A 52,759-nucleotide genomic window follows, 5' to 3' on the forward strand; every position below is an offset into this window, starting at 1 on the left:
CACGGTGTCGTCGAGGAGTTTCTTTTGAGTATCGAGTGAACGCAGGTCGAAGTAATCGACGGCGAGGTCGCTCGTCATTGAGAGGCGCACCGCTGCAAGATCAGCCTCGCTCGCAGCCGCGTTCGCTTGCGCGTTGACGGTCGCATCTTTTACACGGCCAAACAGGTCGGGCTCCCACGAAGCGCTCAAGCCGGCCGAGTAGTCGGGAATGGTCTTGCCCGCAAGCGAATGGCCCTGCACGTTCTGCGATGTACGGAAGCGGCTCTCGGACGCGCCCGCGGTCACGGTCGGGAAGAAGCCGGCGCGCTGATAGTCGACCAGCGCACGTGCCTGCTGCACTTGCGCGACCGCTTTCTTCACGGTCTGGTTCGATACATCGATACGGCTTTCGAGTTCGTTCAACTGCGGGTCGCCGAAGACGGTCCACCATGGGCCACGCGGCTGGGTATCGGCGGGCGCGGCGAGCGCCCAGCCTGCGGCGCCGGCATAGTGCGCCGGTATGGCTACGTCCGGCTTCTGGTAAGCAGGCAAGGTGGAGCATGCGCTGAGTGCGACGGCCAAACACGTGACCAACGTCTTGCGGGCGAGGGCGGAGTGTGACGTGAGCATTGGCACGATCCTCAGGAAGCGGACGAAACGATCTGCACCGGCTCGCCCGGGGTGATAGCGTCGCCCGGATTGTCGATGACGCGATCGGTGGCCGTGAGCCCGGTCGTGACTTCCACGTGGGTGCCGAAGTCCCGTCCAACGGTCACTGTCTTGAGCGCGGTTTTACCCGTGCTGTCGACAACTGCAACGGTCACGCCATTGGGTCTGAATAGGAGCGCGCTCACCGGCAGGTCGAGTGCGGGGCTCGCGTTCTGCAGAGCCAGATGTACCTGCGCGTAGGCGCCGGGCATGAGCGCGCCATCGCGGTTGTCGACATCGACTTCCACGTGCAGCGTGCGGCTGACCGGATCGATCGCACCGGCACTGCGCGCGACTTTCGCGGCGAAACGCCTGCCCGGATACTGCTGGACGCTCAGGTAAACCTCGGTGCCCGGCGTGACATAGGGCGCATCGTTTTGCGGCACATCGACGAACACGCGCAACGTGTCTGTCTGCTCCACATGAAAGAGTTCACCGGGCATGGCGGCCAGACCGGGCGAACCGCCCGCCGTGACCAGCGCACCCACGTCCACGTTGCGCGCCGTCACCACGCCGTCGAAGGGTGCGCTCACCTTCTCGTACGACACAAGCTCTGAGAGGCGTTGCACGTTGGCCTGTGCGGACTGCAGCATGGCGTCCTTCGCCTGCATGTCGCTGACCTTTGTGTCGGTGTCCTGTTGCGAGACCGACTGTGTCTTCAGCATGTCCTGCCAGCGTTGCGCGCTGACTTTGGCGTAGTTGAAATTGGCTTGCGCCGTCGCTGCGTCGGCGCGAGCCTGGCGAAGCTGTGCATCGAGCTCCGGTGTCTGGATGACGGCCAGCGTTTGCCCTGCCTTCACCCTGGCGCCGATGTCGGCGTACCAGTGCTCGAGGTAGCCGCTAGTGCGTGCGTAGATCGAGGCGTCGGCGTAGGGCATCACCGAGCCGGGCAGCAGGAGTTCCTGGACCGCAGGCGCAGTGCGCGGTTTGATGATCGACACACTGAGCGCATGTTGCGCAGCGGCTTGCGAGGTCAGCGCAGTGCTGGCGTGCAGTCTCGGAACAATGCCGATAACAAGCAACGCGGCGGCAATAGCGCCGAATGCCAGCGGCATCGTGAAGCGTCGATGTGTGGAACGCTTGGCAGCTGTCTCACTGGCCGACGCCGGTAGTTCGTGCATATCGTTGTGATGGTTCATGGTCTGGGCTCGTTTAAAGGCGGTCACTGAACAGCCGGAGAGGCTTGGTGCGCCGCTTTGCTCAAGCGACGCTTTTCGATCCACGCGTGGACCATGCCGAATACGACCGGAACGAAAAGAAGGGTGGAGACCGTGCCTATCGCCAGGCCGCCGATCACGGCACGTCCAAGCGGCGCATTCTGTTCGCCGCCGTCGCCCAGACCGAGCGCCATCGGCAACATGCCGATCAACATCGCGAGCGCGGTCATCAGCACGGGCCGGAAGCGGTTGAAGCCGGCTTCGAGGGCGGCGGTCAGCGGCGCCGCGCCGCCCTGCAACATCTCTCGCGCCGTGTTGATGACAAGAATGCTGTTGGCCGTTGCAATGCCGATGCACAGGATGGTGCCTGTCAGCGCCGGCACGCTAAGCGTGGTGTGCGTGGCGAAGAGCATCCATGCGATCCCCGCCAGCGACGCGGGCAATCCACTGATGATGATCAGCGGATCGATCCACGACTGGAAGTTCACGACCATGAGCAGGTAGACCAGCGCGATGGCGAATACGAGTCCCAGCCCCAGGCCGCTAAAGGATTCGTTCATCGACTGCACCTGTCCGCGCAGGACGATGGAAGAGCCGGCGGGCAACTGTGCCTGCGCCTGGTCCACGAGCCGGGTGACGTCCGACGCCACGCCGCCGAGATCCCGGCCTTGCGCTGAAGCGAAGATATCGAGCACGGGTTGCACGTTGTAGTGCGAGACCACGGCTTGCTGTGTGCCGCGCGACATCGTGCCCAATGAACCCAGCAAGCTTTGCGGCGCAGGGGTGGTGGCGTCCTTCGTCAGCGGCACGTTCGCCAGCGTCTGCAGCGAATGAATATCGTATTGCGGCACTTCAGTCATCAACGGATAACTCACGCCGTTCTTGGGATCGAGCCAGAAGTTCGGCGTGGTCTGCGAGCTGCCCGACAATGCGATCAGCAGGTTCTGCGCAACATCGCGTTGCGTGAGACCGGCTTGCATCGCCTTGGTCCGGTCTACGTTGACGTTGATCGCGGGTTCGTCGCCGGGCTGCTGAATACGGGCATCGACCAGGCCGCGCACGGTCCTCAGCTTCGCCAGCAAGTTGTTCGCCACCACGCGGTTCTGGTCCAGCTTGTTGCCGACGATCTGGATATCGATGGGCGCAGGGAGGCCGAAATTCAGGATCTGGCTGACGATATCCGCCGGGAGGAACGCGAAGGTGGTCCCGGGGAATGACGCGGTCAATACGTTGCGCAATCTCGCGACGTAATCCGCCGTGGGCGCGTGTCCTTTCTTCAACGTGATCATGATGTCCGCGTCTTCGGAACCGACCGGCGCCGACGAGTCATAGGTCAGGTTGATGCCGCTCACCGGCACGCCGATGTTGTCGAGCAACGCGGCCTGGTCCGACTTCGGGATGACTGTACTGATCTTCGCTTCGACTTCGTCCGCGAGACGCGCGGTCTGCTCGATCCGAGTGCCCGTCGGGGCGCGCATGTGCAGGCGGATTTCGCCGGTATCGACGGCCGGGAAAAAGTCGCGGCCGGTGAAGGGCACGAGCGCGAATGACCCCACGCAGAGCAGCATGAACACCAGCAGGAAGCGGCGGCGATTTTCAATGGCGCGGCTGAGCGTCGCCTTGTAGCCGTGCCGCAATGTTTCGAAACGGCGTTCGAACCCGGCCTGGAATCGCATCAGGAAAGCGAACGGTCCGCGTGCCGGCTTGCCGTCTTTCGACGGCATCTTCATCAGGTACATCGCGAGCGTTGGAATCAGCGTGCGCGAGAAGAAGTAAGACGCGCACATCGCAAACACCACGGCTTCAGCCAGCGGTACGAACAGATAACGCGCCACCCCTGAGAGCAGGAACATCGGCACGAACACGATGCAGATAGAGAGCGTCGAGACGAAGGTCGGGACCGCGATCTCCCCCGAACCGTTGAGAATGGCATCGTGTAGCGGCGCGCCCCGTTCCAGATGATGCGTGATGTTTTCAATAGCGACAGTTGCATCGTCGACCAGAATCCCGACCGCGAGGGCCAACCCTCCGAGGGTCATGATGTTGATGGTCTGCCCGAGCGCGGACAGCGCGATCAGCGAGGTCAGTACCGAAAGCGGAATGGTGACGGCAATGATCAAGGTTGCACGCCAACTGCCGAGGAACAGCAGGATCATCAACGCTGTCAGGCATGCCGCGATCACCGCTTCCCGCACGACGCCGGTCACCGCCGACTTCACGAATACCGACTGATCGGAAAGCGCCGTGATATGCAGCGCCTTCGGCAGTCCTGCCGCGATCTTCGGCAACATGGACTTGATCTGAGCGATGATGGTCAGCGTCGACGTGCTGCCGGTCTTTTCCACCGTGAGCAGCGCGGCGCGCTTGCCGTCGCTGCGCACTATATTGGTTTGCGGCGCATAGCCGTCGCGCACCTGCGCGACGTCCCGTACGTACACCACGCCGCCTTTGACGGTCTTGACCGGCAGGTTGTTGAGCGCCGCGACGCTGTCCGTGCTGCCGTTCATCTGGACGTTGTATTCGCGTGCGCCGATCTTGGCGGTGCCACTGGGCAGGATCAGGTTCTGCGCGTTGACGGCGTTGACCACGTCGCTGGGCGACAGGCCTTTGGCCTGCAACGCACGTGGATCGATGTCGATCATGATCTGGCGGATCTTGCCGCCGAAGGGCAGAGGGACGGCCGCGCCCTGCACCGTAGCAAGCTGCGTACGAATGAAGCTGTTGCCGAGGTCGTAGAGGGTTTGCTCCGGCAGCGTATCGCTCGACAGCCCCAGTTGCAGGATGGGGACCGTCGACGCGTTGTACGTAATGATGTTCGGCGGCAACGTGCCAGGCGGCAGCACGCGCAGGATGGATTCGGCATTCGAACCGGCTTCGGCGATCGCACGGTTGATGTCGGCGCCGGGGTGAAAGAAGATCTTGATCACCGAGACGCCGTTGAGCGACTGCGATTCAATGTGTTCGATGTCTTCCACATCGGACGTCAGCGCGCGTTCATAGTTCGACGTGATCCGGTCCGCCATGTCTTGCGCGGAGAAACCGTTATACGACCAGACAATGCTTACCACCGGAATATTAATATTCGGGAAAATATCCGTAGGCGTACGCATGATGGCAAGCGGTCCGATCAGGAACAGCAGGATCGCGAGCACAATGAAGGTATAAGGCCTGCGCAGGGCCAGTCTGACAATCCACATTGGACATTCCCGGAAGATGAGCCGCGCTTGAAAAGCGAAGACGTTCATAACGTGCGGCCAGTGTGACGAACCGGTCTTTACCCGGTACTGACCGCAAGGTTACAAAGTTGTCATCTTCGAATGCCGGGGTGCGCAATATGGCGATCTTGTCATCTGGGCGTCAGCTTAGAGTCAGTGCCTGCCGCGCAGAATGAAGCTGCTTACCGTCGCAGCGTCGCTTACCGGACGATGGAGCACGGGCTTCATTCATTGAGAGTGAAGCCACTTTATAAAGAGGCTACTCATCATGAAAGCACTGATCTGCACAACACTTGCCCTGGTCCTGGCTGCTCCTGCCGTGTCGTTCGCCCAAACCACGGATCAGCCGGTCACGCGTGCCCAGGTGCGCGCCGAGCTCATCCAGCTTGAGAACGCGGGATGGCGCCCAGACTCGCAGGAAGCTTTCTATCCGAATGATATCCAGGCTGCTGAAACACGCGTGCATTCGGGCGACACCACCACCGGTTATGGTGGCAGCATGGAGAATGGAACGTCGATGTCGCAATCGCCGACGAGCGGACCTGTAGGGGCCCCGGTGTACAAAGGGCAGTGATTTGAATGGTGGTGCAGGACTGGCTGGCGGGCGGCTTGGTGTGTCGGCATGTACATGAGAAGCGACGGTTCCGGTGCGTTGGCCGGATCGCGTAGCGCCGCTAAAAGCGTGCCGCCGTTGACAGAAGCAACGGCGGAGATGACGGCATTGAGCGCAGCATTGAGCGATCAGGCACCGGATTGATCAACGTCCGGCGCCTGAGCGCTGCATCGCCTTGGCTCCAAGTCAGCCTGCCAAGTTATCAGACGCGCTGTCCTTGCTCGCAGTCTTCGCCATTCGCCTCTGCTTGCAATGCGCGCACGCGCGCCGGCAGGAATGGATGGATCAGCAGTTGGTAAGCGCCGCCGCCAATCACGCCGCCTATCAACGGAGCGACCACCGGAATCCACCAGTAGTTGTCCGGTGAAGGCAGCGCCGACGAACCCCAGCCTGCAAAGTACGCAAACAAACGCGGACCCAGATCGCGAGCCGGATTCATTGCCCAGGCTTCCAGATAGCCCATCGACGACCCAAGGATTGCCACCAGGAACCCGATCATGAGCGCACCCGCATTCGCTTGGGGCGCCATTTCGTTGAACTGCTCGGTGATCGCGAAAATCCCGAATAAAAGAAACGCCGTCAGGATGACTTCATCGGAGAACGCGTGCATGGGGGTGATGGCCAGGCCCGGGTGCGTGAAGAACACGCCCGCTGCGCCGCCGTCCGCCCGCGACAGGTGATGAACCAGGTTGTAGTGATCGATCACCGGCCCGAACAGCGCATAAACAATGACGGCGCCCAGTATGCCGCCAGCGAGTTGCGCCACCCAGTAGGGCAGCACTTTCTTCCACGAGAAACCGCGGAACAACGCGAGGGCCAGTGTCACGGCAGGATTTGCATGCGTGCCGGAAATGGAGCCGGTGACATAGATGGCGAGCGTCACGGCCAGCCCCCAGGACATGCAGACACCCCAGTAGGCATTCACATACGGGCTGGGATCGTATAGCACATACATGCATGCCACTGAATCACCGAACGCAATGATGATAAGGACCGCGATGGCCTCGGATATGAGTTCGCCGGCAAATTGCCTGCCAGTAGGTTTTGCAATAGTTGATGACATAAGGAGGATTCCTAAAAGAAGATCTGCGTTGCAGCGGAGAAGACCAGGATGACGTAACTGAGGCTTACGTTGAACGCCGGTTCAACGTAAGCTCAACCCGAGCTCAGGTGGCGTCGGCCCACGCCTTGGCGGCATTCACCGCGCGTTGCCAGCCGTGCATCTGGCGCTTGACCTCGTCAGGCGCACTATCCGGCGAGAAACGGCGGTCCAGCTTCCATTGGCTTTGCAGTTCATTCACATCTTTCCAGTAACCGACTGCCAGCCCGGCCAGATACGCCGCGCCTAGCGCAGTGGTCTCGCTGATCTGCGGACGCACCACGTCCACGCCCAGCATGTCGGCCTGGAATTGCATCAGCAGGTTATTGGCGACCGCACCGCCGTCCACGCGCAGCTCGCCAATGCGGATGCCGGAATCAGCTTCCATGGCCTTCAGCACATCGATTGATTGAAACGCGATGCTTTCCAGTGCCGCCCGTGCGATGTGGCCGGAGGTCGTGCCACGTGTCACGCCGAACAGCGTGCCGCGTGCGCGTGCATTCCAGTGCGGCGCACCCAGGCCGGCGAAAGCGGGCACCATATAGACGCCGTCGCTATGCGGCACACTGCGCGCAAGCGCTTCGATTTCACTCGCACTCTTGATGATGCCAAGTCCGTCACGAACCCATTGCACGACAGCGCCACCAATAAAGATACTGCCTTCCAGCGCATAGTTGACCTGGTCGCCGATCTGCCACGCAATGGTGGTGACAAGGTTGTTGCGCGATTCGATGGGCTTGTCGCCCGTGTTCATGACGAGGAAACAGCCGGTGCCGTAGGTGTTTTTCACCATGCCGGACGTCGTGCACATTTGGCCGAAGAGGGCGGCGTGCTGGTCGCCTGCAATGCCGGCAATCGGAATCTTCGATGCGAATACCGTGGTCTTGGTCGGACCGTACACATCCGACGAGGCACGCACTTCGGGCAGCATGCTGCGCGGAATGTCGAGCGCGTCCAGGAGCTCGTCGTCCCACTTGAGCGTGTGGATATTAAAGAGCATGGTACGCGACGCGTTGGTGACGTCGGTGATATGCAGGCCGTGTTTCGTGAAGTTCCACACGAGCCAGCTATCGACCGTACCGAACGCAAGGCGTCCTTGTTTCGCTTTTTCGCGCGCGCCTTCCACGTTGTCAAGGATCCAGCGGATCTTGGTCGCGGAGAAGTAGGAATCGATAGGCAAGCCCGTCTTGGCACGGACCTTTTCTTCCAGCCCCTGCACCTTCAACTGGTCGCAGAAGTCGGCGGTGCGCCGGTCCTGCCAGACAATGGCGTTGTAGATCGGCTGGCCGGTTTCGCGATCCCAGACAATGGTGGTCTCGCGCTGGTTGGTAATGCCGATAGCGGCGATTGATGCACCGTTCAGGCCCGCGCGGGTGACGGCTTCGGCGGCGACCCCGGCCTGGGTCGACCAGATTTCCTGAGGGTCGTGCTCAACCCAGCCTGGTTGCGGGTAGATCTGGCCAAATTCTTTCTGCGCTACCGACACTACGTTGCCCTGGCGATCGAACACCATTGCGCGTGAACTTGTCGTGCCCTGATCGAGCGCGAGGATGTATTGCTCCTGCATTGTCTTCTCCACTGGTTTTTAAATGGATCGCCGCTTCGTGCATGATGCCTCGCGACGTTGCTGACTTCTTATTTTGACTGCGGCTTCGGTGAGACGGGCGCTTCTACGGATATTACGGTTTTATTACGTCGATAGATCCAGCTAGCCGCTTCATGCGGTTGAGGTAAGGGCCGCCAACTGGCGGGATGAAGGGGTGGTTTCATCCGCAAACCACCGCGCAATTTCATTCAATGCCCGACGCATCACCTATGCAGCGCGATTTTCACGCAGCGATTCGCTCTCGTTCCCATTTCGCCTGGAAACGAACTCATCTTGTTCGAAAAAGAACACCGTAAAAATCAAATCGCTCGATTTCGCTCATGATGCTGTGCTGGTCGATGTTTCGTTTAATTACCAGTAGGTAAGCCATCGCGTCCTGATTCACGTCATTCGCATATCTCAATTAAGAAAATCTATCGAATCGATAATGTTCGAATTCGAATGCTAGTGAACAAAATCGAAAATGTAAAGGCTCATTTTTATCGCTGGCATGAGCGCAGTCAGGTGCATCGGGGTTAGTAGAAAACCTCGAAACGATGCCGGTAAAGATTTTTGAAAGTTCGCAAGAGAACGGACACGTCAAACAATAGCGTCCGCAATAGGGGTGACTCTGCAAGCGAAGGTTTGGATGTGCTGACGGCCCGGTTCATGGAATTCAAGCGAGCGCCGGTTTGCAGGTCCGCTGCCGAATCACGATTGTTTGTAATGGGTTTAAGGGAATCGGGGCAACCCGGCAATAATTTATCGGTGCAGGTAGAGTTAGACTCCGCGACAAAAAATTGGGCGCGGTTGATGCAATGTCGAGAAAAATAGAGGCCAACCATGCGGGTTACGAGACAGGTCACCAAGCTTATTCGTGTCGTTGCCGTGGTCGCGCTCGCGCCCCTCGGTTTGTTGCCGGCACTTGCACATGCAAGCGCGGTAGAAGAACAGCTCGATTGCAAATCGACGGGCCATGTGTTCATCAGCGCGTTGATGAACAGTGGGGAAATACAGTCCAAGCCCATGCATGTCGAGAAGAACTCGATCAACGCGTTCCGGCCCGCCCATGGCGTGAAGCTGACGGCGTTCGATTTCCCGGTCTTCGTGGTGCTTGGTTACGAGAAGGACGATCCGCTCTTCAAACCGGGCAAGGGAGACCCCGTCGGCGACTGGGCTTACGGTGTCGTGGTGACAGGCGCGTCGGACGACGTCAGGGACCGCCTGCATCAAATAGGCAGCGACGCCATCGTTCACGAAGTCACACCGGTGATGACGGCGATTCTTTGCAAGGCCCATTGACGTCATAACGGCTGCTTTTTGCAAGCTGGGACGTCTGCTGCCACTCAATGCCATGCAGGTGGTTCACTCTGCCGCGACTGGCAGCCTGGCTTTTTCGTCACGCAGAGCGAGGCGGGCGATGGCAAACGCGACCAGCGCGGAAAGTGCGATTCCGACGACCATCGGCTTTGGCGCGCCACCGGCGAACAAACCGGATACGGCCATCACCGCAGCGCCCACGACAAACTGCAATGCACCCATCAGCGCCGAAGCCGTACCCGCGATCGCACCATGATTTTCAAGCGACAACACCGCGGAAGTCGGCAAGACAAGCCCCAGGAAACCATAGCCGACAAACAGGAAAACCATCATCACCGCGAGGCTGTCGGCGCCCGCCAGAAACAGCACCGCAACGATGCTCATCGAAATCGCGAAGCCGGTCACCGCTACGCGAATGACGCGCGGCAGGCCGTATCTGGCAGTGAGCCGTGCAGTCAACTGGCTGAAGCCGAAAAACGCCGCGGCGTTAAGTGCAAAGCACAGGCTGAACATGGTGGGCGACAAGCCATAGTGGTTGATGATCACGAACGAGGCGCTTGCCAGGTAGATAAAAAACGACGAGACGCCGAACGCACCGACAAACGTGAGACCAAGGAACATCGGATCACTAAGTAACTTGCGATAACCCGCGAACGCACTCGCCCACGAGCTGTCGGCGCGATGATGGATTTCCCGCGTCTCTTTCAACTGCGTAGCCGCTAGCACGAGGGCAAGTCCGCCCGCCACCGTCAGCGCCCAGAAGACGCCGCGCCAGCCGAAACCCGCAATGATGAAGCTGCCGGTCAGCGGCGCCAAGAGCGGAGAAACGCTCACGACAAGCATAAGCAGCGACATGAGCCGGGTGGCGTCGTGACCGGTGTAAAGGTCCCGCACGATCGCTCGCGGAACGACCATGCCGGCGCACGCGCCCAACGCCTGGAGTACACGGAAGCCGATCAGCACGTGGATGTCCGGTGCAAAGGCGCAGCCCACGCTGCCGATGGTAAAAATTGCCAGGCCGGCATAGATCGGCATCTTGCGGCCGAAGATATCCGAGAGCGGGCCGTACACGAGCTGGCAGACCCCGAGCGTGATAAAGAACACCATCAGGCTCATCTGCACCTCGGCCGGGGTGGCGTGCAGTGCCCCTCCGATGGAAGGCAGGGCGGGCAGGTACATGTCGATGGCAAACGGCCCCACGGCGGTAATCAGGCCCAGCACGATGGCAAGTTGAAGAAAGCGTCGTGTCATTATTTATCGGTAGGAAAGAGTGGCGGCATGGTAATCGAAGTCACGCCGGATTGCGGCGCTATTTGCATGACGAACGACGCCTTGGGAAATCGACATCGCCTGCTGCAAGTAGTTCGATATTCGCCAGGACGCACGCGGCAGCGTTCGCCACTTTATCGACGGCTGCTCTTCGGGATTTTGCGCCAACCGAGAACATGCGTTAGCGATCGCCGGGCGAAGTTGATCTGATTCGCTTAGGTCTTAGGGCTTCTTATCTGCTTACTTTCTCAAGGCGCCTCTAGCCGCTTTAAAGAATTGCCGGCCCTTGGCAAAGTTATTGCGAACTCAGCGATATCCACTATACAAATCCCGGATAGTGCCTGAGAAGCGTTATGCCAAGCGGATCAACGGCGATGCTCCGGACGCACCTGCCCGAACCTAGGGGTTGCCCCGCATAGTCGGCGCTGATATCCCGCCACTAGTATCCCCGCCGCAGAAGCGTGGTGTGTATAAACTGGGAGAATCGCACGCCCGGTGACGACCTAACAAAAATATAAGGAAGAGACATGAGCAGGAGTCCGTCAGTCGACGTTCAGACGTTCATCAATGAACACCCGTTCGGCGCTTTTCAGTGGCTGATATTTGCCATGTGCTTTGTCATCGTCCTGCTGGACGGATTCGACACAGCCGCTATCGGGTTCATCGCCCCGTCGCTGATCACCGAGTGGAATATCAGCAGGCCTGCGCTGGCTCCGGTCCTGAGCGCCGCATTGTTCGGGCTGGCGTTCGGCGCGCTCCTCGCCGGTCCGCTTTCCGACCGGCTGGGACGGCGCGTGCTGCTGATTTCATCGGTGGTGATCTTCGGCGTTGCGTGCCTGGCTTCCTCTTTCTCCGGCGACCTGACGCACTTGACGATACTGCGGTTCATCACTGGACTCGGACTGGGCGCGGCCATGCCGAATGCGGTGACGATCATGAGCGAGTTCTGTCCGGATCGCCGGCGCGCAACCCTGATCAACCTGATGTTCTGCGGCTTTCCGCTAGGAGCCGCGTTCGGCGGATTTCTTGCGGCGTGGATGATTCCCGCTTTCGGATGGCGCAGCGTCCTGGTGCTCGGCGGAACGACGCCGCTCTTGCTGGCGGTCTTGCTGCTCATCGCGCTTCCGGAGTCGGTGCGTTACCGGGTCGCTCATGCGCATTCCGTCGACAAGATTCGGGCAACGCTGAGCCGCATTGGCCGCAGCGCCGCCGACGCCGCTTCGTTCGTCATGACGGAACAGGCTCAGGCCGTGCCCGGAAAAAGCGGTATCCGGCTCGTGCTGTCCCGGCAATACATCGTTGGGTCGGTGATGCTTTCGCTGACTTATTTCATGGGACTCGTCATCTTCTACGCATCGATCAACTGGATGCCGATCCTGCTGAAGGAAGCGGGTCTGAGCCCGCAGCGCGCTACGTTGATTTCCGCGCTGTTCCCGCTTGGCGGCGTGGGCGCCGTGCTGTGCGGCGTCCTGATGGACCGGTTCAATCCGAACCGGATTATTGCGGCATGCTATGCGTTGACCGCCGTCAGCGTGTATTGCATCGGCCACTCCGCCGGCAATATCAGCTTGCTGATACTCGTCGTGTTCGCGGCAGGCGTGCTGATGAACACGGCGCAGTCGTCGATGCCCGCACTGGCGGCAGCGTTCTATCCGACCCAAGGGCGCGGCACCGGCGTTGCATGGATGCTCGGTATTGGCCGGTTCGGTGGGATCGCCGGCTCATTCCTGGTTGCGGAACTGACCCGGCAGCACTTCACTTTCGAGGGCATCTTTGCCGTGGTGGCGGTGCCCGGTGTGGTGGCATGCGTTGCACTGCTGATCAAACAAGCCGTTCAACCGCGTGGAACCGTCAAGATAAGCGACATGGAAACCATCTCGCACTAGACGAAAAAAACCCGCACCTCTCTCGAAGGTGCGGGTGAAAGCTTACGGAGCGTTGCTCGCAGGGACGGGGGAGGCCCGGCGAGAACAGGATGTAGCATAAGCGTTTTTGTTTGAAACAGGTCTTTCCCCATATTCTCTGTTTCTTACCAATTTCTTCCGGACGCTTGAGCAGGGACTTGCGTAAGGATCTGTATCAATGCGGGCGGGTTGCGCATCAACTGTACGCCACGGTTCAGCCGTGGAGCCCCATTTTTCCCGACGCCATCGCCGCGATGCGCACGACGAGCGCGCGAGGAAGCAATCGCGACAACCAGGTCGCCATTCGCACGCTTGGGCGCCCCGGGTAGGCGACAGCTTTCCTGCGATCGAAGGCGTTGAGCGTCTTATCAACTACGGATTCCGAACTATCCATGTCTTTCGGTGACACGTCGGTCGATACCCCGTCGAAGAAGCTCGTTGCCGTTGGTCCCGGGCAAGCCGCCATCACATGAACACCCGTGCCGGCCAGCTCGTATTGCAGCGCTTCACTGAAGGAGAGCACAAAAGCCTTGGTCGCGGCATAGGTGGCCATGTAAGGAAGAGGCTGAAAGCTGGCGTTGGATGCAAGGTTGATGATGCCGCCCCTGCCACGCTTTGTCATCCCGGTGCCGAGCAGATGGCTGAGTGCGACCAGCACCTGAACGTTTACCTGGATCTCCGAGTGTTCCTTCGTCGGATCGTGTGAGAGAAAGCTGCCGGTCAGGCCAAGCCCTGCATTGTTCACTAGCAGGTCGACCTGAATCCCGCGGCGTCCGAGTTCATCACCAATATGGAGCGTGGCGTCGGGATGGGCAAGATCAATGCTGAGTGCGACGGTTTGCACGCCGTATCTGGTAGTCAGGTCCTCCGCCAGCGTCTGCAAGGCATCGCCGGACCGGGCTACCAGCACGAGATTCATTCCGCGTGCAGCGAGCGCATGCGCGAAGGTTTTCCCCAGTCCTTTCGATGCCCCTGTAATGAGGGCGGTTGAGCCTTGATAACCAAACATGTCCTGCTCCTTATGGCAATGGATGTGCATTCACGTCGCTAACCCGGGGGTAACCGGATGCGCGTTCAGGACACATCGGCGGCGTCACTGACCTCGACCAGGGTTTCTGCTTTCGGCAAGGCGGGATAGTCGGTATAACCGCGCTCATCGCCACCAAACAGCGTGCTGGCATCGAAGGCGGCCAGCGGCAGGTCCTCGGCGAGCCGGCGTGCAAAGTCGGGATTGGCGACGAAGGGCCGGGCGAAGGCAACCAGGTCGGCGTAGCCTTTGGACAGCACCCACTCGGCGCGCGCCTTGTCGTATTTGCCGGCAACAATGATCGGGCGCGTGTAACGGGCACGAATGGCCTGACGGAATGCCTCGGTGAACTGCGGCGCATCCTCCCAGTCCGCTTCGACCAGATGGAGATAGGCAATGCCGCGCGCCTGAAGAAATTCAGCGGCCTCGAGAATCGTCGGCAGGATGTCGGGGCAGTCCATGCCTCGGGCCGTCAGGAATGGCGCCAGACGAATGGCGGTGCGATCGGCGCCGATCTCGTTCGCTATCGCGTTGACGACTTCCTTGAGAAAGCGCAGGCGGTTCTCACGCGAACCGCCATATTCGTCGGTGCGAAGATTGGACGTCGTACGCAGGAACTGGTCGATGAGGTAACCATTGGCGCCGTGGATTTCAACGCCGTCGAAACCTGCTGCCATCGCGTTACGTGCGGCCCGGCGAAAATCTGCGATCACGCCCGCGATCTCCTCGGGGGCAAGCGCGCGCGGAGTCGGGCTGGCGACCATCGCGCCCACGCCGGTGTCCGGATCGACTTTCCAGATCTGGCCGTCGAAGGCAACGGCGGACGGGGCCACCGGCAGTTGACCATCGTGAAAATCCGGGTGGGACATGCGCCCCACGTGCCAGAGCTGCGCGAAGATCCGGCCGCCGGCTGCGTGAACCGCATCGGTCGTGAGGCGCCATCCGGCGACCTGCTCGGGGCTATAGATTCCAGGGGTGAAGGAGTAACCCTTGCCCTGGGGCGAGATCTGGGTGGCCTCGGTCACGATCAGGGCGGCGCTCGCGCGCTGGGCGTAATAGCGCGCGTTCATTGCATTGGGAATATCGCCGGGCTGGGTGCTGCGCGCGCGCGTCATGGGCGCCATGACCACGCGATGAGCGAGCGTGTGGCCGGCTACGACAGTCGGCGTGAAGAGTGACGAGGCGGTGGTCGACATGATTGCAAATCCGGGTGGGTTGACGATGTGCACATTGTGCGAAGTCCGCTGCATTTTGATAACGGGTGTACGATTTGAAGCATTTTCAAAAAGAATGGAAATATCGTGGAGACGCTTGGCGACATCCGGCTTTTTGTGGAAGCGGCTAATCAGGGCGGGCTGTCGGCAGCGGGCCGCAAGCTTGGGCTGTCTCCTGCCGCCGCAAGCGCACGGCTGGTGAAGCTGGAGGCGAGCCTGAATGCCCGGCTCTTTGAGCGCACGACGCGGCAGTTACGTCTGACGGAAGAAGGCCGGATGTATCTCGCCCATTGTCAGCAGGCCATCCAGGCGCTCGACGACGCGCGTGCAGCGCTGCAGGCGGGTCGAAGCGTGGTTCGGGGGAAGGTGAGGGTGTCGGCGACGTCGGATTTCGGCCGTCATGTCCTCAAGGGCTGGCTCGACGAATTCAACGTCCTGTATCCCGAGGTCACGTTGGCGTTGGCGTTGTCGGATTCCTTGTCGAACCTGGTGGAGGACGACATCGACCTTGTCATCCGCTTCGGCGTGCCGCCAGATAGCTCGCTGGTCGCCCGCCGGTTGGCTCCGAACCGGCGGGTTTTGTGCGCGTCGCCTGCCTATCTGTCAATACATGGCATTCCTGATCATCCGGGAGATCTCGATCGGTTCGACTACATCGTGCTCAGCTCCGCCTCCGGGTCTGCGAATGAGTGGCGATTCAGCCGCGGCAGCGAAGTCGAGACCTTTACCGTTCCCCTTGAACGTGCGCGGGAAACGAACGACGGCGCGCTCGCGAGGGAGTGGGCCATCGACGGTCACGGTATTGTGATGAAGTCGGTCTGGGATGTTGGGGCGGACTTGCGGGCGGGGCGACTGAATATCGTGATGCCGGATTGGCGCTCTCCCGATGTTCCCGTGCATGCGCTGTATCAACGTAGCCGATACATGGCGCCACGCGTGCGCGCGATCCTCGACTTCCTGATCGAGCGCTTCGATACGGTATCCGGTGAACTGGAAGCGTATCTCGATCCGGTGCGTTGACCGAGTTGCCTGGCGCTAGCCTGCCAGGGGTGAACCGCTTCAGCCGCGCGATATGGCGGCGCCTTTGAGTTCCGAACTCGCGCTGGAAGATCGCGCCTGCTGCGCTTGCAGCCTGAGTTCAAGCAAGCGATTCGTCGCGATCGACCCAGCCACCGCACACAACATGGCCACGATGAAATCGTGATCCACACGCGTGAACTCGACCATGAGAACGAGCGCAGTGATGGGCATTTTCATCGACGAAGCGAGAAAGGCCGTGGCCCCGACAATCGCGAACGCACCCATGGGCGTACCCGGCCACATCAGCGCCCAGATCCCGCCCAGCACGATCGCCAGCAGCGCGCCGTTGGACATGCCGGGAGTGAGCAAGCCGCCCTGGGCACCGGCTCGCAGGCTGCTGGCTGTGATGGCTACCTTGATGACCAGCAGCGCTCCTGCAAGGCCGATAGTCAGCTCATTGCTGAAGCCCAGTTGCGCAGGGGTCTTGCCGTTGCCGAGGATCTGCGGGAACGACACGGCGAGCACGCCGATGATCACGAAGTTGATGAGTGAAAGAAGCGGCAGCGTCCATCCCTTCGGTGCGGCTGCCCGGGCCTTTGTCGTCAACTGGACGAACGCAAAAGCGGCCACGCCAAATAGCGGACCCATGACAATGGACCACGTCACCAGGTTCGCGCTCAAGCCGAAGTGCGGTACGACGTATTGCGATTCATCGCCAAGGCCGAGCCACGCGACCACGGCCGCGATGACGGAAGTGACCAGCGCGGGAATCACGACACGCAGTTCGAACGACCGGAGCAATACTTCAAGAACAAAGATCGCCCCGCCAAACGGTACGTTGTAGACGGCGGCGAGCCCGGCGCCCGCTCCGCATGCCACCATCAAACGGCTTTGCTCGACGCTAAGGCCTGCGTAATGCGATAGCCATCCCGCAAGCAAGGAGCCGATCTCACGGGGAGCAACTTCGCGGCCGAGCGGCGAGCCCAGCGCAACGGTGATGATCTGGAGCATCGCATGTGCGGTCGTAGCCACGGGAGGCATGCGCGGGTCGTCGGATGCAACGGCCTTCTTGATGCTGACCAGCGGCCGTCCATAGCGATAAATGACGAACCAGCCACAGCCTGCAATGAGACCGCAGAGCGCGAGCACGGCAATCCGGCGGCCGGCCGATGCTGCCACGACGCCCTCATAGAAGCTCTCGTGCCCGACCAGCTGCGTGATGCTGTAGCCGTACGCGACATGCTGAATAAGATGCAGGAGGAGCGCCAACGCCATGCCGCCCAAGCCGGCGCCGATCCCGGTAAGAACGGTGACCACCGAGAATCTGATCAGTGGGCTACCGGGAACGCCGGGACGGGAAGGTTGAGCGAGCATCGAAAATGTTAGAGATATGAAAGGGGCGACCCGTTGAGCACTTTTGCGCCCACTGGTTAAGCGTAATCAAGAAACTTCAATTAGCGTGAACCCGAATCTACCGCTTGAGGAATCAGGCGTCAAATTCATTTATTTTTTTAATTAATGTAGTTTGCGCATGATTTCCATGGGGACCTCAAGCATTCAAATATTAGTCACTAGCCACTTTGCGCCGGCCCCTTGAGCCGTTCAAGAAGCGAACTGATCAGATCGATCGGCATGGGGAAAACAATGGTCGAATTCTTGTCGCCGGCTATGGTGGTCAGTGTTTGCAGATAGCGCAGTTGCATGGCTTGCGGCGCTTGCGCAAGCATTTGTGCTGCCTGCAGCAGCTTTTCCGACGCCTGCAGTTCGCCCTCCGCATGAATGATCTTCGCGCGCCGTTCGCGCTCGGCTTCAGCTTGCCGGGCGATGGCGCGCACCATGGTCTCGTTCAAGTCCACATCCTTGATCTCGACATTCGACACCTTGATGCCCCATGCATCGGTCTGCGCATCGAGCACCTTTTGAATGTCCATGTTGAGGCGCTCGCGCTCCGCCAGCAGCTCGTCGAGTTCATGCTTGCCGAGGATCGCGCGCAAGGTCGTCTGCGATAACTGGCTGGTTGCTTCGAAGAAACGGGCGACCTGGATCACCGCTTTCTCCGGGTCGACCACGCGAAAATAGACCACTGCGTTCACCTTCACAGACACGTTGTCGCGGGTGATGACGTCTTGCGGCGGCACGTCGAATACGACGGTGCGCAGATCCATTCTCACGACTTGCTGCACCGCCGGAATGATGAGGACAAGGCCCGGCCCCTTGACCTTCCAGAAGCGGCCGAGCATGAAGACGACACCGCGTTCGTACTCGCGAAAAATGCGGATCGACGAGAACACAATAAGAATGATCAGCGCCAGCAAGACGCCGCTAAAGCCAAACGTAAATCCGATCATTATTTTTCTCCTTGCTTCATTTCATCCAGCCGCGCCACGCTAAGCGTCAGGCCATGACGCCCGAGCACGCGGACGCGCTCCCCGCGCGCGAGCAGTGCCGGAGTTTCGTGACAGCACACACGCCAGCGTTCGCCGTGCACGCGAGCCCAGCCGCTGTCGCTTGGCGCCACGTCTTCCAGCATCTCGCCGATGCTGCCAAGCATCGCCTCCGCTCCGGTTACCACGGGTCGCCGGCGTGCCCGCAGCGCGATGCTCGACACGACGAACACGAACAGCGCGGTGGCAATGGTCAGGCCGGCCACGAGCGCCACGGGAATGCCATAGCCGGGGGTATCGGTACGGAACAGCATGAGCGCACCCATCGCAAACGCGACAATGCCGCCGAAGCCGAGCGTGCCGAACGTGGGCAGGAAAATCTCGGCAACGAGAAAGGCAATGCCGAGCAGGATCAGGCCCAGACCGGCAAAGTCGACGGGCAGCAATTGCAATGCAAACAGGCCCACCATCAGGCTGATTGCGCCGGCAACGCCGGGTAACGCGAGGCCGGGATTTGCGAACTCGAAGAACAGGCCGTACATGCCGATCGTGATGAGAATGAGTGCCACGCTCGGATCGGTAATGGTCGCGAGAAAGCGGCTGCGCCAGTCGGGCTGGATCGTCATGACAAGCGCGGCGGATGTAGACAGGACATGATCGCCCGTGATCGTGTGCACATGCCGGCCGTTCAGTTTCGCGAGCAGGTCGGGTACGTCGGATGCGTTCAGGTCGATCACGTTCTGCGCGAACGCTTCGCTCGCAGACAGGCTGACCGCTTCGCGTACCGCGCGCTCCGCCCACTGCACATTGCGGCCGCGCAGTTGCGCGAGGCCACGTATGTAGGCCGCGGCGTCCTGCACTTGCTTGGTGGTCTCGGTGGATGCCGCGCCCATGTCCGTCTTTGCCTGGCCCGGCTCAGGCTCGGTGGACCCGCCCGCGCCGATACGGATAGGCGTGGCGGCGCCGAGGTTGGTGCCCGGCGCCATCGCGGCTATATGGCTCGCATAGACGATGTACGTGCCGGCGCTGGCCGCCCGCGCCCCGCCCGGCGCAATAAACGCTGCAACGGGAACGGGCGAAGCGAGGATGGCCTTGATGATCGAGCGCATCGACTGGTCGAGTCCGCCAGGGGTATCGATCTCGAGAACGGCCAGTTGAGCGCGTTCTTCAGCCGCGCGGGCAAGCGCGCGAACGACGAAGTCCGCGCTAGCCGGACCGACAGCGCCGTTAAGCGGAATGACCACGACAACCGGGCTTGCGGCTGCGGCGCTGCAGAGCACCAGCGCCGCAAAAAAGGCCACTGCTTTGCGCAACAGCAAGCCCGCTGTGCCGGAAAGCGCGCGCACGGCATCCGGGAGAAACAAGCGAGACGGATAGCGTTCCATCACGATAAGAGCCGCGTCTGCGAACAGGGTGACGCCGGCTCAACGAGGGTTGCCTGATATTAAGCTTATGCCAAATTAAGCACATACCAAGCGTGAGCGCTCTAAGGATTTCCACGATAAAGCAGCACAAGCCGCTTAGCGACATCAGGCGCTCGCAAAGGCTTTGCTTACCTGCGCCCGATTGCTTCCGGTTGCGCGCGATGCCGGAATATTTTCAGGGCTTCAATCGTTTAATCCATGTAGCGCGACTCACGCGGCGTCAGCAAGCTTAAACGCCAATCGATGCCGGTGCGTCCGAGTCCACGCAGGAGACGATAATGCGCCAGTTATTTCGGTTGGGAATAGTGCTTGCCGCACTGGGTTTCGCGGTGCCCGCGCTTGCACAAATGTACGATGGTCCCGTGGGAGCGGGCGTCGACCCTGGAACCAATTGCCGGGCCGTAGCCGGCCAGGCGGATATTGACGGTTCGACGCAGCAGGTCGTGGGACGGGCATGTCTGCAAAGCGATGGAACGTGGCAGATGGTCGACACCCCTGACGGCAGCATGCTTGTATACCCGGTCGCTTACTATCCGTATCCCGACCCGTGGTATTGGGGGCCGCCGCTGTTCATTGGCGCGGGCGTGAGCTTTATTTTCGTCGATCGTTTCCATCACCATTCGCACTTCGACCATTTTCATCAAATGGGTCATATGCACGTTGGTGCGCCAATGGGTTCCGGCTTTCATGGCGGATCATCGCAAGTTGGCGGCGGCATGCACTCGTTCTGGGGAGGCCACCGGCGCTAGGCACCCGATTGAGACTTGACCTGAGAAATACGGGTATTGAAATTTTTAAATAACACGGCCGGTTAATCTACTAATCCGCTAACAAAGGGCTTACGCGCGGTCATTGCCTGCAACAAGGTACAAAGCCGCGTGGAAGCCCGCTCGCTCACTGCAGGGCGACCGCAGGCAATTTCGATTCATCCAGCACGGCGACTCCACAGAACCAGTCGCCTCCATGCGGGTCGTATTTCCAATGCATATTGGATTTCATCAGCGACCTGCAGTTGTCGAGCGAAATCATACCGGGCTCGGTAACGGTGCATCGACCTAGGGCAATCGTGGGCTCCCGCAGCGCACGCTCGGGGGCTGTGCGAACAGGCGAGGGCTTCGAGATGGATTGCAGGTCATCGACCAATTGCTGAAGTTCTCCGATACGGCTGGAATACCAGGTCGTGAGGCACGTTTCATCCGTGCAATGCGCTTCTCGCCAAGTCCATTTGGCGTCGCTGTCCGCGCGGAATGAGCGCTTATCCGCGACTGCTCGGCGCGCCTTCCAATACAGCTTTCCGAGTACATCGTCGAGCTTCGATAAATCCGGGTTGTGACAAATCAGCTTTTCAGTTGCTGAGCGACCGAGGTTGCAATCGAAGCTGGTGGCGTGCGCCGCGAGCGGACTGCCTAAGAAAATCACGGAGATCAGGGTGGTCTTGAAGAGTGTCATGGGTATCGCTGGAGGAATGGGCCTTTCACCCATACTCTAAAATGAATTTTCTTAATGTTTACAACAGCTTGCGTGATTCTTTTTTGTTTCTGGGTCTTCCGGGGGACAAAACTGTTTCCAGCCGAGCCATCTCCATGTCATTTGCGTCACCGTCCATCCACTTGGCATACGTCCTTAAGAACACCTCAACGCTATGCCCCAATTGCTTGGCACAGAACGCCGGTTTCATGCCCGCCATCAGCATCGCGGTGGCGTAGCTATGGCGCATGTTGTACGGTCGCCGATAGCGAATCCCCAGGCGCTTGAGCATCGGTGCCCAATAAAGCTTCAGGAATGCCTTCCCGTTCAACCAGTCCTCGCTATACCGCGGGTCTTGGAATACCCTGCCGCCCCTGATCTGGGTGAGCTCGCGCTGGCGCTGTAGAGCTGCCACGGCGCGGCTGTTCAAATTTACGAGACGGGCGATGGACGTTTTCGTCCGGTCCTTCTCCTCGCCCTCCACGAGCACGGTCGCTACCAACATCTTGGCACTCAGGAAATCGACGTTTTTCCATTCAAGGCCGAGAATCTCGGACGTGCGCAATCCCGTCCAGAACCACGCCTCGACCATGTTGTGAATGTTTCCGCTGTAAGCACGCGCCGCTTCACCGATGATCGCATCCGTCTCTTCGCTAGAAAACGGATCGGGAAGTGGCTTTTGATAATTCGCCCTCGGCACGCCTTCGGCTGGATTCGACGTAACCATTTTGTCCGTCATGGCAAGTTCGAAAGCAGCGCGCAATACGGAGACATAGTTGTTGATCGTCTTGCCGCTGAGATCAGGCCGGTTCGCGATGCAAGTCAGAATGTGGCTGTGCTTGACCGCCCGCAGAGTCATCGGGCCAAGGGCGTTCCCTTTCTCGTCGACAGCAGCCGCCGTCCAGAATCTAGTCGCGGCCTTATATCCAGACCGGCTAGATTTTTCGATGCGCTTCGTCTTGAGCCAAGTCTCAAGCCAACCACTCACGGTGATCGCCGTTTGCATTCCGCTGGCGGGGAAGTACTCCGCCATGCTGAAGGTGCCGGTTCGGATGCGCTCACATATTTCAGCGATCAGTCTGTGGGCGTACTTCAGGTTGGCCGGCGTCGGGGCCATCACCTTTCCATTCATCATGAGAGTAGGGCGCTGCCGTTTGCCGTCCAGCGTAAAGTTCAGCCGGATCGAACTGTCTCGTGCCTCTACACCACCGCTCGTGCGACCCATCGCTCATAACCTTTCAATGAGATAAATATTCCGCCGTCCGGTGCGCGCGAGAATTCTCGGCCCTCGACCCACTTGCCGTCTTCAATCTTGCGATAAATCGCCTTCTCCGACAGGCCAGTAATGATTGCCGCCAGCCGCACGGTAACATACGGTGCGGGCGCCACTTGAGCGATAAGTGTTTCCATTCCTTTCCACCCCAAAATAAACAGCCGCGATCCGAAGAACTTCGGAGATGTTGTCGGTCATGCCGGTGGACTCGGCGACGGCTGCCAGTGCGTCGGAAGTTCATCGGTATCCCACTCGTCCAAGTTGTCTGTGACGGTTTCGTACCAGAGCCAGCCGTCCGAGGTGTCGGTGCGCGCGTGCATCTCCTGCGCAACGAAGCCTGTACCGTCGTTTTTCCAAGCGCACTTGTCCCATGCCACCAAGACCGGCACGCCGAAGTCGGGCAAGCGATCCTTCACGCTAATCCAGGCATCTTTGGCACGTGCCGCTTGCCAGCCGATCAACGCACCGATAGCTAGAGGATCGCGATACTCGCCGTCAGGCTTCGTCCAAAGAAGTCGATGCCAGTAGTTCGGATCGCCGCTCATGGCCGCCTCAAATTCTTCACGCTCAGTCATCTTCTACCCCGTTCCCGCGATTGCGGGAGTTACTCAGCCAATGTCAGCGGTGACCACAAGTCGAAAAGGTATTGCATGCGCGGCTTCAGGAACTCAATCACCCTTGGCTCATCGGCTCGACAAACCTCAATGATCGAGCAGCTATGGAACCCTTTGCGCTGGACCATGAAAAATAGTTTCAGCTTGCCGTTCCGATAGTTGTCGTCACCGTTATAGGTCGGCTCTCCGTCTTCGTTCTGCTCTTCCCAATCCCAACGGAAAAGAAGGTTGTAATCCATATCGGCATCTGCCATTTCAGCCAGAAAATCGGCGAGCGACTTGAATTCCCACACAGTCTTATGCTGAGCCTGCGTATGCGTATAGCCGCCTTCGGTACAGTAATACGCATGTTTTTCTTCCCACAGGTGTTTGCTCACATCAATCTCCAATCCAACTAGTAAGAGGGGCTTACACGTTCCCGCTTCGGTTCCATTCAGTCAGCGGCGTGTTATAGCCGAGCATCAACGGGTGCCTCGGATCTCCGGACTTCGTCAGGCCAAAGTGGCGCACCGGCTTACCGCTGACCAGCAGCATCGCGAGCACCGCATCAAAATCATTGTGCATATGCGCCGGAGCTTTAGATCGATTCCCCCAGCACGGCACGAGCACATCGGCCTCATCTAAGATGCGGCTCAAGTGCCCGAGGTTTTCCCAATGCCGTGCCGGCGGGATGAGATTCTTTGCCAAATCCTTGACGCTCGTAGCTCGAAAAGCCGAAATGTTGCCGACGATGAATCGCCGACCTCCGTTGATGGCAGTGAATCCGCTCCATTTGCGCACAGTCTGATCATCTAGCGTGGCATCTGCGGTCGATGGGTTGATGCCAAAGAATGCAAAGGTGACTCCATCCATGCTGACCTCGCGCTCCAGCCGGAAACGGTACTGCCCACATTCACTGACGATGGCGCTCATGATGATTCTCCGGTCCCGCTTCGGGGCGAGGCGATAGCAGCATCTTGTTGCGACTTAAGGGCGCGGATAGCATCGGCACAACTCTCGAAAGCAAGCTGCGGATCATAGTTGCACGCACGATCAGCGTAGGTATCAACCACGGTCGCGCACAACTCGATCACGCTATCGCGATAGTCCGCAGTAGCGCGGGCTGCTTGCCATGCGCATGCGTCACGCCAGATTTGCCAGGGTGTACGGCCCGAGACAGGCTCGCTCAAGCTGTCATAGGCTCGGAAGGCCGTACGCGATTCGCGATCGTCTCCGTCATATCGGTCAGTCATGTCTCATTCCTTGGCGCGATAGCAGCGCTGATTGCGTCTTCGATGGCTCGTTGCAGGTTCGCGCGCCGATCCGGCTCGGTGTCGAGCGTGAAGCGCTGAGCAATGTCCCGCGCATCACCCACCGATACTTCACGCTCGCGCGGTTCGGTCGCCGCCAGAAAAACAGCATCAGTAGCAGCGACTGCAATAGATCTAGCGAACTTGATAATGTCCTCGTGACGACCGCAGTAAGCGGGTCCGGCCCATTTTTTGATGCGCGCCAAGTAGATGTCCGCAGTCGAGAAAATCAACTGCTCACTAAGCTCCGCAGCAATCTTCGCCATCGCGACTCCGTCACTCGCCACCGGTCGCGCATCTGCACCTCGTTCGCCGCTTGCTGGGTGGTGGCAATGACCTTCGTCGCGACATTGGCCCGGCAAGTCGCAAGTCCGATACCGGCAGTTTGCGAAAGGTCGCGCATCTGCGCCCTGCGTGGGGGCGGCGGCTAACATTGCGCGGTATATGCCTCCTCGCTGTTCGTCTTCGCATTCCCATCCTGCGTCGATCATGGCGCTGGTTGGCTCGACCGGTACCAGTTTCCATTGGTCGATCATGTCCGATCTCCGCCCATAGACGCTGCAAGGAGGGCGCGACAAAGTTTCATCATGTCTCTCCCCTCGATCCGGCACTCTCCATCTATCCAATGGCATGCGTCAAACTCGTCGATAATGGCGCTGATCTGCTCATCCGACATATCGATCGCTGTGCTGTCTGATAAACCTCGCGCGTAGGAGATTCTGGCGATAAATTCAAAAGGCCCTTCTCCGTCATCCATCCACCCTTGTTTGGAAGCTTCAGAAAATAAATATTCACCGTGTTTTGCATAGCGGTTAAATTTTCCTTCGTCGATAGCCCATAGCACTCGTCGTGCATCGGTTACAGGGATATGGACAGCAGACTTTGCGCTCTCTACTTCAGCCCGGAACCGCTCTATAGCCCTGTGAACCGCGTCCGTCAGCACGCTCGCAACAGGCGCATTGGCAGGCGGGGCATCTACGTAGACCGTCGTGAACCACTCCGGGTTGCCCTCTGCATACCTGGCGTCGGATGCTGGCCATTGCTTCCACGATCCGTCCTTCCACACGGTGATTGCCATCGTTTTGCTCACAGCTTGCCAATGGGCTTTAGGCGCTGCGGTCCGCGCGACTTCCAGAGCAGGCGCCACATGCTGCTCGTAAATGCTCGGCACGATTTCACTTGCGAGCACGTTCGCGATGTAGTCGATCGTCAGTGGCTCCGGCGCGTTCCCAGTGGTCGGGGCGGTGGAGATAACGCCGAGCGGCTCGACGGTATGGTGCTCTTTGACGCGAAGTGCTTTGCCTACGTCAGTGGTCGCATGCCAGCCAGTGGGCGTCAGGTAACGCCACGCTACCGGCTCGATCGCCGCTGTATCTGCTGATGTGGTCATGGGTGGTTCCTATGCGTTAAGCGTTTCTTCGACGAGTTGAATGCGGCTGCCAATCCAGTGCATCACCGGTACAGCCATTGAGTTGCCAAGCGCTTTGTACCGGGGACCGTCTGCGGCCGATTTCTTGCGCGATATGACGGAGGTGTAATCGTCGGGGAATCCTTGTAGGCGCTCGCACTCGCGCGGGGTGAGGCGCCGAACAGCCAGGTTTTCGACCGCATGCATCCGGCTCACCTTCGCCATCGTCGGCGAGATGGCGCTAAGTTGCGCTCTGTTTTGCGGGCTCGTGATCTGCTGAAGATCAAACGCCACAGCTAAATGCCCACCGCCGTTTTGATGTGAGTTCGAATGCCCCATGCTCCGCATCGTCGAAGCGATCTCGCCAACGCCAAAGCCGTTCTGCCCTGACGATTTGCAATCAAAAGCCAGGACGGGAACCAAGGGAGTTCCTCGACCCGTACCGTCCTCGCTGGCATCGAAACCTTCAGCACGGAGAGAGTGCGCGACAAGCAATCCACTCTCGGCATCTTGCTGCGTTGCCGATCCGGCAGCTTTCCCAGATGCCTGAAGCGTCCCCGCAACTAATCCACCGTCACAGTCAAAGTCTGTTCCGAGTCCACCACCGCCTTTAGTGCGCGCGCTAAGGGTAGGGGCAACTGCTTGCCCCGCTTGGCGGCTCGGCGCAGAATTCCCGAGCATGCTTTCGCGCTCAAAAAGTACCGCTGCGGCACGTCGCCAGTCTCCAAGATGTCCGACAACGAACACACGCCTTCGTCTTTGAGGGACGGCGCGAGAATGTGATTCCACTCGGACGTACTGAGCGTCAAGAACCCGGTAGGCGAACCCATACCCGAGTTCTGCCAGCCCTCCGAGGAGGGAGCCAAAATCCCTTCCTCCGTTTGATGACAGAACACCGGGGACGTTTTCCCAGACCAGCCAGCGGGGAGTGAATCGTGCAGCAATGGCAAGATAGGTGAGCATGAGGTTGCCACGCGGATCAGCCAGTCCCTTGCGGAGCCCTGCGACGCTGAAGGACTGGCAGGGAGTTCCTCCGACGAGAAGATCGATAGCTGCATCAGGCCATTCCTTGAATTTGGTCATGTCGCCGAGATTCGGCACGGTGGGATAGTGGTGAGCCAGCACGGCAGACGGGAACGCCTCGATCTCGCTCAACCATTGCGCTTCCCAGCCGAGCGGCGACCAGGCGCAACTTGCCGCTTCAATCCCAGAACACACGCTGCCGTATTTCATTCCCCACCTCAATAAAATCCCACGCCCCGCCCGACCTCGCTTTGTGGTGGGCGAGGGGTTATGCGTATCCGGTCATCAACATTTCAGGCAACGACTTGGACGGCCAGCGTGCGAACACCGCGGCGAGCGTCCCTTCGAACACTTCGCCGGTTTTGCGTTCGTCTTCGTCGATCACGTTGAACGACACCGCGTGGTCGGCAGGAAACTCACCCCAATCCATTTCATCGCCGCTTTCGTCGAAAAGCTTCATGACGCGCACGCCCGTGTAATCGAAGTCGTCGGTGAACCGCTCAATGCCAGTGCCGCATTCGGTTGCTGCCGTCAGTTGCTCAATCGACGTGGCCGCAAACACTTCGCTTGTCTCGCCGATCCAGAAGAACCGCGGCGTCGGTGTGATTTCCGTTGACATACAATTTCCTCAATATCCCGCGCACCTACTACGCGGGGTGGTTATTTCACGCTTCGATGCGCGGTTCCTCTGGAGCCATAATCGGCAGTTCAAAAGCAGCCGCACGAACCGCTTTCGCTGCGTCAGGTCCGTATCCCCAGATATCGCCATCGGTGAACGATCTCTCGGTAGCTATCCGCCAGCGCCCAATCTGCTTGCCAGTCATGATGTAATCGCGCATCGATTCGACCAGCGACCGAAGAGTGCCGCCGTGCGAGAAGCCTCGCCAATGGTTTCCGAATACCGTCGCATGCGTGTAGATCCGCGAACCCTTATAGTCGTCGATGAACCACACGCGACCGCGACCGTCGATTTCAATCCGTGCAATCCGATTTGCCGTCTCGTTGTAAAAGAATCGCCGGCCGTGGTCCGAAATGACGCGGATCAGCGCATTGGCGTGCTCGACGCGCTGCTGCCTCTCGATTTTCACAACCCCACCCCGCAGCCATACCAACCACTCCCGCGAATCGGCGGATAATTCTGGTGCTCGCGCTGCGCCCCGATCAGCTTGACCGCAGATATCCCAGCAGCAAGAATCACATCAACGATTGCCCAGATTAGTACAACTGATTGGAAGGTGGTCATGATTGACTCCAAATTATCGGTTGATTCAGGCCTTCAGCAGAACGAGGGCGTACCAGAAGGTGCCCACGCCAGCAAACAGAGCGAACGCGCCGAGGATCGTTTTTCGGTGAAGGCGGTCACAGGCGATTAAGAGTTGATTGTCGGGGGCGTGGCGCATGGGTCTATGCCCCTTTGACGCAAAGCACCTGTTTTAGGATATGCACCACGTCGACCAAATCGGTTTGATTTGCCATGACTTCATCGATCAGTTTGTACGCCCCCGGAATTTCGTCGAGAACCGCATCGTCCTTGCGACATTCGACGCCTTCAGTCTGCGCAGCGAGGTCAGCAAGGTTGAATGTCTTGCGCGCTTGGGTTCGGCTCATCTTGCGGCCAGCGCCATGCGAGCAGGAACAGTACGACTGCAAATCGCCCTTGCCGCGCACGATATAGCTCTTCTGGCCCATGGAACCGGGAATGATGCCGAGATCGCCTTCACGTGCTCGAATAGCGCCCTTGCGAGTCACCCAAAGGTTTCGTCCAAAGTGATTTTCCCGCTCCACGTAGTTGTGGTGGCAGTTGATCGCTTCCTGCGTGATCGTAAATTCAACCGGGATGTGCCGACGCAGCGCGGCAATCACTATTTCCATCATGATCTTGCGATTTTCAAGCGCGTAGTCCTGTGCCCAATGAACCGCCTCGACATAATCGTTGAAATCGGCCGTGTCTTCCGGGAAATAGGCGAGGTCTCCATCGGGCAAGCTGATGAAATACTGCTCCATCCGCTTCTTCGCCTTCTCGATGAAATACCGGCCGATCAGGTTACCGACCCCGCGCGAGCCCGAGTGCAGCATGATCCACACGTCCTGCGACTCGTCAATGCACAGCTCGATGAAGTGATTTCCCGAGCCAAGAGAGCCGAGCTGGCGAGCGGCATTTCTGTTTTCAACCTTCGGATGCTTCTGCAGCACGTCGAGGTAACGCAAGTAGAGCGCTTCCGGCCATTCCTTGGGCCCATGTGCCCCGCCAGTGCCGAGCGGAACGTCACGCTCGATTTGATGGCGAATCGTGACCAGCGAGTCCGGCAAATCTGCTGCCTTCAAAGACAGGCGAACGGCGTTCATGCCGCATCCGATGTCGACGCCCACAGCGGCCGGGATGATCGCCTTGTCGGTTGCAATCACGGTGCCGACCGTTGAGCCGATGCCTGCGTGGACGTCCGGCATGCACGCTACGCCATTGCCAGCGATGAACGGCAAGCGCGCGAGATTTTTCAACTGCGAGAGCGCCGAGTCTTCAACGTAATCTGTCCAGATTTTGATTGGGCGCGAGCCTTCATCGTTGATAACTTGCTTCATATCCACTCCAATGTTAGGTGCCGCTGCTACTTGTAAGACATACGGAAACGCCAATGGCCAATGTATGTGAGCAGCGGCGGTGAAACTAGGCGGCTTTCTTCTGATCGCTCGAAACCGCTTCGATATGCCGAATCAGCGCGGCGCAGATCAGCGGGAAGGAAGACTCGTGGAAAAGCTTGGCGGCTTTGTCAGTAGCGGCATGCGTGAAGCCGAGGCTTGCCAATCCATCAGCGGATAGGGCGATGGGCGCCAAACGTTCATTAATCTGTCCGAGTCGCAGCGTGGGCAGGCCAACAGGATCGACGTGCGCCGTCGGTGCTGGTCGCGAGACCGCGGTGGGTGTGCGTTCTATTGCGGGCGCTGGAGCGGGTTGCGTGACGATCGGTGCATGCTGTTCCGCTGCCTTTGCTGCTGCGGCTTCCTGCGCTGCCTTAACTGCTGCCTCAGCGGCCTCTTTTGCCGCCTGCTCACGCACCCTTGCTTCAGCCTTTTTCTCCTCTTCAGCCTGGATGCGCGCACGATCTTCCTCTCGCCGCTTTTCTTCCGCTGCTTGGTGGTCGGCGATCCGCGTCTTGATAACCAACTTCAGGTCATCCATCGGCTTGCCGATCAGCGAAAGCTTGTCCGAGAACAGAAACCCGAATCCTGCCGTATCTTCACGCAGGCACGTCAGGCTGGCGCGAATCGCCTTGGCTGACGCGTCGGCTGCAATCTTCGCATTGGCAAGCACGGTATCAACACCATCCTGAATGCTGGCGACCGTGCGCTTTCCCTTCGCCGAACCTGCAAAGTCAGGTGGTGGCAAAGCGATCCATGCGCCTTCGGTTTCGGTCTTCAGCCCGGCAATGTGCTTCTCGTAAGCCGCCTTCGCCGTCAGCAGGATGCCGTCTTTGACTTCGACCTTACGTTTTGTGACCAGCTTATCCAGATCGAGGCGCACGCGCCGCGCTTCGGCGGTAATGTCGTCGATCGTCTTGAACAGCGCATCGATGCTCTCGGTCTGGCTAAGAGCATGTTCCTTCGCTGCCTTGAGCTTCGTTTCAACTTCCTCGCACCATTTGACGGTTCTTTCCGCATCGGCAAAATGTTGATCTGTCGTCAGATCGCGATTGATGTTGCCAAAAATCTCCATCGCATGGGCATGGTAAGCCTGAAGATTGCTCGCAGTGACCATGCCAGTGACTTCGATGCGAAGCGCCGGCATGGTTTCGGGAGTGCGGCCCACGGGCTTTATTTCAGCGGCCACTGGAACGTATTCATCCAGATCTTTTTGAAACTGTGACCACCCAGCACGAATCCGTTGGAACCACGAATAGTCTGGGAGGACTTCCATTGTTACCGTGCCGAGTTCGGTTCCGTCCGAGCACGAGAAGATCAACCGGGCGGCGCCAGTCACCATCAACACTTGCTGTGCCTGCGGCATATGCTCGATAGGCAGTACACCGCTTGCAATGGATTCATGCAGCGATTTGTTGCGCTGTTTATTCTCCCACGCGATGTCTTCAAGCATCGTCAGACCATCACACGATGCAGACAGCTTGCCCAATGAAAAGACCATCGGGTAAAGGTCTTCTCCCAGCGACATCTCGATAATAGGCCGCGCAAGTGCCTCCACCTCATGCCCGTGATCGAGAATGTTTTCCTGAACCCAGTCGCTGAATTCCTTCGCGGTGCCGGTATGCTTCATGTGAAGCAATTCGGTCCGCTTGACGGTCTTGGACAAGCCGAGCATTGCAGCGGCCTCTGAAGCGCCAAAATGCGTCAGCCGAAATTCCAGCCAAGCATCTGAGCCTTGCGCTAGGTCGTGCGCGATCCGTTCAGTCATTTTCGTGGCCCCAGCTATCGATAGTGTTCTGTTGCTCGGTCGTCAGGCGAGCGCCCTTTGATTCGATGAACTGGATCATTCCTACCGTTGTCTTACGGCCGGACTTCACCATTTCGCGCCATGTATCCTTGTTGGCATCGAACTTCTTCTGATCGTAGGGGGTGGGTTCCGGTTGTGACGCCGTACGTGCGGCGGGGCGCTCGCTGTTGGGTTGCTGTTGCGAATCGCCGGAAGTCGGATCATCGGCACCTCCGGCGCCATCGTCGTCTTCATCCTTCGTGGACATGCCTGTGACGGAGAGTAGGGTATAGCGCTGCAGGTAGGTAATCGTGCTAGCCGCCTGCTGGATCTGATTCTTCTTCCCGCTGCTGTCGGGTGCGCCGCTCATGGTCACCTTTTTCGAGTGACCGAGCACATGCGTGACGACGCAATCAACGGTAATTGAGCCGCTGCCCTGGTGGATGTCCCAGTCGAAACTCAGGCCGTGGCGTGCCATCGCTGGGGTAATAGCATCGGTTACGTCCGATAACTGGGCGTGCTTGTAGCCGACGAAGTCACCTTCCTTTGTTTTGTAGCCAACCTCTTTGCGCTTGAAAATCTCGACGGGCTCAGCCTTGAATGCCGCCATTGCCACGACAAAAGCTTTCCGGGCCTCGTTAGCTTCCCATCGCTCCTGAAGTTCAAGAAGTTTTTCAAGACGATCAAGGTCCGCATTGCTCTCCACCGCGATGCGCAGCAAATCGGCCGGCGTCGTGGCAGCGATAGCCGTGCGCTGATGCTGAACGACCGGGGCGTGCGCTGGCGGCGGCTCATAAACATCGAAATCGGTGGCCTCGACAACCGTTGCGGTATTCATGTTTGCTCCTGTTGAGCCGGCGTCTTCTTCTCAATGCACACGAAGGGGTATTTCGTGGCGTGCGGCTTGATATTTCGATAGAAGTGACTACCGATTGACTCGGCACCCTTGAACGCCGCAAAGTCTTCGTCAGACACATTCGCGTAGTGATAAAGCGCGGCCGGGCTGCCGTCCTTCGCTTTGAAGCGGATCGCCAGGGTGCTCGATTCCGGGTGGTGGCCGATGCTGTGTAGTTGCGACGACACGATTTCGTCCATCGCGATCACTACCGGCGCGGGCTTCTCTTCCAGTTCAGTGCTCATTGCGGCTCCTGTTTTGTTTTTGCGGCCTGATATCCAGCCGAAAAGTCAGCGAATGCAATCGCAGTCTCGCCATTGACGTAGCTATCGGGGTGCGACGGCGCATTCGTAGTCAAGTCCAATTTCGTGCCGAGCGAACGAATGTAGGACTCGAAAGCGATCTGGACGGCGGGTTGTTCAGTCATCTCGCCCCCACAACAGCCACGCTCGGCGGATCACCAGGCACCATCGAGCACGCCAGCGCAAACACGACAAAGATCGCGAGAAGGGTTCGCCCGGGCCGAGCGTCGGTCCAGCGGTTGAAGGCGGTGAAGGATTTCATGCGGACCTCGCGGTGATCATGGCGTCGGCGTATTCGTAGGCAAACTGAGCCAGCCGCGGCACGCCCTTTGCGCCTCGGTTTTCTGGATCTTTGTCCGGTTGCCCGATCATTGCTGCCAGCGCTTTCGCTGCGAAATAATCCCGCATTGATAAGCCGCCTTCAGCGACCCACAGGTCGCCAGCGCCCTTGCTTTGCGGGAACGCAGACCCACCATCAATTTCGCCCATCACAACCCCCTACTAAAGCTACGCGCCACATTGGCGGGAACAAACCAGCGGCCGATAGGCACTTCGCGGACCAGATTCAACGCCGCGCGCTGACGCTCCCTGCGCACTGCGTGGCGCTCTTCGTCGGTCAATGCAGAGCGGGTGTCGATGTGGCGGAGGTCGGTGTTACGCGCTGGCGTTTGCATGTTTCATCCCCAAAATATTTTAATTAAGCCGTACAAGAAAATTTGCACTGCGAAGAATATTGCTAGGCCGCGCATGGTGATTCCTTTGCTTAAGGGTGGCGGCTGGCGCTGATCTCCAGCTTTGATGGCTCGCTTCGACTCACGCGGCTTTTCACCGCTCCACTCGCATCAGCACTGCGCATTCGCCACTCTTAAACATTCCGCTTACCCTCGTGCGGAGACTCGTCAGACCCCTACGGCGGAGCCATCTTGAGCCGGGTGGCCGATTTCTCGCTATCGACAGCGCCAATAAGATGTGTCGCTCTTACTGGGTTCGTGACAGGCCTACCTCGTCAATCGTCCGACACGACAATCGACGAGGATTAATGCGATGAACTGCATCACGGCCCTCTCGGGGGTGTATTCAAACAAACATGCAAAATCAGGTGCCGCACTCTCTCGGCAGTCGCACCACTCCTTGCGCCCACAACAGGCCCGGTAGGTGTCACGTCGTGTTCAGCACTCAATCATCGTCATCATCTTCGAACCACTGTGGATGCAAATCCTCGATGACCGCATCAAAGGCCGGGTCCTCATCCATGCAGTCCATCTGCGTGTCCCAGTCCATGTTTTCGAAGGCAACCACGAGAACCCGATAAATCATCTTACGCGCCTCGATGTCAGGTACTTGAGGCTGCAATGCCGCAATGACCTCCGACATCACCTCCGCTCCACTTCCCCATCCCATATCGCTCTCCTTGGTTAATTCAATCCGTCCGACTCCGCCAGAATTGCAGCCTTCTTCTCAGCAACGACTTCCACGTAAGCGTCCTTCAATCCGCTGATCACTTGGCTCAGCGCCTGCCCGTCGTCATTGCGAAACGCGCGCATGAAGATATGGTCACCGCGATCAGTAGATTTCTCGGTGAAGCGCTCAATCACTTCGGCGCGCGTCGTGTCGTAGCGCGCCAGTTCTTCAGCAGCACGGACTCGCTCAGCGGCATCGTCAAGGGCTTGAAGAAGGGCGTCGTCGGAGTATTCGACGTGGCCGGGAGTTTCTCGGGCGTTCATAGATGCCTCGGCAACAAAGTCATCACCATGAGAATCGCGTGTTTCGTTGCCTGCGTGATCCGCTTGCGCACGTCCTCGGACATTGGTGGTGCCTCGCGGTCATAAACCCACTGGCCAAGCGTCGAAAGTTTCGTCTTGCCATCGCTCGCCAGTTTCGGGAATTGGATGGGCAGAAGTTCGTTCATGGCTTGGCTCCGGTGGAGGCGAGAATGGCAGCTATAGCCGCATCGGCGATTTCAACTACACGTTCAGAACTATCTGCGACAGGATAGAAATCGTCTTGGCGCATAGTTCCGACGCTCCACGCAGACCAAACACGGTCGCAGTCGTAAGCGTCGCCCAAAGCCTCCGCTACCGCATCGTAGGCGCGCTCTTTCATTTCGTCGGTAATCGTCAGCGGCGCATTCACCGCCCCCATCAACACCCGCGCCGCCTTAAAAAACGCCTCGCTAACCCGATCATCCCCAGGTACGCACGAGTCCTTTCGAAACTCTGCAAATACGCGAGCAATGAGGCAGATATCAGCGTCTTCGTCCATCGGCGGCAATGTGTACAGATTCGTTCCGGCGGGAACATCCGATGCCTTGAAGCAGACCATCGTGAAGCCATCCGTGCCGGGCATGTTGGAGGCTTGGCCTACGGGGAGGGCGTCCGTTCGTGTGCTGGCTGCGGGTGAGTTGCAGTCGGGACAAGGTTCACCACCTTCGTCAGGCTGGCTGTACGAAGGGCCGCCGATCATTCCGTTGCCGTTGCAAGTAGCGCAAGGCGACTCGTTACGTTCGTTCACTTCTGCCTCCACAAATAAGCCCCAACCACAAAGACAACCGTCGCCGCACCGCACACGGCGCCGAAGAGAAAGTTGGCCATTACGCTACGTGCTCGATCAGGTCGCCGACGGTGATGAATTTGGTGTCGTCGGGGATTTCGATGTCGAACGCCTTCTCAAGGTCCAGAATGATTTCGTAGACGTCAAGCGAGTCGGCGTTGAGGTCGAGGACCAGACTGTCGGTCGTTTTCACGCTCGCAAACGAGACGCCAAGTGCGATTGAAACGATGCGCTTGACTTGGTCTTCGGCGCGTTCTGAGGTTGTGGTGGGCATTTAAAACTCCTAAGGCAAACAAAATGGCGAGCCGCCACAGACGCCGTTGTAGGTCTCATCGGGATCTACTTCACCTTCGACATACCAACCGGTATCGCCGTTTTCCATTGCTTTGATGCTGACGTGATCTGTTTTTCCGCATCCGTAGCACCGCAGCCAGATTTTTTCGTCGACTTCAATGGGCGCGTCCTTTCCCTGCTCCGTGAACCATGCTCCGAAGTCGCGCATGTCAACCTCACATCAAACAAACGCGGCTTAGATCGACGGTGCGCCGATAGACGTTCTTGTTCAGCCAAGGAACCCACGTGTATTCGTCGTAAGCGTTGCTGCCCAGAAAAATCCAGTTATGCAGGGCATTCATGATTTACTCCTGTGCGCCGAGGCGCGGGGTTAAAACACGCTTTCGTACTCTTCGGCGACCAACCGCGCCTCGCTCACTTTCACGCTCAGCTTCGCTTGCTGCTTCGCGCCGAAATGTGGGGTGTACTTGCTGCGGGATACCAGAGCCGTGATTGGCGCAGGGCGCTTATCGAAACCCATGATCGGCTGAGCGCGCTTCGCCAGAATCTCTGCCCGTGTGCGCTGTTCGTGTTTCTTGCTCATTTCAATCTCCAGTAAGTAGTAGTGCTAACGTCATCAATGAGAGCGGCGCTCTGGTTGATGTTTGGTGCAGTTTTTCGTGAATAACGCTGCGGCCGGGGCACTCTCGCGATCCCCTTCGCCAGAACTGGCCTCCACATGGAGGTAACGTCAGATCCAACACGGCGCTTCGTAGCTTGTATCGCTCCACGCCGCACAACGCCATTCACGAAAAACTGATTCGCAGCAGCCATGCAACTCCCGGTGAACCGGCTCATGGTCTGCTGCGGTACATATCGATCCCTCTGCGGTTCACTAGCCGAACCCCCGCGTTGGGATAGCCGTCATCTTTCATCTTCATGGGTGACGGGTGAGCCATGCGCCTAGCCACTCTTGCGAGTCATCGGCGTGCCCGGCTTTCGGCCGGCTGGTATCTCGAAACAAGTTTTTAAAGAACTTCGCCAGTCCGGCTCTGCCGGGGCGGGTGCTATTCGCACTGCGTAGCCCGATGAAGGGCTAGGCGCTGAGAACAGTTAGTCTTTCGTGGTGAGCCCGAGAGCGCGGCGCAACTCCATCACGCGGCCCGTGTATCCCTCGCCGAGGAACCCATCGAGGATCGGCAGCAGACGTTGTGCTTCGATGTGACGGTACGGTGCTCGTGCATTCAGGTCCGCACAGGTCGCGACAATGTCTCGAATATCTGAAAACATCTGCGCGTAGTGCGCGGCAACGATCATCTTTTCAGCGATAACATTCGGAGCCTCGGCCAATCTCAGTTCAACGTCGGTGTCCAGAACCTTTGACGTTGCAATATGCGTGAGATCGGCGCGACCAAACTTCTCGATCGTTTCCAAGGTTGCCTTGCTGATATAGATCTCGCTCATTTCTCTCTCGGCTATTAAGTGCTGCCCTGCGACTTACGCTCTGACGGGTTGTCCGCCCCAGCCGCGCACGGTGGATCCGTTACAGATCAAACGGCAGTTCGTACACGGCAAAGCCTTCTTCGTCGAAACCTTTGAAAATCGGCTGCTGTTCCATCGTTCGTCTCCTGGTTCGTTCGGGGCGGGGCTGCTGTTTCGCGGCCCATGGAGAGAAGCATAGATCAAAATGATCTAGCAAGACAAGCTATTTGATTTGTCGCAGAGCAAATAGATTTCTATCGGAAGTCGATTACCGATAGCACTCTAAAAGGCGGACGTAAAAAATCCGGCGCTAAGGCCGGATGCAGAGTGGGGTTATTGCTTGGGGGTGTATTTCGAGATAGCGCGCGCGGCCATCAGGATGTGATACGAGATTTCGTCTAGCAACTTGTCGGGGAGGGTGGTTCTCAGCGCCTGGTCTGCTTTCTTCGGTGGGGTATGCGTTGCTCTATATGTGGTTAGGTCAGTGACGGCATTACTTCTTATGCTTTCTCTCATGTTTGGGCCTCGGAGCTGTGTCAACGCGTGGGCCCAATAACTGATCTGTTTCCGCCAGCATCTGAGTCCGCGCGGAGCCAGTCTGCAATTCTTCATACGCTGCGGAAAGGTAGAGCAAACCCCTAGTATAGGCGAACGTTTTGAGTGCCAGATCGCCAACAGAATCCAGTTGGACGACACACGCGATCAACTTATTTGCTTCGTCGCTAAGAGCGTTGTTTGCCCCGCTAATCAACGCTTCTAAAGCATTTTTGTTGTGGTCGTTGTCCAGCCAGCCTTCTTCCTTCCCATAAGCCGCTTCGATTCGCCGAGCTATGTCATCACCGATGCCGCGCGTAGCTGACGGGCCGATGATCTGGTTCGCTTGCTGGCCGGACATCGGCTTATCAGAGACGTCACTGAGCTTGCGCGCGAAGTCGGCCGGCCCTGCGGAGGCCAGTGCGCGCGCGTTCTCGTAGCGGACTTCCTTACAGGTTTTCATGATTGTCAGGGTAGTCTCGACGATCATTTTGATCAACGCTCAAAAAGATTTGCTTGACCAAATCAAAATGATCTATCATGAGGCATGAACCTCAAAACCTACTTCCAGACAACGAAGCCTTCCGAGCGCGATGAATTCGCTACCAAGCTCGGTGTGGCGGTCGGCTACTTGTATTTGTGTGCGCGCGGGACTCGAAAGCCCAGCTCGGACTTGTGCAAGCGGATCGTGAAATTGGATTCGAGATTCACGCTCGCGGAACTTAGGCCGGACATCTGGGGTAACGGAATTATCGATTCGATCGCTACTTCCGACGATACACAACCGCCTGTTGGCGGCTCGAACAAGACCCGCAAGATGGCAAGGATGGAAAAGGCCGCTTAACCTGCGGCTCTCGTTATAGGCGATCAGCAGTCCTACGCTGCCGCCGCCCCGTTGGCTCTGGGTCGTTCCCCTCGTGGCGATCTGGCTTGCAGCACTCTCGGGTGCTGCTCTTTTATTCAGTAGGTGGTTGTAGGCGGTTTTCATTTTTGTTTGATCGGTGAGACCCTTCGCGGTCTCTTTATTTGGCCCCAATAGCGACGCTCAACGACACTCATTTCAAATGCCATCCAATGAACGTCACCCATCCAACGACCTCGATCTGCAGGTCAAACGCCCGCTCAGGCCCACCAGCAAAGAGGATTGGGCTACGTGGACGAGCGAGGCGAAGGTTATTGCCGACACGCTGAAGAACAGCGGCCTGCAGGACAAATCCGTCGCGCTTGAGATTGGTATAGATGCGGCGCTCTTGTCGAAGGCTCAGTCGGGGCAGGCGCGCTTGTCCGAGCTGCACATGGATTTGCTGATGGACGCCTGCGGTAGCGAGGCATGGCTCCATTACTGGTTGCTCAAACGCGGGTATGACCCGTCATGTCTGCGTCGAATCGAGAGTGATCTCGAACGCGAAAACCGGCTCTTGCGCGAAAAGATCGAATCGCTGGAAACGGAACGGGAAGTTGAACTTCGTCTTTTTTCGAAACTTCGCGCTGCCGCCTAAAGGTCGCGCCAAAAAATCAGGAGATACCCCATGCAACAGCTCGACCTCACAGGAATGCCGAAGAAATTTGCTCCCGGCGAAGGCAACAACGGCATGTTTGGCTATGACGGGAAGTGCACCGACATTGCGCTTGCGAAAGACGACGCCGACATGATCGAGCGTTGTTTTAAAAACGACTTCATCGATTTCGACACGAAGATGTTCACTGGCTGTTCGATCACCCATCACGCGAAACGTGCGGCACCGAAATGCTATCAGCGCCTTGTGAATCTCGGCTTCCCGAAGGCCTAAAGGCATCCCGTGAGCACAGCCCTCCATTCCGATTACGAGTCCTTCATCGCCAGCAAACAGTTGGCCGATGTGCCGACGACACCGAAACGTGCGCGTATTTCTGCAGGCGATGTGTTTGGGCGCCTGACGGTGATTGCACGCGCCGAAAGCTCGAAAAAGTACGACTACCGGTGGTCGTGCCGTTGCGAGTGCGGCGGAGAAATCGTCGTTGCCGCATGCAATCTGCGAACCGGCAACACATCGTCGTGCGGATGCCTTCGCCTAGAGCGTTTGCGTGCGGCCACATCCACGCACGGCGAATCCGGCAGTCGCGCATATGGAATTTGGAGCGGCATGCATTCGCGGTGCTCGAATCCGGGCAGCGACGACTTCGAGAATTATGGTGGCCGTGGGATTTCTGTTTGTGAGCGCTGGAATTCATTTGAAAACTTTCTTGCGGACATGGGCCGCCCTGCATATGGAATGACCATAGAGCGCGATGAAGTGAACGGCATGTATGAGCCGAATAATTGTCATTGGGCTGGTCGCAAAGAACAAAACCGGAATAAGCGCACCAACCAACTTCTGACCTATCGCGGCGAAACGATGTGTCTGGTCGAGTGGGCTGAGCGGATCGGCGTCGCCTATTGGACGTGCCATGCGCGCCTTCGTCGCGGCTGGACTGCACAGCAAATCATTGAAACGCCGGTCGGAGGCAATCGATGAAATACGAAGAATTCATTGCGTCGAAGCAAGTCGCGGACATTCCGACCGGCTTCGATTGTGAGATCACTGTTGGCCCCATGTACGAGCATCAGGCCGCGTGCACTAAATGGGCTTTGAAACGCGGGCGGTCTGCGCTGTTTCTCGACACAGGATTGGGCAAAACGCTTTGCCAAGCTGTGTGGGCTCAAAAGGTCTGTTTGCATACGGGCGGCAATGTCATCATCGCCGCGCCGTTGTGCGTCGCTCAGCAGACGGTCGAGGAAGCCGCGAAGTTTGGCGTCACGATCAAGTACTGCCGCCATGACAGTGAAGTCGAGGACGGCATCACGATCACGAATTACGAAATGCTTGAGCACTTCGAGTTGGGATCGTTCGTTGGCGTGGTGTTGGACGAGTCGAGCATTCTGAAAGGGCATTCGAGCAAGACACGCGCTTTCATCACTGAAGCGTTCCGCCGTACGCCGTACAAGCTCTCATGCACCGCGACGCCGAGTCCGAATGATTGGATGGAGCTCGGCAATCAGGCGGAATTCTTGGGCGTTATGACTGCAGTCGAGATGCTTTCGACGTTCTTCACGCATGACGGCGGCGATACCGGTAAGTGGCGTCTGAAGGGCCACGGCAAGGTCAAGTTTTGGGAATGGATGGCGACGTGGGCAATTTGCATTCGGAGCCCGACTGATCTCGGTTTCGACGGCGCGCGCTACATTCTGCCGCCCTTGACGCTGATGGAGCACGTTGTTTCGAGTCAGGAATTGCTCGAAGGGCAGTTGTTCGCGATCACAGCGCAGACGTTGACGGAGCGCCGGCAGGCCAAGCGCGCCAGCCTCGCCGATAGGCTTGAAGTAGCTGTGCGACTAGCGCGTGAGTCAGATGGCCCCTACATCATCTGGTGCCACCTGAATGATGAATCGGAAGCGCTTGCCGCGATCCTCACTGATGCTGTTGAGGTAACGGGATCAATGACCGCAGATGAGAAAACGCGCCGAATCATGGATTTCACGCACGGCAAGGTGCGCGGGCTTATCAGTAAAAGCTCCATATGCGGATTCGGCATGAACTGGCAGCACTGCCGGCAGATGATTTTCGCCGGCATGGATGACAGCTTCGAAAAGTATTACCAAGCCGTGCGCCGATGCTATCGGTTCGGCCAAACGAGACCGGTATCAGTTCACATCATCACCGCCGACACCGAGGGCGCAGTTAAAGACAACATCGCGCGCAAGCAGGCTCAAAGCGATGCGATGGCTGAAGAAATGGTTGCGTACATGCGCGACCTCACCAAAAAACAGATCCAGGGCGCGACGAGCGGGACCGAGGCCTACCGGCCGGCCGTTCCTCTCGCGATTCCTGAATGGATTTTTCAAAACGTGGAGCGCGTATGACGAACGTGATTGGTCAGGAAATCGCCGACCGGTTCAGCGTGTATAACGCTGATTGCGTCGAGCTCGCAAGATCATTACCGGACGAGTCGATTGATTTCTCGGTATATAGCCCGCCGTTTGAATCGCTGTTCGTATTCAGCAATTCAGAGCGCGACATGGGGAACAATGCATCGAGCGCAGATTTCTGGACGCATTACCGGTTTCTCATTGCCGAGCACATTCGCATCATGAAGCCTGGGCGTCTCGTGGCGATCCACTGCATGAATCTGCCGACCTCGAAAACTCGTGACGGCTATATCGGGCTGAAAGACTTCCGCGGCGAAATTATCCGTGCCCACCAAGAAGCGGGGTTTATCTACCACTCTGAAGTGTGCATCTGGAAAGACCCGGTAGTGGCGATGCAGCGCACCAAGGCGCTCGGCCTCCTTTATAAACAATTGCGCAAAGACAGCGCCATGAGCCGCCAGGGCATTGCCGATTACCTTGTGGTCATGCGCAAGCCCGGCGACAACCCGGAGCCTGTCACGCACACGCATGAAAGCCTGCCGGTTGATCTGTGGCAGCGCTACGCATCGCCGGTCTGGATGGATATCAATCAGACCCGAACGCTTCAGTACATGAGCGCACGGGAAAGCGACGATGAGCGCCACATCAGCCCGCTGCAGCTCGACGTAATCGAGCGCGCTATCGACTTATGGACGAACCCGAACGATCTGGTCTACACCCCGTTCCTCGGTATAGGCAGCGAGATTTATTCAGCTCTGAAGATGGGCCGGCGTGGCATCGGATCGGAACTCAAGCCCTCCTATTTCAAGTTGGCTGTCGAGAACTGCAAGAGTGCCGTGGTCGATAACCAGGTCGATATGTTTTCGGATGCTGCTTGATAGAACGTAGAGCGCAAGTTTAAAGCACGCAGCAGTAACGGAAAGCATTCAATGAGCGACGAGGAAAAGGTCAAGGTTTGGATGCCGCTTTTTATTGGCGCGTATCTGGCCGACACGCAGCGTCTTAGCACCGAGCAGCACGGGGCTTATCTTCTGCTGATTATGGATTACTGGATGAATGGCGCGCCGGCCGACGACGATGAAGACCTCGCTCAAATCACCAAGCTTCCGCTATCCGCTTGGAAGAAGGCGAAAGCGAAGATCATGAAGTTCTTCACGTTGATAGATGGAAACTGGCACCACAAACGGATTGAGCAAGAACTCAAGGACGCGAAGACCCGAAAGGAGAAATCCAACGAAAAGGCCAAAGTTGCGGCCGAAGCTCGGTGGACTAAGCATCGCGCTAAGCAGTCCTCAGAGAAAAGCTTGGAGGATGCCACAAGCAATGCTCCAAGCATGCTCCAAGCATTGCCTGAAGAAGTGCTTGAGTTATGCCCTATACCTTTACCTTTACCAACACCTAAAACCGAGGGTACTAACCCCGTCTTAGGTGACTGTGAGGTTGTTGGCGAGCGAGAAGGCCCAATACGCGCGGTAGACCTTTCGGTCGTAATGCGGGTGTTCAGCATTGATGCCAGCCCTGCCGATCCACGCCTGATCGCCTTGGCTGAGCAAGGCGTCATGCCGGACACGGTTAGAGCAGCTTGCGAGGATGCAAAAAAATCCAAGCCAAACGAGCGAATCAAGCCCGGGTACATCGTTTCGATCTTGGAGCGATGGGCGTCAGAGGCCGCAAGAGTAAAGGTTGGTGGCGCTGCTGCGCCGTCACGGTCAGGCGCACAGAAATTTGATCCAGTCGCCTACGTAAATCGAAACCGAGTCAACGAAAACCATGAACGCACCGACGACATCATCGACGTTTAAACATTCCGTCTGGCTGACGGAGCATCCGAAGCTCGGCATTTCGCTGATGGACCATCTTTTCAATCGATTCGATGGCGCTTACCCGAATCGCTGGCGCGCCGCTTTTGCCAATGAGCACGCTATTGCCAATTGGCGCGAGTCGTGGGCGGAGGCGTTTGACGAAGAAGGCGTTACCACGCAGATGGTTTCGGAAGGGATTCGGGCCTGCCGGAAAATGTACGACTGGCCGCCATCGATCGCGGAATTCCTGAAAGCTTGTAAGCCGCCGATCAACATCGACGCCGCCGTGTACGAAGCAATTGAACAGATGCGCGCACGGCAACATGGCAAGGATGAATGGTCGGACCCGGCGATCTACTGGGCGGCTGCGAAGGTTGGCGAGTACGACATTATCAGCCAGACGTTTTCGCAATTGAAGCCGCGCTTTGAATCGGCGCTGAAGAAAGTCCTTCAGGGTGAAATCCTTCCGGTTCCAGTTCGCATCCCTGCGTTGGCGGCTCCAGGCGCTGCTGTATCGACCCGCGAGTACGGGCGACAACGCTTGCAGGAATTGGGCGCGTCCGCTGCGTTCAAGCGCGAGCCGAACGGCGCAAACATTGGGTGGGCGCGAAAGATTCTCGAAGAGGAGCGCGAGACCGGCAAGGTGCCGCTCAACAAACTCCGCATCGCGAAGGAAGCCATTTTCAATGTGACGGGGAAGGAAGCGTGAAATACGCCGCTAAAGCCGATGCCAATCAAAAGCCCATTGTCGCGGCGCTGCGCGCTCTCGGCGCCAAGGTAGCGACGACGCATGCAATTGGTCAAGGGTTCCCAGATCTGGTTGTCTCGACCGCCGATGGGAAGCGGACATTTTTGCTCGAAGTGAAAGACCCCGACCAGCCGAAGCACCGACACGAGCTCACGCCAGCGCAGAAGGATTTTCACGCTGACTGGACGGGCGAGATCCATATCGTTTTCACGGTCGAGCAGGCAATCGAAATTTTGATGCGAGGACATCATGAAGCGTTTTAACTCATGGAGTGAAGCCGAGGACGCTGCTCTCATCGAAATCTGGAAAAGCGCGGGCAGTCTCGCGAAATACCTTCATTTATTGCCGGGGCGTTCGCGCAACGCAATTGAGAAGCGCGCCGGATCAATTGGCCTTGGTCACCGGATTGCGTGGACGCCCGAGCAGGACGCTTTACTTCGTGACATCTGGGTGAACGGCGGGCCGATCAAGCTTCACGCTCACCAGTTTCCGAGCCACACCGTGGGCGCGATTGTCGGCCACGCTTATCTAATGGGGCTCGGGAAAAGACCAAATCGCAGGCGCGGCATTGAATCAGTGTGCTGGAAACTGATGAGGCAGGAACTTAAAAATGCTGATCGTGCATGCATAGAGCTTGCCGAGTTAGTGAATCTCAATAGATCCGGAGTCTCCAAACATATGGCGGCTCGCCACGAGGCTAAAGAGGTTCACATCTGCAAATGGAAGCGCCTGAAAGCCAGCGGGAAGCATGTGCCCGTGTATCGGCTGGGTGCTGGCGTCGATGCACCGAAGCCGCCGCCTATGTCCAACGCTATCAAGAATCGGAAATATCGGGACGCGCGAAGGGTGAGAGATCTTCTTTTGGGTGAGCCCGTCGATTACAACCCGTTCGCTATAGCGGCTGGCGCTATCACAGCGCCGTCGGCCGCAACTGGGCGCATCTACCGCCAATCCATGAGCATGAAAGATGACGAGGTGATGGCATGAAAATCTACATCAGCGGTGCCATAACGGGCATCCCGAACTTCCGCGAACAGTTCCAGAGCGCGGCCGATCTCCTGAATGCTCAGGGGCATGAGGTCGTCAACCCGGCGCTCTTGAAACTGCATGCACAGGCAACTTGGCAGGACTACATGAGGCGATGCGTCGTGCTGCTTTGCCCGTGCGACGAGATCTACATGCTACCGGGCTGGGAAGCCAGCCGTGGTGCAAAAGAAGAGCGCCGCATCGCCAAGATGCTTGGCATACCTGTTCAGTACGCGGATGAAGCGCAAGCATCTGCTGCCGCCAGCGGTTCATCAGCGCTGCCCGTGCAGCAGAGAGCGGAGGTGGTATGAGAACTTACGGTTCGGCGTTGCGTGAAGCTGCTGTCGGAATATTCACCGGCCCGTGGACAACAGGATTCTGGACTGACATGTGGAGCGCGCTTACGGAATTTGGGTGGCAATTGTTCGTGCTGGCGATGTGGCTGCTCAGCGTCGTGACCTACCCGGTCTCTGTTTTCCTGATCGCGTGGCTGGTCGTTTATTCGGATGCCAAAACTGCCGAGGCGCATCGAAAAGCTGATGCGGAATGGTTCAAGGGCATGCACCGAGGATTTGAAGAATGAATGATGACGCACAAATCAACATTTTCCGTTGCCTAGATTGGATTCGCGACAACGCCGCGCCCTACGCGCAAGCCAAGGCTGATCGCATCTACCTTGAAAACTTCCGCAAGAGCAAGAAATCGCTGTGCATGCGCGACGCGGAACTGCACGGGCACAAGACGGCCGCCATGCAGGAAAGGGAGGCGTATGCCGATCAAGAGTACATCGGCGTACTGGAAGCGCTGAAGGCCGCAGTCGAGAAAGAAGAAACCCTGCGCTGGATGATGGTCTCTGCCGAGGCGAAGATCGAATGCTGGCGGACCATCGAATCAACCCGGCGCGCTGAGGCGAGGACGCTATGAAAACCGCTCTCTTAACCGCCGCTCTTATCTCCCTGACGCTGGTTTGGCCGTACTGGGTCGGCGGAAGAACGCGCGGGAACGTGACTGCGTGTTGCGTCTTGGTGCCGTGGCTGGCGTTCGCTTTTGGGTGGTTTGCGAAATGACCTACTTGCACATTTCATGGGCCGGACCTGATCGTTTCATCACTGACGCGAAGGGTAAGCGCTGGAAGTTCGAAATGCACCGTTACTGCGGCCCCATCGTTCTCGGCGCAAAGGGCGATCCGCTTGATAAACAGCCTGGTGATAAGTCGCCGTTCTGGCACGCGGTGACTCGTTGGGCGCAGGGCGGTCATCGGCTTGATGAGAGCGGTGAATGCATCTGGGAGGAAGAGCCGCAGCCGATCCTTGAGCACATCATCGGCAAGCACTATCGGGTGGTTGGATGGACGGGAGGTAAGCCATGAAGCGCTCAGGATTCGGCCCCCGGAAAAGCTCACTCAAGCGATCGCCCTTCGCTCTCGCCACCGCCAAGACGCAGATGAAGCGGACGGCGATCAAGAAGAAAGGTCGCAAGGCCGCGACCGCCGTCGAGAAGCGCCACATGGACGCCGTCTGTCGCATGGGCTGCATCGTGTGTCGCAACCTTGGATTTGGCGAGACGCCGTGCGAGATCCATCACGTGCGGTTTTTGGTAGGCGGCGGGCAGCGTGCAGGGAACCTTGACGTACTTGGACTTTGTCCTCCGCACCATAGGTTAGGAGGCTACGGAGTTGCTTACCACGCAGGTCCGGAGGTTTGGGAAGAGAGCTTCGGCACCGAGCGCACATTGCTAGAGCAGACGAAGCGGGAAACGGGACTTGTTGAACATAACGAACTGGAGGAAGTGTGATCGATCTTGATGAATTGGAGCGGCTGGCGAAGGCGGCGCAATGGGTGCCCGGGGTATCTGATGATTTCCTCGTGGCTGGTGATCTTGAGGCGCGACTAGCATTTAGGACTGGCGTCACGCCTACGGATGTCCTCGCCCTAATCACCGAACTCCGCACTCTGCGCGACCAACGCCACGAGCTGGCCGGTGTCGTGGCCGACGTTGAGATGGGCCGAGGCTTCGACGGTATCTGCATGAGAACGATCAAGCGCGTGATCGGGGTGCTGGGAGGTGCGGCATGACTGTCTGCGCATGTATGGGGCCGCTACGCGGCGACCCGTATTGCTACTGCGAAATGCATCGGCACGGACTGACTCCAACGCCACCTTCGGCCGAGGAAGTAGCCAAGTTGAAAAGCGTCTTGACCGAGGTATTTGGATGGCCTTCGGTGACGTGCCTATCGTGCGGCGCCAAGGGTAGCACGGCTCTAACAATCCCCTGCGGACATTAGCGATGGCCTACCTAGCCTGCATCCTAACCGGCATGGTCCTCGGCATTTTCGCCTGCGCTCTGCTATGCGGCGTAATCCTCTCCTTCCGCCCGACCCCGCCAACAAAGTATCGAAGGCAGAAGCCGCCAGAGGTGGCGCAAGTGCCGGTATTGGAGGCGGGCATCGTGGCTTATCAGTTTCTTGGGGTTACTGGTTTGGAGGATGACTAAAAAGCTATACGCGCAAGATGAATAGTGGTAAGCAGTGCTGAATTTTGCTAGAATATTGTCAGTCGATTTTCGGGTTCGCTTAACGCTTCGGAGCATGCAATGACGAGTTTTGCTGGATTTCGTAGGCGTGAGGCGCGAGCCGTCAACAGTGGCAATTTGGAGTGGCGCGATACTGGCCCGACCGACGTTGACTACATCGCCGCGCGTGGTATGTCACGGGATTCACTCGGCGCTCTATTGGAGAGCCTGAAGTGGGGTAATCGGCATCAGGATTACGGGCAGTCCGTCAAGCTGCTTTCTGAGCGAGTCCAGCAACGCACGCGGCGCGGCGTTTATCTCCCGCTCGTGCATGCCGCGATCCATGAATGGCTGGATGACTCGTGCCGACGGTGCACGGGGAGCGGTTTGCAATTAGATAAGCGCACGACGAGCGTGCTGGGTCGACCCAGTTATGCGACGTGCGCGAAATGCAACGGGACTGGCGTTCACAACCACACAGATTATGAGCGCGCGAGTCTCGCGAAGCTCCAAGCTGGCGCATGGAAGAAACACGAGAGCGACTATGAAGGTATCCTTCAGTGCCTTCGCGGGGCCGTCGCTGCGCATCGGGTGGGGGCAATGGCAGCGTTTGGCGAGCGGGAAGGGATATTCGCATGACTACCAACACTCGTACCTATGTCGATGGACGGATCAAGAGCGGCGATTTGCCTGTGCATCTTGACGTCAGCAGCGAGCCGTACGATGACGATGCGCCGCCGGCTGTCGTGAAAATCACAGTGAAGCCCCGCGACGCCGACGAGATTACCGATACCCACGGACTGCGCAAATTCCTGCTCAAGCAGATGGTCGCGGCGGCTAGAGGCGAAATCGATACCGAGCGCACGAAGAACGTCGTGGCGATCGTGCAGCAGATTTACCAGGCGACGAAACTTGAGCTGGAGGCCGCGAAAATCCTTCAGGACGGCACTAAGAGCATTCGGGCGATCGACCTGATCGAGTCGGATGATTGAGTGCCCGGACTACGGCGACCCGGTTCTAGTGCCGAGCGGGTGGTACTCGACGATTTCGAGTTCTCAGGTAATAAGGTGGAGCGGTGAGTTTCGAGAAGTCCACGGCCCTGACATTCCGATGCCCTGCGTGTTGCGTGGTTCACGGCACTGCCGCATGGCTAAATGGCGCACTCAAAGCGACTACGGCCACGTCGTCATCGACCGGTACCTAAGGATGAAGAGGGTCACCCAAGTCGATCCCGAAGAATGGAGAAGCTGGTGCTTTAAAGTCCTATTTCCTATGTGTTACCGGAAAACGTGGTGGCACGGGCAGCGCAGCCTGAGAGATATCTATGGCCGCGTGTGCGACTGGATGGTCATTATCGAAGGCGAGTTCATTCCGGTCTACGATAAGACGCGCATGGCGAACGTGAAGAAATTAGCAGGCGTAATCAACAAGATGAATAAGATGGAAAAATCTCTCTCAACCCCTTGTAAACCCTGAAGAATTGATTTAGCATCTTGTCTAATCGTCCGCAGCACATGCAAATACTGTTCGCAGACAACTGACAGTAGGGCGGTAGTGTCCTAGACGACACCGGTAAAACTGAGGCGTAAGCCTTCTGCGCTCTAAAATTCCCCGAACCCGTCCTTGAGGCGGGTTTTTGCATTGGCGCATCGTATGAACCCCGAACTCCCCGCGATTATCGACAGCCTGGAAACAGACATCGACCGCCAGCGCAACCTCGATGCCGCGCTCAAGGTGTCCATGCTCGCGAAGCTGGACCGGATTCGCGCAATGGTCCGTTCGGAGAACGCGCTTGACCGTCTGGCCGAGAATGCGCAGGAGCTTGGGTTGGGGTATTGATTCACGCTCGCGCTGTCAGCTACGGTCGGCGTGGCAGCTTAATACGGATAGTGCGAGCACCATCACGCATGGCGTATGCATCACCTGATTTGACTCGGAGAGTTGCCGAGACGCCAACCGTGAAGGTCGACAGCGCTCTGGATCGACCCCGCGGCACCTTGCTAATAGCCTCGGTGCCTGGTGAGGCTTCACCAACACGGGAACCGCCAGAGCCCCGCGCAGGACGCGCTAACGCCGTCGCTTGTAGCGCTTGCCTTCAACCTTTTATGGGGTGCCGAATCTGGACCGCGCGTGATGCTAGCGATAACGGCGGTCTGGTTAGTAGGCTTGGAAGCGCTTCGGCGCGAGTCAAGGTTCGAATCCTAGTCACCCCGCCAGAGTCTCCTCTCAGGTCACCCCGGCCTGTTTCCTCGGTTTCGGCCGAGGCTCTTTATTTCGCGCAGACCCGGCGTGGCCGCTTCGCCTGCAACGGGTACAGGCCAAACGCCGCTGCCCGGTCAAGCTGGACAGTGACCGTCAACAACGCCAGCCGCGCGCTACGTGTCGCTACCGGATACCTTTCTCCGGGGATGGGCGGCGGGAGCGCGTAACACCTCATTTGATTGGACGCAGCAATGGGCCGTAAATCGAAACTCACCGAAGAGCAGTGGGCGCAGGTAAAGGTCCGCTTGCTCGAAGGCGAATCAAGACGTGCCATCGCCAAAGAATTCGGTGTCTCCGAATCATCTATCCGCGAGAAGGTTTCCGCGCAGGTCGCGGAAATAAAAATTGTTGCGAATCAGATAGTTGCGACTGAGCAAGCACTAAAGGCATTGCCGATTTCCGCGCAGGTTTCCGCGCACAACCTGGCAGCTAGATTGCGCGCGGTAAGCGACCATTTGATAGGGGCCGCCGAACACAGCGCGGCATCTTCGCATCGGCTTTCCATCCTCGCGAACCAGCAGCTACAGCGCGTCGACGAAGTGAACCCGATGGCGAGCCCCATGGAACTGCAGGCAGTAGCATCGCTCCAGAAGATGGCGAACCTGTCGAGTGAGATTGGTTTGAATCTGTTGCGGGCCAATAAGGAAGCAGTTGATGACATCGGCCGACGCGGGGCGGAAGAGGAAGGTATTGGCGGGGCGGTTGGAAGCCCAGAAGAATACAAGACGGCGCTGAGAGAGGTGCTTAAGGAAATCTAAGATGGGCCAGCAAGCGACGCGTCTGAATGCGATTCGGGACGCATGCGAAGCAGATCATCTTTTCTTCACGCGCTACTTCTTCAAGCAACGCCAGGGCATCAAGTTTCGCATTAATTGGCATCACATCCTGCTCGCTGACGCAGTTGAGCGGGTGATAGCTGGCACAAGCAAGAACATCGTCATCAATGTGCCGCCTGGGTCGTCGAAGACTGAGACGGTGGCGATTAACCTGATTGCCCGCGGCCTCACAAAGAACGCGCGCGCACGCTTCCTGCACATTTCGTACTCTGACGACCTGGCACTGTTGAACTCCGAAACGGCGCGCGAGATCGTGCGATCCGAGGAATATCAGGAACTGTGGCCTCTCCAGATAGCGGACGATGCTGACTCGAAGAAACGCTGGAATGTGTTGATGGATGGACGCAAGGCTGGCGGCGTCTACGCTGCGGCGCTTGGCGGTCAGATCACTGGCTTTCGTGCTGGGCACATGGCTGATGGCTGGCAAGGCGCGATCATTATCGACGATCCGCTCAAGGTTGAGGACGCATACAGCAGGCCGAACCGCGATAAGGCTAATCGGAAGCTGGTGTCCACGGTAAAGAGTCGGAAAGCGAATCCTGACACGCCGATCATCGTCATCATGCAGCGCCTAGCTGAAGAAGATCCAACGGGCTTTATCAAAGCCGGCAAGGTTCCTGGCGAGTGGGAGTTCATCAATATCCCCGCGCTGATCACTGACGACTACGTTGCTGCTCTCCCCGAGCACATTCGCGGATTGGTCGAGGTTGGTGAGCGCGACAAGGACGGTCGGTTCAGCTACTGGCCATATAAAGAGCCGCTGAAGGATCTTCTTGAGTTGGAGATTGCTGACCGTTTCGTTTTCAGTGGCCAGTACATGCAGCGGCCGTCGCCTTTGGGCGGTGGCATCTTGCGCGGCAGTGCGTTCAGACGCTACTCAGTCGTGCCGCAGTTGCGCTACCGGAAGATCTATGCGGACACCGCACAGAAGACTGCTGAGCGCAACGATTACAGCGTGTTCCAGTGCTGGGGCTATGGGCTGGATGGGGGCGCCTACCTGCTTGACCAGATTCGTGGAAAGTGGGAAGCGCCGGCGCTACGTCAACGCGCGATGGACTTCTGGAATAAGCATTCCGCGCTGAACTCGAACCAATACATGGGGCCGCTTCGCCTGATGAAGGTCGAGGACAAGGCTAGTGGAACCGGCTTGATTCAGGACATCCGCGCATCGGGCGGAATACCGATTGAAGGCATAGAACGCAATCGGGACAAGCTCTCGCGCGTGATGGATGTCGTCAGTTATATCGATTCCGGCTACGTGCACGTCCCCGAGCATGCCGAATGGGCAAGCGACTTCATCAGCGAGTGCGAGGCCTTCACGGCTGACGACACGCACGCCCATGATGACCAGATTGACCCGATGTGCGATGCGATAAACGACATGCTAGCCGGCGCGAAGGATCTCTCTGTTTGGGCCAAATTGGCTGGATAACTCTGCTCAATGCTCGCGCCTCTGAGCGCAAGGAATAACTCAGAATGTCGCGGAAAAGAGCAAATCAAGCTGCTCCCAAGCAGTCCGTCCAAACCAATGACAGCTTTGCCAATTTTGGCGCGAATGTAGGCTGGGGAACGAACAATCAGTCGTCTGGCTCGATCTACACGCTTTCGTATCAAAGCCGAAATCGCATCGCGCTTGAGGCTGCATACCGCGGTAGCTGGATCGTGCGCGCGGCCGTCGACGCAATGCCGGAAGACATGACCCGGTGCGGCATCGAGATGTCCGGGATGGATCCTGAAGACATCAGCCTGATCGAGCGCGACATGATGCGCCTAGGTATCTGGGACGCGCTGTGCGACGACGGCAAGTGGGCCAACTTGTACGGCGGCTCGCTCGCTGTGATGCTCATTGAAGGCCAGGATCTTTCGACGCCCCTCCGAGTTGAGACTGTAGCCAAAGGGCAATTCAAAGGCCTGCTGATTCTTGATCGCTGGATGGTATCGCCGCCAGTCGGTGAGGTTGTGACGGAGTATGGCCCTGACATGGGCAAGCCCGTCTTCTACAACGTCATCGCGGATTATGCAGCCATTCCGAAAGCAAAGATTCACTACTCACGCGTTATCCGCCTGGATGGCATGGACTTGCCGTTCTATCAGCGCGTTTCTGAAAATGGCTGGGGTCTGTCTGTTCTGGAGCCGATGTGGGATCGACTGATCGCATTCGATAGCGCAAGCGTCGGTGCCGGTCAACTGATTTACAAAGCGCATCTGCGCACTATGACGATCGAGGGGTTGCGCGA

General features: G+C 58.2%; 70 protein-coding genes (2 of these 70 running past the window's edge). 29 read left to right on the plus strand and 41 right to left on the minus strand.

What is annotated here, in order from left to right; genetic code table 11:
• The 3 genes in view from ACSOSP_RS27885 to ACSOSP_RS27895 are tightly spaced (at most 23 nt apart) and all read right to left on the minus strand, a layout consistent with a single transcriptional unit that may run on beyond the window.
• Window positions 1-609: the start of an efflux transporter outer membrane subunit gene (locus tag ACSOSP_RS27885; RefSeq protein ID WP_455311673.1), read on the minus strand. It extends 822 nt beyond the left edge of the window; only the first 609 of its 1,431 coding nucleotides appear in the window; its start codon is at window positions 607-609; its stop codon lies beyond the left edge, outside the window.
• Between the two features lie 11 nt (window positions 610-620).
• The gene (locus tag ACSOSP_RS27890; protein ID WP_455311674.1) at window positions 621-1,826 is read right to left on the minus strand and encodes an efflux RND transporter periplasmic adaptor subunit; all 1,206 of its coding nucleotides are present in this window, start codon (window positions 1,824-1,826) and stop codon (window positions 621-623) included.
• Between the two features lie 23 nt (window positions 1,827-1,849).
• Window positions 1,850-5,041 (minus strand): efflux RND transporter permease subunit, encoded by a 3,192-nt coding sequence (locus tag ACSOSP_RS27895; protein ID WP_455311675.1) that lies wholly within the window; start codon window positions 5,039-5,041, stop codon window positions 1,850-1,852.
• Window positions 5,042-5,327: 286 nt separating this feature from the next.
• Between ACSOSP_RS27895 and ACSOSP_RS27900 the strand changes: the two genes are divergently transcribed.
• Window positions 5,328-5,633, plus strand: a complete 306-nt coding sequence (locus ACSOSP_RS27900; RefSeq protein ID WP_455311676.1) for a DUF4148 domain-containing protein — start codon at window positions 5,328-5,330, stop codon at window positions 5,631-5,633.
• A gap of 241 nt (window positions 5,634-5,874) precedes the next feature.
• On the opposite strand, the gene ACSOSP_RS27905 is transcribed toward ACSOSP_RS27900, so the two are convergent.
• Both ACSOSP_RS27905 and glpK read right to left on the minus strand, forming a co-directional pair.
• A complete protein-coding gene (locus ACSOSP_RS27905) occupies window positions 5,875-6,735 on the minus strand; it encodes an MIP/aquaporin family protein (protein ID WP_455311677.1) in 861 nt (286 codons plus the stop codon).
• Between the two features lie 103 nt (window positions 6,736-6,838).
• On the minus strand, window positions 6,839-8,338 hold the full coding sequence (gene glpK, locus ACSOSP_RS27910) for a glycerol kinase GlpK (RefSeq protein ID WP_455311678.1): 1,500 nt from the start codon (window positions 8,336-8,338) through the stop codon (window positions 6,839-6,841).
• Between the two features lie 861 nt (window positions 8,339-9,199).
• Between glpK and ACSOSP_RS27915 the strand changes: the two genes are divergently transcribed.
• Window positions 9,200-9,658, plus strand: a complete 459-nt coding sequence (locus ACSOSP_RS27915) for a hypothetical protein (protein WP_455311679.1) — start codon at window positions 9,200-9,202, stop codon at window positions 9,656-9,658.
• A gap of 63 nt (window positions 9,659-9,721) precedes the next feature.
• On the opposite strand, the gene ACSOSP_RS27920 is transcribed toward ACSOSP_RS27915, so the two are convergent.
• The gene (locus tag ACSOSP_RS27920; protein WP_455311680.1) at window positions 9,722-10,927 is read right to left on the minus strand and encodes a multidrug effflux MFS transporter; all 1,206 of its coding nucleotides are present in this window, start codon (window positions 10,925-10,927) and stop codon (window positions 9,722-9,724) included.
• Window positions 10,928-11,472: 545 nt separating this feature from the next.
• Between ACSOSP_RS27920 and ACSOSP_RS27925 the strand changes: the two genes are divergently transcribed.
• Window positions 11,473-12,831, plus strand: coding sequence for an MFS transporter (locus ACSOSP_RS27925; protein ID WP_455311681.1), 1,359 nt, complete (start codon window positions 11,473-11,475; stop codon window positions 12,829-12,831).
• A 232-nt stretch (window positions 12,832-13,063) separates the two neighbouring features.
• Here ACSOSP_RS27925 and ACSOSP_RS27930 read toward each other — a convergent pair whose 3' ends face one another.
• Complete coding sequence (locus ACSOSP_RS27930; RefSeq protein WP_455311682.1) at window positions 13,064-13,858, minus strand: SDR family NAD(P)-dependent oxidoreductase; 795 nt, start codon at window positions 13,856-13,858, stop codon at window positions 13,064-13,066.
• A 65-nt stretch (window positions 13,859-13,923) separates the two neighbouring features.
• Window positions 13,924-15,072, minus strand: coding sequence for an alkene reductase (locus ACSOSP_RS27935; RefSeq protein WP_455311683.1), 1,149 nt, complete (start codon window positions 15,070-15,072; stop codon window positions 13,924-13,926).
• Window positions 15,073-15,177: 105 nt separating this feature from the next.
• Between ACSOSP_RS27935 and ACSOSP_RS27940 the strand changes: the two genes are divergently transcribed.
• Window positions 15,178-16,110 carry a LysR family transcriptional regulator gene (locus ACSOSP_RS27940; RefSeq protein ID WP_455311684.1) on the plus strand — a complete coding sequence of 311 codons (933 nt, stop codon included), beginning with the start codon at window positions 15,178-15,180 and terminating at the stop codon, window positions 16,108-16,110.
• Window positions 16,111-16,149: 39 nt separating this feature from the next.
• Here ACSOSP_RS27940 and ACSOSP_RS27945 read toward each other — a convergent pair whose 3' ends face one another.
• From ACSOSP_RS27945 to ACSOSP_RS27955, 3 genes are all read right to left on the minus strand, one after another.
• Entirely contained in the window at window positions 16,150-17,484 is a 1,335-nt protein-coding gene (locus ACSOSP_RS27945; protein ID WP_455311685.1) for a chloride channel protein, read from the minus strand.
• Window positions 17,485-17,681: 197 nt separating this feature from the next.
• A complete protein-coding gene (locus ACSOSP_RS27950) occupies window positions 17,682-18,458 on the minus strand; it encodes a slipin family protein (RefSeq protein ID WP_455311686.1) in 777 nt (258 codons plus the stop codon).
• Window positions 18,458-19,879 (minus strand): NfeD family protein, encoded by a 1,422-nt coding sequence (locus ACSOSP_RS27955; protein WP_455311687.1) that lies wholly within the window; start codon window positions 19,877-19,879, stop codon window positions 18,458-18,460. Before ACSOSP_RS27955 ends, ACSOSP_RS27950 begins: the two co-directional genes overlap by 1 nt.
• A 317-nt stretch (window positions 19,880-20,196) precedes the next feature.
• Between ACSOSP_RS27955 and ACSOSP_RS27960 the strand changes: the two genes are divergently transcribed.
• A complete protein-coding gene (locus tag ACSOSP_RS27960) occupies window positions 20,197-20,667 on the plus strand; it encodes a hypothetical protein (protein ID WP_455311688.1) in 471 nt (156 codons plus the stop codon).
• 145 nt (window positions 20,668-20,812) lie between these two features.
• Here ACSOSP_RS27960 and ACSOSP_RS27965 read toward each other — a convergent pair whose 3' ends face one another.
• The 12 genes from ACSOSP_RS27965 to ACSOSP_RS28020 all read right to left on the minus strand — a co-directional run bounded on the left by ACSOSP_RS27965 (window position 20,813) and on the right by ACSOSP_RS28020 (window position 28,235).
• A complete protein-coding gene (locus ACSOSP_RS27965; RefSeq protein ID WP_455311689.1) occupies window positions 20,813-21,367 on the minus strand; it encodes a lysozyme inhibitor LprI family protein in 555 nt (184 codons plus the stop codon).
• Between the two features lie 58 nt (window positions 21,368-21,425).
• Window positions 21,426-22,610, minus strand: coding sequence for an Arm DNA-binding domain-containing protein (locus tag ACSOSP_RS27970; protein ID WP_455311690.1), 1,185 nt, complete (start codon window positions 22,608-22,610; stop codon window positions 21,426-21,428).
• Window positions 22,586-22,795 carry an excisionase gene (locus tag ACSOSP_RS27975; RefSeq protein WP_455311691.1) on the minus strand — a complete coding sequence of 70 codons (210 nt, stop codon included), beginning with the start codon at window positions 22,793-22,795 and terminating at the stop codon, window positions 22,586-22,588. The genes ACSOSP_RS27970 and ACSOSP_RS27975 overlap by 25 nt, the downstream gene beginning before the upstream one ends.
• Before the next feature lie 57 nt (window positions 22,796-22,852).
• Window positions 22,853-23,233: a DUF551 domain-containing protein gene (locus tag ACSOSP_RS27980; protein WP_455311692.1), complete on the minus strand. Its 381-nt coding sequence runs from the start codon at window positions 23,231-23,233 to the stop codon at window positions 22,853-22,855.
• Window positions 23,234-23,262: 29 nt separating this feature from the next.
• Entirely contained in the window at window positions 23,263-23,649 is a 387-nt protein-coding gene (locus ACSOSP_RS27985) for a hypothetical protein (protein WP_455311693.1), read from the minus strand.
• Between the two features lie 31 nt (window positions 23,650-23,680).
• Window positions 23,681-24,184, minus strand: coding sequence for a DUF1643 domain-containing protein (locus ACSOSP_RS27990; RefSeq protein WP_455311694.1), 504 nt, complete (start codon window positions 24,182-24,184; stop codon window positions 23,681-23,683).
• A 316-nt stretch (window positions 24,185-24,500) separates the two neighbouring features.
• Window positions 24,501-25,097: a hypothetical protein gene (locus ACSOSP_RS27995; RefSeq protein WP_455311695.1), complete on the minus strand. Its 597-nt coding sequence runs from the start codon at window positions 25,095-25,097 to the stop codon at window positions 24,501-24,503.
• Entirely contained in the window at window positions 25,094-25,951 is an 858-nt protein-coding gene (locus ACSOSP_RS28000; RefSeq protein WP_455311696.1) for a hypothetical protein, read from the minus strand. Before ACSOSP_RS28000 ends, ACSOSP_RS27995 begins: the two co-directional genes overlap by 4 nt.
• A 9-nt stretch (window positions 25,952-25,960) precedes the next feature.
• Entirely contained in the window at window positions 25,961-27,202 is a 1,242-nt protein-coding gene (locus tag ACSOSP_RS28005) for a DNA cytosine methyltransferase (RefSeq protein WP_455311697.1), read from the minus strand.
• A 58-nt stretch (window positions 27,203-27,260) separates the two neighbouring features.
• On the minus strand, window positions 27,261-27,611 hold the full coding sequence (locus tag ACSOSP_RS28010; protein WP_455311698.1) for a hypothetical protein: 351 nt from the start codon (window positions 27,609-27,611) through the stop codon (window positions 27,261-27,263).
• A 46-nt stretch (window positions 27,612-27,657) separates the two neighbouring features.
• On the minus strand, window positions 27,658-28,080 hold the full coding sequence (locus ACSOSP_RS28015; protein WP_455311699.1) for a hypothetical protein: 423 nt from the start codon (window positions 28,078-28,080) through the stop codon (window positions 27,658-27,660).
• The gene (locus ACSOSP_RS28020) at window positions 28,077-28,235 is read right to left on the minus strand and encodes a hypothetical protein (RefSeq protein WP_455311700.1); all 159 of its coding nucleotides are present in this window, start codon (window positions 28,233-28,235) and stop codon (window positions 28,077-28,079) included. Before ACSOSP_RS28020 ends, ACSOSP_RS28015 begins: the two co-directional genes overlap by 4 nt.
• Here ACSOSP_RS28020 and ACSOSP_RS28025 point away from each other — a divergent pair.
• Window positions 28,234-28,365 (plus strand): hypothetical protein, encoded by a 132-nt coding sequence (locus tag ACSOSP_RS28025; protein ID WP_455311701.1) that lies wholly within the window; start codon window positions 28,234-28,236, stop codon window positions 28,363-28,365. The two genes, ACSOSP_RS28020 and ACSOSP_RS28025, sit on opposite strands and share 2 nt — an antisense overlap.
• A gap of 31 nt (window positions 28,366-28,396) precedes the next feature.
• Here the strand turns inward: ACSOSP_RS28025 and ACSOSP_RS28030 are convergent, their stop codons facing one another.
• From ACSOSP_RS28030 to ACSOSP_RS28115, 18 genes are all read right to left on the minus strand, one after another.
• On the minus strand, window positions 28,397-29,572 hold the full coding sequence (locus ACSOSP_RS28030) for an RtcB family protein (RefSeq protein WP_455311702.1): 1,176 nt from the start codon (window positions 29,570-29,572) through the stop codon (window positions 28,397-28,399).
• A gap of 85 nt (window positions 29,573-29,657) precedes the next feature.
• On the minus strand, window positions 29,658-31,397 hold the full coding sequence (locus ACSOSP_RS28035) for a YqaJ viral recombinase family protein (RefSeq protein ID WP_455311703.1): 1,740 nt from the start codon (window positions 31,395-31,397) through the stop codon (window positions 29,658-29,660).
• Window positions 31,390-32,253 carry an ERF family protein gene (locus ACSOSP_RS28040; protein ID WP_455311704.1) on the minus strand — a complete coding sequence of 288 codons (864 nt, stop codon included), beginning with the start codon at window positions 32,251-32,253 and terminating at the stop codon, window positions 31,390-31,392. The genes ACSOSP_RS28035 and ACSOSP_RS28040 overlap by 8 nt, the downstream gene beginning before the upstream one ends.
• A complete protein-coding gene (locus ACSOSP_RS28045; protein WP_455311705.1) occupies window positions 32,250-32,555 on the minus strand; it encodes a KTSC domain-containing protein in 306 nt (101 codons plus the stop codon). The genes ACSOSP_RS28040 and ACSOSP_RS28045 overlap by 4 nt, the downstream gene beginning before the upstream one ends.
• Window positions 32,552-32,737 (minus strand): hypothetical protein, encoded by a 186-nt coding sequence (locus tag ACSOSP_RS28050; RefSeq protein WP_455311706.1) that lies wholly within the window; start codon window positions 32,735-32,737, stop codon window positions 32,552-32,554. The genes ACSOSP_RS28045 and ACSOSP_RS28050 overlap by 4 nt, the downstream gene beginning before the upstream one ends.
• Window positions 32,734-32,874: a hypothetical protein gene (locus ACSOSP_RS28055; protein ID WP_455311707.1), complete on the minus strand. Its 141-nt coding sequence runs from the start codon at window positions 32,872-32,874 to the stop codon at window positions 32,734-32,736. Before ACSOSP_RS28055 ends, ACSOSP_RS28050 begins: the two co-directional genes overlap by 4 nt.
• Complete coding sequence (locus tag ACSOSP_RS28060) at window positions 32,871-33,101, minus strand: hypothetical protein (protein WP_455311708.1); 231 nt, start codon at window positions 33,099-33,101, stop codon at window positions 32,871-32,873. The genes ACSOSP_RS28055 and ACSOSP_RS28060 overlap by 4 nt, the downstream gene beginning before the upstream one ends.
• Window positions 33,101-33,286, minus strand: coding sequence for a hypothetical protein (locus tag ACSOSP_RS28065; RefSeq protein WP_455311709.1), 186 nt, complete (start codon window positions 33,284-33,286; stop codon window positions 33,101-33,103). Before ACSOSP_RS28065 ends, ACSOSP_RS28060 begins: the two co-directional genes overlap by 1 nt.
• Window positions 33,287-33,788: 502 nt before the next feature.
• A complete protein-coding gene (locus ACSOSP_RS28070) occupies window positions 33,789-33,986 on the minus strand; it encodes a hypothetical protein (protein WP_455311710.1) in 198 nt (65 codons plus the stop codon).
• Between the two features lie 41 nt (window positions 33,987-34,027).
• Complete coding sequence (locus ACSOSP_RS28075) at window positions 34,028-34,336, minus strand: hypothetical protein (protein ID WP_455311711.1); 309 nt, start codon at window positions 34,334-34,336, stop codon at window positions 34,028-34,030.
• Window positions 34,333-34,521, minus strand: coding sequence for a hypothetical protein (locus tag ACSOSP_RS28080; protein ID WP_455311712.1), 189 nt, complete (start codon window positions 34,519-34,521; stop codon window positions 34,333-34,335). Before ACSOSP_RS28080 ends, ACSOSP_RS28075 begins: the two co-directional genes overlap by 4 nt.
• Window positions 34,518-35,123 (minus strand): hypothetical protein, encoded by a 606-nt coding sequence (locus ACSOSP_RS28085; protein ID WP_455311713.1) that lies wholly within the window; start codon window positions 35,121-35,123, stop codon window positions 34,518-34,520. Before ACSOSP_RS28085 ends, ACSOSP_RS28080 begins: the two co-directional genes overlap by 4 nt.
• A gap of 79 nt (window positions 35,124-35,202) precedes the next feature.
• Complete coding sequence (locus tag ACSOSP_RS28090; RefSeq protein ID WP_455311714.1) at window positions 35,203-35,436, minus strand: acyl carrier protein; 234 nt, start codon at window positions 35,434-35,436, stop codon at window positions 35,203-35,205.
• A gap of 9 nt (window positions 35,437-35,445) precedes the next feature.
• A complete protein-coding gene (locus tag ACSOSP_RS28095) occupies window positions 35,446-35,664 on the minus strand; it encodes a hypothetical protein (protein ID WP_455311715.1) in 219 nt (72 codons plus the stop codon).
• 7 nt (window positions 35,665-35,671) lie between these two features.
• Window positions 35,672-35,797, minus strand: coding sequence for a hypothetical protein (locus ACSOSP_RS28100; protein ID WP_455311716.1), 126 nt, complete (start codon window positions 35,795-35,797; stop codon window positions 35,672-35,674).
• A gap of 29 nt (window positions 35,798-35,826) precedes the next feature.
• Window positions 35,827-36,039 (minus strand): hypothetical protein, encoded by a 213-nt coding sequence (locus tag ACSOSP_RS28105; RefSeq protein WP_455311717.1) that lies wholly within the window; start codon window positions 36,037-36,039, stop codon window positions 35,827-35,829.
• 509 nt (window positions 36,040-36,548) lie between these two features.
• On the minus strand, window positions 36,549-36,899 hold the full coding sequence (locus ACSOSP_RS28110) for a hypothetical protein (protein ID WP_455311718.1): 351 nt from the start codon (window positions 36,897-36,899) through the stop codon (window positions 36,549-36,551).
• Between the two features lie 511 nt (window positions 36,900-37,410).
• The gene (locus tag ACSOSP_RS28115; RefSeq protein WP_455311719.1) at window positions 37,411-37,941 is read right to left on the minus strand and encodes a hypothetical protein; all 531 of its coding nucleotides are present in this window, start codon (window positions 37,939-37,941) and stop codon (window positions 37,411-37,413) included.
• A 57-nt stretch (window positions 37,942-37,998) separates the two neighbouring features.
• On the opposite strand from ACSOSP_RS28115, the gene ACSOSP_RS28120 reads away from it, so the two are divergent.
• The 23 genes from ACSOSP_RS28120 to ACSOSP_RS28230 form a co-directional block, all read left to right on the plus strand.
• Window positions 37,999-38,295, plus strand: coding sequence for a hypothetical protein (locus ACSOSP_RS28120; protein WP_455311720.1), 297 nt, complete (start codon window positions 37,999-38,001; stop codon window positions 38,293-38,295).
• 220 nt (window positions 38,296-38,515) lie between these two features.
• Window positions 38,516-38,950 carry a hypothetical protein gene (locus ACSOSP_RS28125; RefSeq protein WP_455311721.1) on the plus strand — a complete coding sequence of 145 codons (435 nt, stop codon included), beginning with the start codon at window positions 38,516-38,518 and terminating at the stop codon, window positions 38,948-38,950.
• A gap of 30 nt (window positions 38,951-38,980) precedes the next feature.
• Window positions 38,981-39,241, plus strand: coding sequence for a hypothetical protein (locus ACSOSP_RS28130; protein WP_455311722.1), 261 nt, complete (start codon window positions 38,981-38,983; stop codon window positions 39,239-39,241).
• A gap of 9 nt (window positions 39,242-39,250) precedes the next feature.
• A complete protein-coding gene (locus ACSOSP_RS28135) occupies window positions 39,251-39,946 on the plus strand; it encodes a hypothetical protein (protein ID WP_455311723.1) in 696 nt (231 codons plus the stop codon).
• A gap of 386 nt (window positions 39,947-40,332) precedes the next feature.
• A complete protein-coding gene (locus ACSOSP_RS28140) occupies window positions 40,333-41,331 on the plus strand; it encodes a helicase-related protein (protein ID WP_455311724.1) in 999 nt (332 codons plus the stop codon).
• 5 nt (window positions 41,332-41,336) lie between these two features.
• On the plus strand, window positions 41,337-42,215 hold the full coding sequence (locus ACSOSP_RS28145; protein ID WP_455311725.1) for a DNA-methyltransferase: 879 nt from the start codon (window positions 41,337-41,339) through the stop codon (window positions 42,213-42,215).
• 51 nt (window positions 42,216-42,266) lie between these two features.
• Window positions 42,267-43,139, plus strand: coding sequence for a YdaU family protein (locus ACSOSP_RS28150; RefSeq protein ID WP_455311726.1), 873 nt, complete (start codon window positions 42,267-42,269; stop codon window positions 43,137-43,139).
• A complete protein-coding gene (locus ACSOSP_RS28155; RefSeq protein WP_455311727.1) occupies window positions 43,108-43,848 on the plus strand; it encodes a replication protein P in 741 nt (246 codons plus the stop codon). Before ACSOSP_RS28150 ends, ACSOSP_RS28155 begins: the two co-directional genes overlap by 32 nt.
• Window positions 43,845-44,150, plus strand: coding sequence for a hypothetical protein (locus tag ACSOSP_RS28160; RefSeq protein WP_455311728.1), 306 nt, complete (start codon window positions 43,845-43,847; stop codon window positions 44,148-44,150). The genes ACSOSP_RS28155 and ACSOSP_RS28160 overlap by 4 nt, the downstream gene beginning before the upstream one ends.
• Window positions 44,137-44,874, plus strand: a complete 738-nt coding sequence (locus ACSOSP_RS28165; protein ID WP_455311729.1) for a hypothetical protein — start codon at window positions 44,137-44,139, stop codon at window positions 44,872-44,874. Before ACSOSP_RS28160 ends, ACSOSP_RS28165 begins: the two co-directional genes overlap by 14 nt.
• Window positions 44,871-45,224 (plus strand): DUF4406 domain-containing protein, encoded by a 354-nt coding sequence (locus ACSOSP_RS28170; RefSeq protein WP_455311730.1) that lies wholly within the window; start codon window positions 44,871-44,873, stop codon window positions 45,222-45,224. The genes ACSOSP_RS28165 and ACSOSP_RS28170 overlap by 4 nt, the downstream gene beginning before the upstream one ends.
• Window positions 45,221-45,496, plus strand: coding sequence for a hypothetical protein (locus ACSOSP_RS28175; protein ID WP_455311731.1), 276 nt, complete (start codon window positions 45,221-45,223; stop codon window positions 45,494-45,496). Before ACSOSP_RS28170 ends, ACSOSP_RS28175 begins: the two co-directional genes overlap by 4 nt.
• On the plus strand, window positions 45,493-45,837 hold the full coding sequence (locus tag ACSOSP_RS28180) for a hypothetical protein (RefSeq protein WP_455311732.1): 345 nt from the start codon (window positions 45,493-45,495) through the stop codon (window positions 45,835-45,837). The genes ACSOSP_RS28175 and ACSOSP_RS28180 overlap by 4 nt, the downstream gene beginning before the upstream one ends.
• 139 nt (window positions 45,838-45,976) lie before the next feature.
• Window positions 45,977-46,282, plus strand: a complete 306-nt coding sequence (locus tag ACSOSP_RS28185; RefSeq protein ID WP_455311733.1) for a hypothetical protein — start codon at window positions 45,977-45,979, stop codon at window positions 46,280-46,282.
• Complete coding sequence (locus ACSOSP_RS28190; protein ID WP_455311734.1) at window positions 46,279-46,707, plus strand: Ref family recombination enhancement nuclease; 429 nt, start codon at window positions 46,279-46,281, stop codon at window positions 46,705-46,707. Before ACSOSP_RS28185 ends, ACSOSP_RS28190 begins: the two co-directional genes overlap by 4 nt.
• Window positions 46,704-46,988: a hypothetical protein gene (locus ACSOSP_RS28195; RefSeq protein WP_455311735.1), complete on the plus strand. Its 285-nt coding sequence runs from the start codon at window positions 46,704-46,706 to the stop codon at window positions 46,986-46,988. Before ACSOSP_RS28190 ends, ACSOSP_RS28195 begins: the two co-directional genes overlap by 4 nt.
• A 628-nt stretch (window positions 46,989-47,616) precedes the next feature.
• Window positions 47,617-48,063, plus strand: a complete 447-nt coding sequence (locus tag ACSOSP_RS28200; RefSeq protein WP_455313697.1) for an antitermination protein Q — start codon at window positions 47,617-47,619, stop codon at window positions 48,061-48,063.
• Complete coding sequence (locus ACSOSP_RS28205) at window positions 48,060-48,416, plus strand: hypothetical protein (protein ID WP_455311736.1); 357 nt, start codon at window positions 48,060-48,062, stop codon at window positions 48,414-48,416. The genes ACSOSP_RS28200 and ACSOSP_RS28205 overlap by 4 nt, the downstream gene beginning before the upstream one ends.
• Window positions 48,417-48,570: 154 nt before the next feature.
• On the plus strand, window positions 48,571-48,900 hold the full coding sequence (locus ACSOSP_RS28210) for a hypothetical protein (protein ID WP_455311737.1): 330 nt from the start codon (window positions 48,571-48,573) through the stop codon (window positions 48,898-48,900).
• Window positions 48,901-49,077: 177 nt separating this feature from the next.
• Window positions 49,078-49,263 (plus strand): hypothetical protein, encoded by a 186-nt coding sequence (locus tag ACSOSP_RS28215; RefSeq protein ID WP_455311738.1) that lies wholly within the window; start codon window positions 49,078-49,080, stop codon window positions 49,261-49,263.
• A 614-nt stretch (window positions 49,264-49,877) separates the two neighbouring features.
• The gene (locus tag ACSOSP_RS28220; RefSeq protein WP_455311739.1) at window positions 49,878-50,444 is read left to right on the plus strand and encodes a helix-turn-helix domain-containing protein; all 567 of its coding nucleotides are present in this window, start codon (window positions 49,878-49,880) and stop codon (window positions 50,442-50,444) included.
• A gap of 1 nt (window position 50,445) precedes the next feature.
• Complete coding sequence (gene terL, locus ACSOSP_RS28225) at window positions 50,446-51,954, plus strand: phage terminase large subunit (protein ID WP_455311740.1); 1,509 nt, start codon at window positions 50,446-50,448, stop codon at window positions 51,952-51,954.
• Window positions 51,955-51,998: 44 nt separating this feature from the next.
• Window positions 51,999-52,759, plus strand: the 5' portion of a protein-coding gene (locus ACSOSP_RS28230) for a DUF1073 domain-containing protein (protein ID WP_455311741.1). It continues 676 nt past the right edge of the window; only the first 761 of its 1,437 coding nucleotides appear in the window; it begins with the start codon at window positions 51,999-52,001; its stop codon lies beyond the right edge, outside the window.

This window comes from Caballeronia sp. KNU42, from assembly GCF_053760385.1.

Excerpts from the sequence above, each read along its gene's own strand:
- ACSOSP_RS27890 (WP_455311674.1), bottom strand. The coding sequence starts at position 1,826 with ATGAACCATCACAACGATATGCACGAACTACCGGCGTCGGCCAGTGAG.
- ACSOSP_RS28060 (WP_455311708.1), bottom strand. The coding sequence starts at position 33,101 with ATGGGCGAAATTGATGGTGGGTCTGCGTTCCCGCAAAGCAAGGGCGCT.
- ACSOSP_RS28090 (WP_455311714.1), bottom strand. The coding sequence starts at position 35,436 with ATGCCCACCACAACCTCAGAACGCGCCGAAGACCAAGTCAAGCGCATC.
- ACSOSP_RS28205 (WP_455311736.1), top strand. The coding sequence starts at position 48,060 with ATGACTACCAACACTCGTACCTATGTCGATGGACGGATCAAGAGCGGC.
- ACSOSP_RS27955 (WP_455311687.1), bottom strand. The coding sequence starts at position 19,879 with ATGGAACGCTATCCGTCTCGCTTGTTTCTCCCGGATGCCGTGCGCGCG.
- ACSOSP_RS28125 (WP_455311721.1), top strand. The coding sequence starts at position 38,516 with ATGCCATCCAATGAACGTCACCCATCCAACGACCTCGATCTGCAGGTC.
- ACSOSP_RS27945 (WP_455311685.1), bottom strand. The coding sequence starts at position 17,484 with ATGCTCGCTCAACCTTCCCGTCCCGGCGTTCCCGGTAGCCCACTGATC.
- ACSOSP_RS27935 (WP_455311683.1), bottom strand. The coding sequence starts at position 15,072 with ATGTCGACCACCGCCTCGTCACTCTTCACGCCGACTGTCGTAGCCGGC.
- ACSOSP_RS28185 (WP_455311733.1), top strand. The coding sequence starts at position 45,977 with ATGACCTACTTGCACATTTCATGGGCCGGACCTGATCGTTTCATCACT.
- ACSOSP_RS28050 (WP_455311706.1), bottom strand. The coding sequence starts at position 32,737 with ATGACTGAACAACCCGCCGTCCAGATCGCTTTCGAGTCCTACATTCGT.
- ACSOSP_RS27920 (WP_455311680.1), bottom strand. The coding sequence starts at position 10,927 with ATGACACGACGCTTTCTTCAACTTGCCATCGTGCTGGGCCTGATTACC.
- glpK (WP_455311678.1), bottom strand. The coding sequence starts at position 8,338 with ATGCAGGAGCAATACATCCTCGCGCTCGATCAGGGCACGACAAGTTCA.
- terL (WP_455311740.1), top strand. The coding sequence starts at position 50,446 with ATGGGCCAGCAAGCGACGCGTCTGAATGCGATTCGGGACGCATGCGAA.
- ACSOSP_RS28025 (WP_455311701.1), top strand. The coding sequence starts at position 28,234 with ATGATTGACTCCAAATTATCGGTTGATTCAGGCCTTCAGCAGAACGAG.
- ACSOSP_RS28030 (WP_455311702.1), bottom strand. The coding sequence starts at position 29,572 with ATGAAGCAAGTTATCAACGATGAAGGCTCGCGCCCAATCAAAATCTGG.
- ACSOSP_RS28040 (WP_455311704.1), bottom strand. The coding sequence starts at position 32,253 with ATGAATACCGCAACGGTTGTCGAGGCCACCGATTTCGATGTTTATGAG.
- ACSOSP_RS28020 (WP_455311700.1), bottom strand. The coding sequence starts at position 28,235 with ATGACCACCTTCCAATCAGTTGTACTAATCTGGGCAATCGTTGATGTG.
- ACSOSP_RS27895 (WP_455311675.1), bottom strand. The coding sequence starts at position 5,041 with ATGTGGATTGTCAGACTGGCCCTGCGCAGGCCTTATACCTTCATTGTG.
- ACSOSP_RS28010 (WP_455311698.1), bottom strand. The coding sequence starts at position 27,611 with ATGTCAACGGAAATCACACCGACGCCGCGGTTCTTCTGGATCGGCGAG.
- ACSOSP_RS27905 (WP_455311677.1), bottom strand. The coding sequence starts at position 6,735 with ATGTCATCAACTATTGCAAAACCTACTGGCAGGCAATTTGCCGGCGAA.
- ACSOSP_RS27970 (WP_455311690.1), bottom strand. The coding sequence starts at position 22,610 with ATGGGTCGCACGAGCGGTGGTGTAGAGGCACGAGACAGTTCGATCCGG.
- ACSOSP_RS28200 (WP_455313697.1), top strand. The coding sequence starts at position 47,617 with ATGTCACGGGATTCACTCGGCGCTCTATTGGAGAGCCTGAAGTGGGGT.
- ACSOSP_RS28150 (WP_455311726.1), top strand. The coding sequence starts at position 42,267 with ATGAGCGACGAGGAAAAGGTCAAGGTTTGGATGCCGCTTTTTATTGGC.
- ACSOSP_RS28095 (WP_455311715.1), bottom strand. The coding sequence starts at position 35,664 with ATGCGCGACTTCGGAGCATGGTTCACGGAGCAGGGAAAGGACGCGCCC.
- ACSOSP_RS28175 (WP_455311731.1), top strand. The coding sequence starts at position 45,221 with ATGAGAACTTACGGTTCGGCGTTGCGTGAAGCTGCTGTCGGAATATTC.
- ACSOSP_RS27995 (WP_455311695.1), bottom strand. The coding sequence starts at position 25,097 with ATGATCGACCAATGGAAACTGGTACCGGTCGAGCCAACCAGCGCCATG.
- ACSOSP_RS27960 (WP_455311688.1), top strand. The coding sequence starts at position 20,197 with ATGCGCCAGTTATTTCGGTTGGGAATAGTGCTTGCCGCACTGGGTTTC.
- ACSOSP_RS28120 (WP_455311720.1), top strand. The coding sequence starts at position 37,999 with ATGAACCTCAAAACCTACTTCCAGACAACGAAGCCTTCCGAGCGCGAT.
- ACSOSP_RS28190 (WP_455311734.1), top strand. The coding sequence starts at position 46,279 with ATGAAGCGCTCAGGATTCGGCCCCCGGAAAAGCTCACTCAAGCGATCG.
- ACSOSP_RS28065 (WP_455311709.1), bottom strand. The coding sequence starts at position 33,286 with ATGCAAACGCCAGCGCGTAACACCGACCTCCGCCACATCGACACCCGC.
- ACSOSP_RS27975 (WP_455311691.1), bottom strand. The coding sequence starts at position 22,795 with ATGGAAACACTTATCGCTCAAGTGGCGCCCGCACCGTATGTTACCGTG.
- ACSOSP_RS28220 (WP_455311739.1), top strand. The coding sequence starts at position 49,878 with ATGGGCCGTAAATCGAAACTCACCGAAGAGCAGTGGGCGCAGGTAAAG.
- ACSOSP_RS28210 (WP_455311737.1), top strand. The coding sequence starts at position 48,571 with ATGGCTAAATGGCGCACTCAAAGCGACTACGGCCACGTCGTCATCGAC.
- ACSOSP_RS27915 (WP_455311679.1), top strand. The coding sequence starts at position 9,200 with ATGCGGGTTACGAGACAGGTCACCAAGCTTATTCGTGTCGTTGCCGTG.
- ACSOSP_RS27930 (WP_455311682.1), bottom strand. The coding sequence starts at position 13,858 with ATGTTTGGTTATCAAGGCTCAACCGCCCTCATTACAGGGGCATCGAAA.
- ACSOSP_RS28170 (WP_455311730.1), top strand. The coding sequence starts at position 44,871 with ATGAAAATCTACATCAGCGGTGCCATAACGGGCATCCCGAACTTCCGC.
- ACSOSP_RS27950 (WP_455311686.1), bottom strand. The coding sequence starts at position 18,458 with ATGATCGGATTTACGTTTGGCTTTAGCGGCGTCTTGCTGGCGCTGATC.
- ACSOSP_RS27925 (WP_455311681.1), top strand. The coding sequence starts at position 11,473 with ATGAGCAGGAGTCCGTCAGTCGACGTTCAGACGTTCATCAATGAACAC.
- ACSOSP_RS27980 (WP_455311692.1), bottom strand. The coding sequence starts at position 23,233 with ATGACTGAGCGTGAAGAATTTGAGGCGGCCATGAGCGGCGATCCGAAC.
- ACSOSP_RS28105 (WP_455311717.1), bottom strand. The coding sequence starts at position 36,039 with ATGAGCAAGAAACACGAACAGCGCACACGGGCAGAGATTCTGGCGAAG.
- ACSOSP_RS28000 (WP_455311696.1), bottom strand. The coding sequence starts at position 25,951 with ATGACCACATCAGCAGATACAGCGGCGATCGAGCCGGTAGCGTGGCGT.
- ACSOSP_RS28130 (WP_455311722.1), top strand. The coding sequence starts at position 38,981 with ATGCAACAGCTCGACCTCACAGGAATGCCGAAGAAATTTGCTCCCGGC.
- ACSOSP_RS28045 (WP_455311705.1), bottom strand. The coding sequence starts at position 32,555 with ATGAGCACTGAACTGGAAGAGAAGCCCGCGCCGGTAGTGATCGCGATG.
- ACSOSP_RS28165 (WP_455311729.1), top strand. The coding sequence starts at position 44,137 with ATGAAGCGTTTTAACTCATGGAGTGAAGCCGAGGACGCTGCTCTCATC.
- ACSOSP_RS28115 (WP_455311719.1), bottom strand. The coding sequence starts at position 37,941 with ATGATCGTCGAGACTACCCTGACAATCATGAAAACCTGTAAGGAAGTC.
- ACSOSP_RS28100 (WP_455311716.1), bottom strand. The coding sequence starts at position 35,797 with ATGAATGCCCTGCATAACTGGATTTTTCTGGGCAGCAACGCTTACGAC.
- ACSOSP_RS28110 (WP_455311718.1), bottom strand. The coding sequence starts at position 36,899 with ATGAGCGAGATCTATATCAGCAAGGCAACCTTGGAAACGATCGAGAAG.
- ACSOSP_RS28055 (WP_455311707.1), bottom strand. The coding sequence starts at position 32,874 with ATGAAATCCTTCACCGCCTTCAACCGCTGGACCGACGCTCGGCCCGGG.
- ACSOSP_RS27965 (WP_455311689.1), bottom strand. The coding sequence starts at position 21,367 with ATGACACTCTTCAAGACCACCCTGATCTCCGTGATTTTCTTAGGCAGT.
- ACSOSP_RS28155 (WP_455311727.1), top strand. The coding sequence starts at position 43,108 with ATGAACGCACCGACGACATCATCGACGTTTAAACATTCCGTCTGGCTG.
- ACSOSP_RS28215 (WP_455311738.1), top strand. The coding sequence starts at position 49,078 with ATGAACCCCGAACTCCCCGCGATTATCGACAGCCTGGAAACAGACATC.
- ACSOSP_RS28005 (WP_455311697.1), bottom strand. The coding sequence starts at position 27,202 with ATGAAATACGGCAGCGTGTGTTCTGGGATTGAAGCGGCAAGTTGCGCC.
- ACSOSP_RS27990 (WP_455311694.1), bottom strand. The coding sequence starts at position 24,184 with ATGAGCGCCATCGTCAGTGAATGTGGGCAGTACCGTTTCCGGCTGGAG.
- ACSOSP_RS28070 (WP_455311710.1), bottom strand. The coding sequence starts at position 33,986 with ATGTCGGAGGTCATTGCGGCATTGCAGCCTCAAGTACCTGACATCGAG.
- ACSOSP_RS27900 (WP_455311676.1), top strand. The coding sequence starts at position 5,328 with ATGAAAGCACTGATCTGCACAACACTTGCCCTGGTCCTGGCTGCTCCT.
- ACSOSP_RS28075 (WP_455311711.1), bottom strand. The coding sequence starts at position 34,336 with ATGAACGCCCGAGAAACTCCCGGCCACGTCGAATACTCCGACGACGCC.
- ACSOSP_RS28080 (WP_455311712.1), bottom strand. The coding sequence starts at position 34,521 with ATGAACGAACTTCTGCCCATCCAATTCCCGAAACTGGCGAGCGATGGC.
- ACSOSP_RS28035 (WP_455311703.1), bottom strand. The coding sequence starts at position 31,397 with ATGACTGAACGGATCGCGCACGACCTAGCGCAAGGCTCAGATGCTTGG.
- ACSOSP_RS28180 (WP_455311732.1), top strand. The coding sequence starts at position 45,493 with ATGAATGATGACGCACAAATCAACATTTTCCGTTGCCTAGATTGGATT.